Annotated in this window: 60 protein-coding genes and 15 pseudogenes (2 of these 75 cut by a window edge); 43 read left to right on the top strand and 32 right to left on the bottom strand. The window is 65.8% G+C overall.

Features of this window, described 5'->3' with window-relative positions; translation table 11 throughout:
- On the top strand, positions 1–97 hold the 3' portion of the coding sequence (locus GNX96_RS06060) for a VOC family protein (RefSeq protein WP_163567413.1). It extends 32 nt beyond the left edge of the window; 97 of the gene's 129 nt are visible here — the last part of the coding sequence; the start codon falls outside the window, past its left edge; its stop codon occupies positions 95–97.
- A gap of 158 nt (positions 98–255) precedes the next feature.
- On the top strand, positions 256–1,515 hold the full coding sequence (locus tag GNX96_RS06055; RefSeq protein ID WP_279579509.1) for a DUF222 domain-containing protein: 1,260 nt from the start codon (positions 256–258) through the stop codon (positions 1,513–1,515).
- A gap of 72 nt (positions 1,516–1,587) precedes the next feature.
- Here the strand turns inward: GNX96_RS06055 and GNX96_RS06050 are convergent, their stop codons facing one another.
- From GNX96_RS06050 to GNX96_RS49265, 4 genes and pseudogenes are all read right to left on the bottom strand, one after another.
- The gene (locus tag GNX96_RS06050; RefSeq protein WP_163567333.1) at positions 1,588–2,526 is read right to left on the bottom strand and encodes a phosphotransferase enzyme family protein; all 939 of its coding nucleotides are present in this window, start codon (positions 2,524–2,526) and stop codon (positions 1,588–1,590) included.
- 159 nt (positions 2,527–2,685) lie between these two features.
- Positions 2,686–3,036: an aminotransferase-like domain-containing protein gene (locus GNX96_RS49270; RefSeq protein ID WP_279579508.1), complete on the bottom strand. Its 351-nt coding sequence runs from the start codon at positions 3,034–3,036 to the stop codon at positions 2,686–2,688.
- 116 nt (positions 3,037–3,152) lie between these two features.
- Positions 3,153–3,395 (bottom strand): annotated as a pseudogene (locus GNX96_RS62665) (PLP-dependent aminotransferase family protein); the annotation flags it as partial.
- Positions 3,353–4,087, bottom strand: a complete 735-nt coding sequence (locus GNX96_RS49265; RefSeq protein ID WP_279579507.1) for an aminotransferase class I/II-fold pyridoxal phosphate-dependent enzyme — start codon at positions 4,085–4,087, stop codon at positions 3,353–3,355. The gene GNX96_RS49265 and the pseudogene GNX96_RS62665, both read right to left, overlap by 43 nt.
- A gap of 58 nt (positions 4,088–4,145) precedes the next feature.
- On the opposite strand from GNX96_RS49265, the gene GNX96_RS06040 reads away from it, so the two are divergent.
- Together GNX96_RS06040 and GNX96_RS62660 are read left to right on the top strand one after the other, a co-directional pair.
- Entirely contained in the window at positions 4,146–4,325 is a 180-nt protein-coding gene (locus GNX96_RS06040) for a hypothetical protein (RefSeq protein ID WP_163567332.1), read from the top strand.
- Positions 4,325–4,582, top strand: a pseudogene (locus tag GNX96_RS62660) (MFS transporter); the annotation flags it as partial. The gene GNX96_RS06040 and the pseudogene GNX96_RS62660, both read left to right, overlap by 1 nt.
- A 12-nt stretch (positions 4,583–4,594) precedes the next feature.
- On the opposite strand, the gene GNX96_RS49260 reads toward GNX96_RS62660, so the two are convergent.
- Positions 4,595–4,753, bottom strand: coding sequence for a hypothetical protein (locus GNX96_RS49260; protein WP_279579600.1), 159 nt, complete (start codon positions 4,751–4,753; stop codon positions 4,595–4,597).
- Here GNX96_RS49260 and GNX96_RS06030 point away from each other — a divergent pair.
- The 8 genes and pseudogenes from GNX96_RS06030 (at position 4,713) to GNX96_RS60865 (ending at position 7,551) form a co-directional block, all read left to right on the top strand.
- On the top strand, positions 4,713–5,303 hold the full coding sequence (locus tag GNX96_RS06030) for an MFS transporter (protein WP_279579506.1): 591 nt from the start codon (positions 4,713–4,715) through the stop codon (positions 5,301–5,303). The genes GNX96_RS49260 and GNX96_RS06030 overlap by 41 nt on opposite strands.
- 10 nt (positions 5,304–5,313) lie before the next feature.
- Entirely contained in the window at positions 5,314–5,559 is a 246-nt protein-coding gene (locus GNX96_RS49255; RefSeq protein ID WP_279579505.1) for a hypothetical protein, read from the top strand.
- The gene (locus tag GNX96_RS49250; RefSeq protein WP_279579504.1) at positions 5,556–5,735 is read left to right on the top strand and encodes a hypothetical protein; all 180 of its coding nucleotides are present in this window, start codon (positions 5,556–5,558) and stop codon (positions 5,733–5,735) included. The genes GNX96_RS49255 and GNX96_RS49250 overlap by 4 nt, the downstream gene beginning before the upstream one ends.
- Positions 5,736–5,749: 14 nt before the next feature.
- On the top strand, positions 5,750–5,884 hold the full coding sequence (locus GNX96_RS49245) for a hypothetical protein (protein WP_279579503.1): 135 nt from the start codon (positions 5,750–5,752) through the stop codon (positions 5,882–5,884).
- Positions 5,885–5,969: 85 nt separating this feature from the next.
- Entirely contained in the window at positions 5,970–6,323 is a 354-nt protein-coding gene (locus GNX96_RS06020) for a YciI family protein (protein WP_163567331.1), read from the top strand.
- Positions 6,324–6,370: 47 nt separating this feature from the next.
- Positions 6,371–6,955: pseudogene (locus GNX96_RS60875) on the top strand (RNA polymerase sigma factor); the annotation flags it as partial.
- A 73-nt stretch (positions 6,956–7,028) separates the two neighbouring features.
- Positions 7,029–7,100: pseudogene (locus GNX96_RS60870) on the top strand (hypothetical protein); the annotation flags it as partial.
- 238 nt (positions 7,101–7,338) lie between these two features.
- On the top strand, positions 7,339–7,551 hold the full coding sequence (locus tag GNX96_RS60865) for a hypothetical protein (protein WP_313885585.1): 213 nt from the start codon (positions 7,339–7,341) through the stop codon (positions 7,549–7,551).
- A 128-nt stretch (positions 7,552–7,679) separates the two neighbouring features.
- On the opposite strand, the gene GNX96_RS06010 is transcribed toward GNX96_RS60865, so the two are convergent.
- The 3 genes and pseudogenes from GNX96_RS06010 to GNX96_RS06000 all read right to left on the bottom strand — a co-directional run bounded on the left by GNX96_RS06010 (position 7,680) and on the right by GNX96_RS06000 (position 10,478).
- Positions 7,680–8,150 (bottom strand): maleylpyruvate isomerase N-terminal domain-containing protein, encoded by a 471-nt coding sequence (locus tag GNX96_RS06010; RefSeq protein ID WP_390623938.1) that lies wholly within the window; start codon positions 8,148–8,150, stop codon positions 7,680–7,682.
- Between the two features lie 80 nt (positions 8,151–8,230).
- Positions 8,231–9,606, bottom strand: a pseudogene (locus GNX96_RS06005) (WS/DGAT/MGAT family O-acyltransferase).
- A 47-nt stretch (positions 9,607–9,653) separates the two neighbouring features.
- Positions 9,654–10,478 (bottom strand): SCO6745 family protein, encoded by an 825-nt coding sequence (locus GNX96_RS06000; RefSeq protein WP_163567329.1) that lies wholly within the window; start codon positions 10,476–10,478, stop codon positions 9,654–9,656.
- 167 nt (positions 10,479–10,645) lie between these two features.
- Between GNX96_RS06000 and GNX96_RS49240 the strand changes: the two genes are divergently transcribed.
- From GNX96_RS49240 to GNX96_RS05990, 3 genes are all read left to right on the top strand, one after another.
- The gene (locus tag GNX96_RS49240; RefSeq protein WP_279579501.1) at positions 10,646–11,533 is read left to right on the top strand and encodes a discoidin domain-containing protein; all 888 of its coding nucleotides are present in this window, start codon (positions 10,646–10,648) and stop codon (positions 11,531–11,533) included.
- A 68-nt stretch (positions 11,534–11,601) separates the two neighbouring features.
- The gene (locus GNX96_RS05995; RefSeq protein ID WP_279579500.1) at positions 11,602–14,325 is read left to right on the top strand and encodes a GH92 family glycosyl hydrolase; all 2,724 of its coding nucleotides are present in this window, start codon (positions 11,602–11,604) and stop codon (positions 14,323–14,325) included.
- A 304-nt stretch (positions 14,326–14,629) separates the two neighbouring features.
- Positions 14,630–14,995, top strand: a complete 366-nt coding sequence (locus GNX96_RS05990) for an RNA polymerase sigma factor (RefSeq protein ID WP_279579499.1) — start codon at positions 14,630–14,632, stop codon at positions 14,993–14,995.
- A 394-nt stretch (positions 14,996–15,389) separates the two neighbouring features.
- Here GNX96_RS05990 and GNX96_RS05985 read toward each other — a convergent pair whose 3' ends face one another.
- From GNX96_RS05985 to GNX96_RS62655, 4 genes and pseudogenes are all read right to left on the bottom strand, one after another.
- Positions 15,390–15,707: a substrate-binding domain-containing protein gene (locus GNX96_RS05985; RefSeq protein ID WP_163567328.1), complete on the bottom strand. Its 318-nt coding sequence runs from the start codon at positions 15,705–15,707 to the stop codon at positions 15,390–15,392.
- The gene (locus tag GNX96_RS05980; protein WP_163567327.1) at positions 15,656–16,051 is read right to left on the bottom strand and encodes a type 1 periplasmic-binding domain-containing protein; all 396 of its coding nucleotides are present in this window, start codon (positions 16,049–16,051) and stop codon (positions 15,656–15,658) included. Before GNX96_RS05980 ends, GNX96_RS05985 begins: the two co-directional genes overlap by 52 nt.
- A complete protein-coding gene (locus GNX96_RS05975) occupies positions 15,954–16,310 on the bottom strand; it encodes a LacI family DNA-binding transcriptional regulator (protein ID WP_279579599.1) in 357 nt (118 codons plus the stop codon). The genes GNX96_RS05980 and GNX96_RS05975 overlap by 98 nt, the downstream gene beginning before the upstream one ends.
- 14 nt (positions 16,311–16,324) lie before the next feature.
- Positions 16,325–16,420, bottom strand: a pseudogene (locus GNX96_RS62655) (LacI family DNA-binding transcriptional regulator); the annotation flags it as partial.
- A gap of 409 nt (positions 16,421–16,829) precedes the next feature.
- Between GNX96_RS62655 and GNX96_RS05970 the strand changes: the two are divergent.
- The 3 genes from GNX96_RS05970 (at position 16,830) to GNX96_RS05965 (ending at position 17,990) form a co-directional block, all read left to right on the top strand.
- Positions 16,830–17,144: a DUF6412 domain-containing protein gene (locus GNX96_RS05970; RefSeq protein ID WP_163567326.1), complete on the top strand. Its 315-nt coding sequence runs from the start codon at positions 16,830–16,832 to the stop codon at positions 17,142–17,144.
- A 79-nt stretch (positions 17,145–17,223) separates the two neighbouring features.
- Positions 17,224–17,565, top strand: a complete 342-nt coding sequence (locus GNX96_RS49235) for a hypothetical protein (RefSeq protein WP_279579498.1) — start codon at positions 17,224–17,226, stop codon at positions 17,563–17,565.
- A complete protein-coding gene (locus GNX96_RS05965; RefSeq protein WP_313885594.1) occupies positions 17,469–17,990 on the top strand; it encodes a YidC/Oxa1 family membrane protein insertase in 522 nt (173 codons plus the stop codon). The genes GNX96_RS49235 and GNX96_RS05965 overlap by 97 nt, the downstream gene beginning before the upstream one ends.
- A 6-nt stretch (positions 17,991–17,996) precedes the next feature.
- Here the strand turns inward: GNX96_RS05965 and GNX96_RS05960 are convergent, their stop codons facing one another.
- Positions 17,997–18,632 (bottom strand): TetR/AcrR family transcriptional regulator, encoded by a 636-nt coding sequence (locus GNX96_RS05960; protein ID WP_279579497.1) that lies wholly within the window; start codon positions 18,630–18,632, stop codon positions 17,997–17,999.
- Positions 18,633–18,885: 253 nt separating this feature from the next.
- On the opposite strand from GNX96_RS05960, the gene GNX96_RS49230 reads away from it, so the two are divergent.
- Genes GNX96_RS49230 through GNX96_RS05950 form a run of 3 tightly spaced genes read left to right on the top strand, consistent with a single transcriptional unit; the run spans position 18,886 to position 20,692 of the window.
- Positions 18,886–19,641, top strand: coding sequence for a flavin-containing monooxygenase (locus GNX96_RS49230; RefSeq protein ID WP_279579496.1), 756 nt, complete (start codon positions 18,886–18,888; stop codon positions 19,639–19,641).
- The gene (locus tag GNX96_RS49225; protein WP_279579495.1) at positions 19,641–20,243 is read left to right on the top strand and encodes a flavin-binding monooxygenase-like family protein; all 603 of its coding nucleotides are present in this window, start codon (positions 19,641–19,643) and stop codon (positions 20,241–20,243) included. The genes GNX96_RS49230 and GNX96_RS49225 overlap by 1 nt, the downstream gene beginning before the upstream one ends.
- Before the next feature lie 56 nt (positions 20,244–20,299).
- Positions 20,300–20,692, top strand: a complete 393-nt coding sequence (locus tag GNX96_RS05950; RefSeq protein ID WP_279579494.1) for a VOC family protein — start codon at positions 20,300–20,302, stop codon at positions 20,690–20,692.
- Between the two features lies 1 nt (position 20,693).
- On the opposite strand, the gene GNX96_RS05945 is transcribed toward GNX96_RS05950, so the two are convergent.
- The 6 genes from GNX96_RS05945 to GNX96_RS05925 form a co-directional block, all read right to left on the bottom strand.
- Positions 20,694–21,338 (bottom strand): LuxR C-terminal-related transcriptional regulator, encoded by a 645-nt coding sequence (locus GNX96_RS05945; protein ID WP_163567324.1) that lies wholly within the window; start codon positions 21,336–21,338, stop codon positions 20,694–20,696.
- Positions 21,302–21,844 carry a sensor histidine kinase gene (locus GNX96_RS49220; protein ID WP_279579589.1) on the bottom strand — a complete coding sequence of 181 codons (543 nt, stop codon included), beginning with the start codon at positions 21,842–21,844 and terminating at the stop codon, positions 21,302–21,304. The genes GNX96_RS05945 and GNX96_RS49220 overlap by 37 nt, the downstream gene beginning before the upstream one ends.
- Positions 21,835–22,557, bottom strand: a complete 723-nt coding sequence (locus tag GNX96_RS49215) for a sensor domain-containing protein (RefSeq protein WP_279579493.1) — start codon at positions 22,555–22,557, stop codon at positions 21,835–21,837. Before GNX96_RS49215 ends, GNX96_RS49220 begins: the two co-directional genes overlap by 10 nt.
- Entirely contained in the window at positions 22,554–23,024 is a 471-nt protein-coding gene (locus GNX96_RS05935; RefSeq protein ID WP_163567323.1) for a CPBP family intramembrane glutamic endopeptidase, read from the bottom strand. Before GNX96_RS05935 ends, GNX96_RS49215 begins: the two co-directional genes overlap by 4 nt.
- Positions 22,958–23,293 (bottom strand): hypothetical protein, encoded by a 336-nt coding sequence (locus tag GNX96_RS05930; RefSeq protein ID WP_163567322.1) that lies wholly within the window; start codon positions 23,291–23,293, stop codon positions 22,958–22,960. Before GNX96_RS05930 ends, GNX96_RS05935 begins: the two co-directional genes overlap by 67 nt.
- Positions 23,294–23,388: 95 nt before the next feature.
- Entirely contained in the window at positions 23,389–23,859 is a 471-nt protein-coding gene (locus GNX96_RS05925) for a phosphoribosyltransferase (RefSeq protein WP_163567321.1), read from the bottom strand.
- A 141-nt stretch (positions 23,860–24,000) separates the two neighbouring features.
- On the opposite strand from GNX96_RS05925, the gene GNX96_RS05920 reads away from it, so the two are divergent.
- The 3 genes and pseudogenes from GNX96_RS05920 to GNX96_RS05905 all read left to right on the top strand — a co-directional run bounded on the left by GNX96_RS05920 (position 24,001) and on the right by GNX96_RS05905 (position 25,828).
- Positions 24,001–24,246, top strand: a complete 246-nt coding sequence (locus GNX96_RS05920) for a PspC domain-containing protein (RefSeq protein WP_163567320.1) — start codon at positions 24,001–24,003, stop codon at positions 24,244–24,246.
- Positions 24,247–24,272: 26 nt separating this feature from the next.
- Positions 24,273–24,374: pseudogene (locus GNX96_RS05915) on the top strand (FAD-binding protein); the annotation flags it as partial.
- A 326-nt stretch (positions 24,375–24,700) separates the two neighbouring features.
- On the top strand, positions 24,701–25,828 hold the full coding sequence (locus GNX96_RS05905) for an FAD-binding protein (protein ID WP_163567409.1): 1,128 nt from the start codon (positions 24,701–24,703) through the stop codon (positions 25,826–25,828).
- Here GNX96_RS05905 and GNX96_RS05900 read toward each other — a convergent pair.
- A complete protein-coding gene (locus GNX96_RS05900; protein ID WP_390623933.1) occupies positions 25,825–26,580 on the bottom strand; it encodes a helix-turn-helix domain-containing protein in 756 nt (251 codons plus the stop codon). The two genes, GNX96_RS05905 and GNX96_RS05900, sit on opposite strands and share 4 nt — an antisense overlap.
- Positions 26,581–26,744: 164 nt before the next feature.
- Between GNX96_RS05900 and GNX96_RS05895 the strand changes: the two genes are divergently transcribed.
- Positions 26,745–27,179, top strand: a complete 435-nt coding sequence (locus GNX96_RS05895) for a PPOX class F420-dependent oxidoreductase (RefSeq protein WP_163567319.1) — start codon at positions 26,745–26,747, stop codon at positions 27,177–27,179.
- A 228-nt stretch (positions 27,180–27,407) separates the two neighbouring features.
- Here GNX96_RS05895 and GNX96_RS49205 read toward each other — a convergent pair whose 3' ends face one another.
- Positions 27,408–27,536: a hypothetical protein gene (locus GNX96_RS49205; protein ID WP_279579492.1), complete on the bottom strand. Its 129-nt coding sequence runs from the start codon at positions 27,534–27,536 to the stop codon at positions 27,408–27,410.
- 93 nt (positions 27,537–27,629) lie between these two features.
- Positions 27,630–28,838 (bottom strand): TetR family transcriptional regulator, encoded by a 1,209-nt coding sequence (locus GNX96_RS05890; protein ID WP_163567318.1) that lies wholly within the window; start codon positions 28,836–28,838, stop codon positions 27,630–27,632.
- A 175-nt stretch (positions 28,839–29,013) separates the two neighbouring features.
- Between GNX96_RS05890 and GNX96_RS05885 the strand changes: the two are divergent.
- From GNX96_RS05885 to GNX96_RS05845, 10 genes and pseudogenes are all read left to right on the top strand, one after another.
- Positions 29,014–30,145 (top strand): annotated as a pseudogene (locus tag GNX96_RS05885) (acyl-CoA dehydrogenase family protein).
- Between the two features lie 23 nt (positions 30,146–30,168).
- A pseudogene (locus GNX96_RS05880) lies at positions 30,169–31,384 on the top strand (acetyl-CoA C-acetyltransferase).
- Positions 31,385–31,409: 25 nt separating this feature from the next.
- Positions 31,410–33,579: pseudogene (locus GNX96_RS05875) on the top strand (3-hydroxyacyl-CoA dehydrogenase NAD-binding domain-containing protein).
- Between the two features lie 68 nt (positions 33,580–33,647).
- Positions 33,648–34,504 (top strand): annotated as a pseudogene (locus tag GNX96_RS49200) (crotonase/enoyl-CoA hydratase family protein).
- A 28-nt stretch (positions 34,505–34,532) separates the two neighbouring features.
- Positions 34,533–35,039 (top strand): AbrB/MazE/SpoVT family DNA-binding domain-containing protein, encoded by a 507-nt coding sequence (locus GNX96_RS60860; protein ID WP_313885593.1) that lies wholly within the window; start codon positions 34,533–34,535, stop codon positions 35,037–35,039.
- Positions 35,036–35,329 (top strand): hypothetical protein, encoded by a 294-nt coding sequence (locus GNX96_RS05865; RefSeq protein WP_279579491.1) that lies wholly within the window; start codon positions 35,036–35,038, stop codon positions 35,327–35,329. Before GNX96_RS60860 ends, GNX96_RS05865 begins: the two co-directional genes overlap by 4 nt.
- A 163-nt stretch (positions 35,330–35,492) precedes the next feature.
- Entirely contained in the window at positions 35,493–36,035 is a 543-nt protein-coding gene (locus GNX96_RS05860) for a hypothetical protein (protein WP_163567316.1), read from the top strand.
- A gap of 67 nt (positions 36,036–36,102) precedes the next feature.
- A complete protein-coding gene (locus GNX96_RS05855; protein ID WP_279579490.1) occupies positions 36,103–36,543 on the top strand; it encodes a hypothetical protein in 441 nt (146 codons plus the stop codon).
- A 254-nt stretch (positions 36,544–36,797) separates the two neighbouring features.
- Positions 36,798–38,228 (top strand): anthranilate synthase component I family protein, encoded by a 1,431-nt coding sequence (locus tag GNX96_RS05850; protein ID WP_279579585.1) that lies wholly within the window; start codon positions 36,798–36,800, stop codon positions 38,226–38,228.
- Complete coding sequence (locus GNX96_RS05845) at positions 38,209–38,796, top strand: anthranilate synthase component II (RefSeq protein ID WP_163567313.1); 588 nt, start codon at positions 38,209–38,211, stop codon at positions 38,794–38,796. Before GNX96_RS05850 ends, GNX96_RS05845 begins: the two co-directional genes overlap by 20 nt.
- Positions 38,797–38,842: 46 nt before the next feature.
- On the opposite strand, the gene GNX96_RS05840 is transcribed toward GNX96_RS05845, so the two are convergent.
- Together GNX96_RS05840 and GNX96_RS05835 are read right to left on the bottom strand one after the other, a co-directional pair.
- On the bottom strand, positions 38,843–39,469 hold the full coding sequence (locus GNX96_RS05840) for a hypothetical protein (protein WP_163567312.1): 627 nt from the start codon (positions 39,467–39,469) through the stop codon (positions 38,843–38,845).
- A gap of 311 nt (positions 39,470–39,780) precedes the next feature.
- Entirely contained in the window at positions 39,781–40,935 is a 1,155-nt protein-coding gene (locus GNX96_RS05835; RefSeq protein ID WP_279579489.1) for a Fic family protein, read from the bottom strand.
- Between the two features lie 119 nt (positions 40,936–41,054).
- Between GNX96_RS05835 and GNX96_RS05830 the strand changes: the two genes are divergently transcribed.
- Genes GNX96_RS05830 through GNX96_RS05820 form a run of 3 tightly spaced genes read left to right on the top strand, consistent with a single transcriptional unit; the run spans position 41,055 to position 42,661 of the window.
- Positions 41,055–41,516, top strand: a complete 462-nt coding sequence (locus tag GNX96_RS05830) for a PPOX class F420-dependent oxidoreductase (protein ID WP_163567310.1) — start codon at positions 41,055–41,057, stop codon at positions 41,514–41,516.
- Between the two features lie 12 nt (positions 41,517–41,528).
- A complete protein-coding gene (locus tag GNX96_RS05825) occupies positions 41,529–42,071 on the top strand; it encodes a hypothetical protein (RefSeq protein ID WP_163567309.1) in 543 nt (180 codons plus the stop codon).
- Positions 42,068–42,661: a nucleotidyltransferase family protein gene (locus GNX96_RS05820; RefSeq protein WP_279579488.1), complete on the top strand. Its 594-nt coding sequence runs from the start codon at positions 42,068–42,070 to the stop codon at positions 42,659–42,661. Before GNX96_RS05825 ends, GNX96_RS05820 begins: the two co-directional genes overlap by 4 nt.
- Here the strand turns inward: GNX96_RS05820 and GNX96_RS05815 are convergent.
- A complete protein-coding gene (locus GNX96_RS05815; RefSeq protein WP_163567308.1) occupies positions 42,583–43,740 on the bottom strand; it encodes an MFS transporter in 1,158 nt (385 codons plus the stop codon). The genes GNX96_RS05820 and GNX96_RS05815 overlap by 79 nt on opposite strands.
- The gene (locus GNX96_RS05810) at positions 43,725–43,877 is read right to left on the bottom strand and encodes a hypothetical protein (RefSeq protein ID WP_163567307.1); all 153 of its coding nucleotides are present in this window, start codon (positions 43,875–43,877) and stop codon (positions 43,725–43,727) included. Before GNX96_RS05810 ends, GNX96_RS05815 begins: the two co-directional genes overlap by 16 nt.
- 201 nt (positions 43,878–44,078) lie before the next feature.
- On the opposite strand from GNX96_RS05810, the pseudogene GNX96_RS05805 reads away from it, so the two are divergent.
- Positions 44,079–44,426: pseudogene (locus GNX96_RS05805) on the top strand (GtrA family protein); the annotation flags it as partial.
- A gap of 66 nt (positions 44,427–44,492) precedes the next feature.
- On the opposite strand, the gene GNX96_RS49190 reads toward GNX96_RS05805, so the two are convergent.
- Together GNX96_RS49190 and GNX96_RS49185 are read right to left on the bottom strand one after the other, a co-directional pair.
- Positions 44,493–45,434: a 4-hydroxyphenylacetate 3-hydroxylase C-terminal domain-containing protein gene (locus GNX96_RS49190; protein ID WP_279579584.1), complete on the bottom strand. Its 942-nt coding sequence runs from the start codon at positions 45,432–45,434 to the stop codon at positions 44,493–44,495.
- Positions 45,431–46,477 (bottom strand): 4-hydroxyphenylacetate 3-hydroxylase N-terminal domain-containing protein, encoded by a 1,047-nt coding sequence (locus tag GNX96_RS49185; protein ID WP_279579487.1) that lies wholly within the window; start codon positions 46,475–46,477, stop codon positions 45,431–45,433. The genes GNX96_RS49190 and GNX96_RS49185 overlap by 4 nt, the downstream gene beginning before the upstream one ends.
- A 107-nt stretch (positions 46,478–46,584) precedes the next feature.
- On the opposite strand from GNX96_RS49185, the gene GNX96_RS05790 reads away from it, so the two are divergent.
- Complete coding sequence (locus GNX96_RS05790; RefSeq protein WP_163567306.1) at positions 46,585–47,292, top strand: IclR family transcriptional regulator; 708 nt, start codon at positions 46,585–46,587, stop codon at positions 47,290–47,292.
- Positions 47,293–47,300: 8 nt separating this feature from the next.
- Here the strand turns inward: GNX96_RS05790 and GNX96_RS05785 are convergent, their stop codons facing one another.
- Positions 47,301–47,708 (bottom strand): MarR family winged helix-turn-helix transcriptional regulator, encoded by a 408-nt coding sequence (locus GNX96_RS05785; RefSeq protein WP_279579486.1) that lies wholly within the window; start codon positions 47,706–47,708, stop codon positions 47,301–47,303.
- Between the two features lie 102 nt (positions 47,709–47,810).
- Between GNX96_RS05785 and GNX96_RS62645 the strand changes: the two are divergent.
- Positions 47,811–48,506: pseudogene (locus tag GNX96_RS62645) on the top strand (MFS transporter); the annotation flags it as partial.
- Here the strand turns inward: GNX96_RS62645 and GNX96_RS49175 are convergent.
- The 3 genes and pseudogenes from GNX96_RS49175 to GNX96_RS05765 form a co-directional block, all read right to left on the bottom strand.
- Complete coding sequence (locus GNX96_RS49175; protein ID WP_390623937.1) at positions 48,481–49,560, bottom strand: FCD domain-containing protein; 1,080 nt, start codon at positions 49,558–49,560, stop codon at positions 48,481–48,483. The pseudogene GNX96_RS62645 and the gene GNX96_RS49175 sit on opposite strands and share 26 nt — an antisense overlap.
- An 84-nt stretch (positions 49,561–49,644) precedes the next feature.
- A pseudogene (locus tag GNX96_RS60855) lies at positions 49,645–51,081 on the bottom strand (alkaline phosphatase family protein).
- A gap of 226 nt (positions 51,082–51,307) precedes the next feature.
- A complete protein-coding gene (locus tag GNX96_RS05765) occupies positions 51,308–51,928 on the bottom strand; it encodes an HNH endonuclease family protein (protein WP_163567304.1) in 621 nt (206 codons plus the stop codon).
- Positions 51,929–52,214: 286 nt separating this feature from the next.
- On the opposite strand from GNX96_RS05765, the pseudogene GNX96_RS62640 reads away from it, so the two are divergent.
- Positions 52,215–52,646 (top strand): annotated as a pseudogene (locus tag GNX96_RS62640) (MFS transporter); the annotation flags it as partial.
- On the top strand, positions 52,549–53,511 hold the 5' portion of the coding sequence (locus tag GNX96_RS05760) for an MFS transporter (protein ID WP_279579582.1). The gene runs 84 nt beyond the window's last position; the window shows 963 of its 1,047 coding nt (coding positions 1–963); it begins with the start codon at positions 52,549–52,551; its stop codon lies off the right edge, out of view. The pseudogene GNX96_RS62640 and the gene GNX96_RS05760, both read left to right, overlap by 98 nt.

Genomic DNA, 53,511 nt, shown 5'->3' with positions numbered 1-53,511 from the left:
GGCCCGGCTGGTTGCGCTCGGCGGCACCGTCGTACGCGAAGGTGACGAGCTGACCGTCATGTGCGACCCGGAGGGCAACGAATTCTGCGTGGAATAACGTCGACCAGTTGTTCACCGCGGCCGCCAACGCCTCACTCGGCTTGGTTGGCAGAGCGCGCGCTTCGCAATAGGTAGCCCTTTTCCACAGGCGGCTTTCTTATCCACAGAAACGAAATCAGCGTCCCGACTGTCGGTGGCGGCCAGTAAAATTGGGTCATGAGCAGAAAACGAAGGCGACCAGAATTCACCGACCCAAACAAGCAACCATGGCGCACCATGCCACCCAGCTGGGTTCCCCTGCAAATGCTGGAAGAACTCGACCGGTACGGCCGAGTCGACGCTGACACCGCGCTGGCCGCGATCGAAACCTTGGATAAGGTGATTTCGTATACGCAGGCGATGCAGATGCGGTTCATGGACCGCTTCACCAACGCCCGACCCGCCGTAGGTGCACCTTTCTCCAAATACGCGGCCGGTGAAATCGCCGCATCACTGACCTGGAGCCTGTCGGCCGCTCAGAAGCGGTTGAATTTGGCGTACCAACTGGTCCATGAGCTGCGGGGCACCATGGCTGGGATGTCTCACGGTGACCTTGACCTGCGTAAGGCGTTCACGTTCGCGGACCAGGTCGGCCACCTCTGCCCTGAGGACGCTCGGAAAGTCGAAGAGAAGGTGCTGCCCGGCGCCGACTCGAAAACGCCTCGATCGATCCGGGACAGGGCCCGGCGGGAGGTCATCAAAATCGACCCGGCCGCTGCCGAAGCCCGCCGCAAGAAACTGGTCTCTGAGAGGCGAGTAGAAAAGCAGCCTTGCGAAGACGGGATGGCTCTGCTGGGTGCGTTCCTGCCCGCCGAGTCCGCAGAGGCGATCTACCGCATCATCGACACCATCGCCCGCAGCCTCAAAACCAAAGACGAAACCCGCACCATGGACGCACTCCGAGCCGACGCCCTCACCGACCTCTGTCTGGGTGTCCCGAGCAACGTACGCACCAAAATCGAACTCCGCGTCGACGCCACCACACTGATGGGCCTGGACGACAACCCCGCAATCCTCAGTGGATACGGCCCCATGACCGCACAACGCGCCCGCGAACTCGCCGGCGACCAGAACAGCGAATGGTACCGAATCCTCACCGACCCCATCAGCGGAGTGGTGATCGACCATGGCCGTACGCGCTACCGCCCCACCCAAGCACTACGAGACCTGGTCAACGCACGCGACCAGCGATGCTGCGGCCCCGCCTGCAACCGACCAGCCGCCACCTGCGAGTTCGACCACACCATTCCCTTCCGCAAACCGGAAGGAAAGACCGCGTACGACAGCACCGGACCAGCATGCAAATTCCACAACGACATCAAAGAACACGGCTGGACCGTCACCCAACCGACGCCGGGCCGATTCCTTTGGACCAGCCCCACCGGTCGTACGTACGACGTCACACCCAACGACGAATACCCACCACCACCGTTCTAACCCAAGTCCTGCAAGTAAAGAAGGCGACGCGATGATCAGCATTACCAGCCGGGGCGACCGCGCGTTCGGCACCTAGACCTCGAGCGACACAAAGCCGTCATATAGTCCGGTCCTCAAGTAACGGCACATAAGGGCGAGAATTCCGTTCCCTCGCTGCGGCATATATGCGACCACGGCGTCATTGCGGGAACTCACCATAAAATTGAGGATGATCATGTCGCGTAGCACGAGGAACTCGTTCAGGGCGCTGCTTGATGCTGGAAGGTTTCTGACCTCCCGGTAGCCGGCGAGATACTCCGCCGCTAGACGAGCATATTCATCGCGGTCGTCCAAGCAGGTACGCAGGATCGAGGAGAGCATGGTTGCGATGTCGAGCATATAGTGGCCCCAGCCGCAGTCGTCAAAGTCGATCACGGCCACTTCTCCGGTCGGCATAACTACCACGTTGCCTCGGTGAAGGTCCGCATGGATAAGTGCCCAATCGTCGCCGACGGTCGGCATACGGTCCCGCACCTTCTTGGACACTTCCCGCAGCATCGAACGGTCTGCGCTGGTTAGCCTGCTCCACGCCAGTTCCGACGTCATCGTGGCACCTAGGTCGAAGACTTCCTGATGGCCCCAGGCCGGTCGCTCGAATGGGGCAGATGGCCGGTAACCTGAGGCATGTTCGTGGAGTCGAGCCATGACCCGCCCTAGCTCGGCGGCCAGCTCTGGCCCGAAATGTCGCGGGGCGGCGCCGGGTATCCACTCAAACAACGCCGACGTTACAGGCTCATCCGAACCGTTAAGAGCACTGGTTACGACCAGCTCCGACGACCTAGTCGCCACCGGCGTGGGCACGACAGTCGTCTTCTCAGCTGCAAGAGAGAGCAGCCACTCAAGCTCGGAAGCCTGCGCGGCTGGGCTCCGACCATCTACAACCGAAATGCGCAACACATAACTCTTGCCATTCCGCACGACCAAGTAGACCGCATTATCCTCATATTGCAGTAGCTGCACGCTGTCTGGCATCGCACCATACTGTTTAAGGATAGAGAGGGCCAATGATCGAAGATGCTGCTCCTGCATATGACGACTAAGTTCACTAAATCTGTGATCCATCCTGCTCCTTATCCGGCAGTAGCTGGTCAATCAAAACCACGCGCCCGGGCGCCACGCCGTGGAACAGGTTCAGCTGAGCAAGTCCGCGATGGTGGCGATGCCGGTGCGGATGGCTCGTTCTCCCAGGTTTCCGAAGCCCAACACCAATTGGGCCGGGTCGGTACGACCGCCGGCGCGGCATTCGCTCATGCCGTACAAGCCGACCAACCGCTCCCGGGCCGCCTCGATCACCGCTTTTTTTTCCCCGACGCCCGCGGGTAAATGGGCCACCGCATGGAAACCCGCGGCCAGCCCAGTCAACGTGACCGCGGGAGCGTGGTGTGCGAGCGCGTCGACCAATGCCGTACGGCGAGCCGCGTAAATCCCTCGCATACGACGTAAGTGCCGGTCGAAGCGGCCGGACTCGACGAGTTTGGCCACCGCCAGCTGCTCAAGTCCGGGCGAGCCGCGGTCACTGAGGTGTTTTTTTCCGCAGAAATGGCTGCGTTGAGCGAAGGTGGGCAGAGGATCCAGCCGAGCCGGAGCGTTGGCGCGAGGGATTTGCTGACCGTACCCAACGCAACCACCCGGTCCGGGGCGAGACCTTGCAGTGCACCTACCGGCTCGCGGTCGTAGCGGAACTCGGCGTCGTAGTCGTCCTCGATAATGGTTCCCTTCCGAGAAACCGCCCATGCGACAAGGGCTTGCCGGCGCTCTGGCGTGAGGACGACACCGGTCGGCCATTGGTGGGCCGGCGTCACGACCACCGCGTCCGCACCGGAAGCCGCGAGCGCTTCCACGTCCACGCCGAAAGCGTCGACTGGCACGCGTACGGGCTCAATGCCCAGCGCCTTTTTTGCCGGTAGGCCACCCCGTCCTCATCATATCCGGGATCTTCGAAGGCGATCCGCTGGATGCCTTTTTGTACGAGTGCTCGCAAAACCAAATTGAGGCCTTGCGCGAACCCGGTACACACCACCATCCGGGACGGCTCCGCGGCCGCTCCTCTTACCCGTCCCAGGTAGGACGCCAAAACTTCGCGTAGTTCCAGGATGCCGCGCGGATCCCCGTAATCCAGGGCCGCGTTCGGCATTTCCCGACAGATCTCTTTTTGGGCCCAAAGCCAGTCGCCGCGCGGAAAACTGGCCAGGTCGGGGACGCCGTGCCGAAAGTCCGCGATCAGCCGCGGCGGCGCGGCCGCGGCCGCGGCCGTCACTGGAGTGGTCCAAGCGCCCTCGGCTACCCGGGTCGCCGAACCGACCCGGGTCGTCAGGTAACCCTCGGCTTGCAGCTGGCCGAAGCACTCCTGGACCAGGCCGCGGGAGACGCCGAGCATCCGGGCCAACTCCCGCGACGACGGCAGCAGCGCTCCTGGGCCCGCAACCGGCCGGCGCGGATCGCCTCCCGGAGGCCGCCCTCCAGCTGGCAGCGCAGCGACAACTCCGCCGTACGGTCCAGGGGCAGCAGCAGCTCCGGACTCAAACCGGCCCACTCGATCGGCATAGAATTGGAGCTTAGCGGCGATCCAGTTGGCTCGTAGCGTCCTTCTTATGACAACCACGACGCCGGCCACCCGGCCACGCCTGTTCAGCCGGGCCCTGCTGCTCATCATGGGCGCCAACTTCGGTGCGCTGACCAGCCTCTACCTGCTGCTTTCGGTGGTGCCGCTCTACACCGCGAAACTCGGCGACAACGGGGGCGCGGCGCCGGTCTGTCGACCGGTCTGCTGATGACCGCGACCGTGGTCGCCGAGCTGGCCACGCCCCGGCTGGTGGCCCGGTTCGGCTACCGCTGGGTCCTGGCCGCCGGCCTGATGCTGCTCGGCGCGCCGACGCTGGCCCTCGCCTTCGCGCCAACGATGGCGACAATCATGCTGGTCAGCCTGGTACGGGGCACCGGCTTCGCGATCGTGATGGTGGTCTCCGGCGCGCTGGTCCCGCTGCTGTTGCCCAAGGAACGCCAGGGCGAGGGCCTGGGCATCAGCGGGCTGGTCGCCTGCCTACCGCCGATCGCGGCGCTGCCGCTCGGGCTGTGGCTGGCCAGCGCGGCCGCGCTTCACCGCGGCCTTCCTGGTCGGCGGGTTCTGCGCGCTCGCCGGCCTCGCCGTCATCGGCTGGGTGCCCAAGGTGGCGCCGAGCGGCGAATCGGCGGTCGGCATCGTGGCTGGCCTGCGTACGGCCGCATTGAACCGGCCAGCGATCGTGTTCGCCACCACCGCGATGGCCGGCGGGATCGTGGCCGGCTTCCTGCCGCTGGCGGTGTCCGGCGGCTCCGGTTCGCTGGCCGCCACCGCCCTGCTGGTCCAGGCCGCCACCGCGGCCGGCAGCCGGTGGTTGGCCGGCCGGTTCGGCGACCGTTATGGCGCCGGCAAACTGCTCGTACCAGCCGCCCTCGTCGCCGCCGTCGGTCTGATCCCACTTGTCGTCACCGACAATCCAGTGGCGATTCTCGCCGGCATGGCGGTTTTCGGCATCGGCTTCGGAGCCGCTCAGAACGCGAGCATCGCCCTGATGCTCAGCCGCGTCGCTCCGTCCAGTTACGGCACTGTGAGCGCATTGTGGAATATGTCGTACGACGGCGGCTGGGGCTTGGGCGCCACCGGTTTCGGCATCCTCGCCGCCCGGGTAGGTTTCTCCCCGGCCTTCGCCGCGACAGCCGTCCTGATGGTCGCTACTGTCACGTACTTCCACCGATCCATCAAAAAATAGGAGAAACACCATGAGCAGGATCGTGGTATCGGAATTCATCACCGTCGACGGCGGCATCGACTCCCCCGGCGGCGAACCCGGTTTCGACCGCGCCGGCTGGGCCTTCCAGTTCAGCCGCGGCCCAGAAGGCGACAAGTTCAAACTTGACGAAGTCCAGAAAGCGGACGCCCTGCTGCTGGGCCGCAAAACGTACGACGGCTTCGCCGCGGTCTGGCCGACGGTCAAGGACGAAGCCGGTTTCGCGGAGAAAAAATGAACAGCATGCCCAAATATGTGCTCTCCTCGACACTGACCGGCCCGACCTGGGCGAACACCACTGTGCTGGGAAGCGTCGACGAGATAGCGAAACTGCGCGAATCCGGCGACGACGAGCTGTTGGTCAACGGCAGCGGCCAGCTCGTACGCGCGTTGGGTGAGCGTGGGGGCTGGTAGACGAATATCGGCTGATGGTCTTTCCGACCGTGCTGGGTGGCGGCGAGAAACTGTTCGGCGAGACGAGTACGGCCGCGAAGCTGAAGTTGGTCGATTCCCAGGTGGTGGGCACAGATGGCGTGATTGTTTTGACTTACCAAGCGCTCTAGCGCCACGAACAATGCCGCTCCGATCAGACTGTCGAGATCCAGGGCACGCGTTCGTCCTTGACACTGACGGAGAGGAACACCAACCATGCGTTACATGCTGCTGATCTACGGCTGCAACCGCCCTGAACCTGGAGATCCGGGTTTCGCGGAGGCGCTGACCAGGATCAACGCGTTTGTGGACGAGTGTTGCCGGCGAGGTGTGTACGAGGCCGGCGACCCGTTGAAGACGATCGAGACAGCGACGACCGTGCGCGTACGCGACGGGCAAGCGCTGATGACGGACGGGCCGTTCGCGGAGACGAACGAGCAGTTGGGTGGCTACTACATTCTCGACTGCAAGGACCTCGACGAGGCGTTGGAGCTGGCGGCGCAGTGTCCGATGGCGATGGACGGGTCGATCGAAGTCCGTCCGATCGCGGCCGCCCCGCGGCTGACTTGACGGTCGCGGCGGCGGTCGAGCGCGTCTATCGCGAAGAGCGCGCCCGGATGCTGGCCGCGCTCGTACGAGTGCTCGGCGACTTCGAGCTTGCCGAGGAAGCCCTGCACGAAGCCTGCGCGCAAGCCCTGCGCAGCTGGCCGCGGACCGGGATCCCGGACAACCCGGTGGGTTGGCTGCTAACGGTCGGCCGAAACCGCGGTTTCGACTGGCAGCGCAGAGCCATCAAAGGCCGCGAAAAACAGGAAGTGGCCGCCGTTCACACGGGAGAGGCGATGCCCGGGATCAGCGAGGACGCGCTGGTCGGCCTGGGGGACGACCGGCTGAGCCTGATTTTCACCTGCTGCCATCCAGCGCTCGCGATGCCGGCCCGGGTGGCCCTCACGCTGCAGGTCGTGGTCGGCCTGACAGCTGGCGAGATCGCCCGCGCTTTCCTGGTGGGCGAGTCGACGCTGGCGCAACGGTTGGTACGCGCGAAACGCAAGATCAGAGAAGCCGGCGTCTCGTTCGAGGTGCCGCCCGACCATCGCCTCCCCGAACGACTTTCCGGCGTACTCGCCGTCGTTTACCTCATCTTCACGCAGGTCTACAACGCCTCCCCCGCCGCACCCGAGCATCGCGAACTCCGCGCCGAGGCGATCCGGCTCGGCTCACTGATCGCCACTTTGATGCCGGCCGAGCCTGAGGTGTACGGCCCTGATAGCGCTGATGTTGCTCCACGATTCGCGTACGGCCGCCCGTTACGACCCGGCCGGCGATGTGGTGCTGCTGGACGATCAGGACCGCACGCAATGGGACCAGTCGCAGATCGCGGCCGGCGTCCACCTTCTCGACCGTGCACTGAAACATCACTCAACCGGCCCGTACGCGCTGCAAGCGGCGATCGCCGCCGTACACGCCCAGGCAGCGACCGCGGACGCCACCGACTGGCCGCGAATCGCCGGCTTGTACGCGGCATTGGCCCTCACGCCTCACGCCCTCCCCTGTCGTGGACCTCAACCACGCGATCGCGATCGCGATGACGGACGGACCCGAGGTCGGCCTGCACCTCATCGACGGAATCGACGGTCTGCGCGGCTACCACCTGTGGCACGCTGCCCGTGCCGACATGTTGCGCCGGCTCGATCGACGCGACGAAGCCACGGCCGCGTACGAAAAGGCTCACGACATCGCGACCAACCCTGCCGACCGCCGCTTCCTGGAGCGGCGCCTGAAGGAGCTCGACAACTAATGCGACTCACCCGGTGACCTGGGCTCGGGCGGTTCAGGCCGCCCGGCCCAGAAACGCCAGCAGCCTGGTCTGCTCGTCGGCACCTGGCGGCGGGGTCAGCTCGGGGCCGAAGAAGCCCGGCTCACGACTCATCGACTGCTGCGCCCACGCGTACGAGAGCGGCACCAGCGCCGGGTCCAGCCGCACGTCCATGCCGAGCGGGTGACCGATGTCCCATGTGTGCCCGAGAAAGTCGGTGACCAGCAGGGTCGCCATCGCGGAAAGCGGGATCTCGCCAAGGCCCGGGAGGGTGATGCGGCGCGCGAGGGTCTCTTCGTCGAGCACGCCATTGGCCTCGTCACGGGCCTGTCGCCAGGTCGCGACCGGGTCGACGGCGGCGAGTTCGCCTGGACTCGTGGATCCGGGATCCGGAATCCGGTCTTGCTCTGGTAGTCCTGCCCCGTCGCCCAGGCCCGCAGCTGGTGCTGGGCCCAGATGACATGACCGGCGACATCGCGCACGGTCCACTCCGGGCAGGCCGACCGCGCGTCCCACTGGGCCGCCGGCACGGCGGCCAGCACCTCGTCGAAACCGCCTTGCGCCCGTTTGTACGACTCCATCGTGTCCATGGTGGTTCCTCTCGTCGATGAGACACGTCCAAACCCAAGGACGATCGGCAGACGCGAGACTCGACACTCCCCTATGAAACCGCCCGTTCCAGTTCCTCCAACGCGGCATCGAGATGCCCCAGCAGATGCTGCAGGTGCGGCAGACTCCGGCGGCACCCGACGATCCCGAAATCCAAACTCCCCGCGTGGGACGTCAGCGTGATGTTCATCGCCTGCCCGTCCAACAGGAATGACACCGGATACGTCCCGCTCAACTTCGCGCCGTTGAAATACATGTCCTCGGTGGGACCTGGAACATTGGAGGAGATAATCAGGTTGAAAGGCGGCGGAGTGAGCCGGGTAATGCCCGGCAGCGGCGCCAACCCGACGCCGCCGACCATCAACGCGGACAGCGCGGTGATCTGCAGCGGGGTGAGTTCGGCGTACATTTCCTTGCTGGTGCTCATGGCCGCCATGATCTGCTCCAGCCGGACCGCCGGATCGGGAATGTCGGTGGCCAGTGAGCACAGGATCGTCCCGACCGCGTTGCCGGTGGCGTCGGACTTCAGTCGCGCGCCGCGCAACGAGACCGGCACCATGGCGACCAGCGGGGGGCGGCCGGCAATGCGTTGAGTTCCAACAAATAGCGCCGAAGCGCGCCGGCGGACATGGCGAGGGCGATGTCGTTGACGGTGGAGCCGGAGCGTTTTCCGAGTTCCCGGATCCGGTCCAGCGACCAGGACTGGGCGGCGAATCGGCGGGCGCCGCCGATGCTGACGTTGAGGACGGTTTTCGGGGCTTGGAAAGGCAAGGTCGCGGCCTGCTCTTGAATCGTACGCAGCGCGGTCCGCACCACCGCAGGACCAATGCCCAGCGCGTCGGAAACACCGCCGGCGACCGCTGACAAGCGGTCGGACAGATCCACCCCGTTAACGGCATGGCTGCGGGATTTCGGTCGTGCGGCCCAGAACGGCAGGCAGTCCAGGTCGTCCGGGTCGGTGGTCATCATCCGGACCAGCTGGCGGACCGCGGACGCGCCGTCGACCAGCGCGTGATGAACCTTCGTATACGTGGCGTAGCGGTTGCCTTCGAGGCCATCAATGAGGTGGAACTCCCAGAGCGGCCGGTGCCGGTCCAACAGCGAGCCGTGCAGCCGGGACACCAGCTCCAGCAGCTGCCGGACCTTGCCCGGGCGAGGCAGCGCGGACAGCCTCACGTGGTATTCCAGATCCAGCTCGTCGTCGTCCTGCCAGCCCCACTGGCCGAAACTGGCCAGCGACCGGCGCGGCCGCTGGCGATAGAGCGGCTGAGCCTCAGCAGCGCCGAGCATCTGCCTATAGAGCTCATAAACGTAGTCCGGGCCGGCGCCATCGGGCACGTCGTACAACTGCAGACCACCCACGTGCAATGGATGCTCACGCGATTCGAGCAGGAGGAACATCGCGTCAGTGATCGGCATCGGCATCATCTGCTGGCGACCTCCCTGCTGCTGGAATTGCTGCTGATTGCGAATGCCTACTCGGGCAGGCCGATCGGGTTGGGGAACGGGACGCCCTCGACGGTCCGGGCGACCACCGGTCGCAGCGCCGCCAGCAGCCGGTCGACCCCGAAACCGGCCTCGACGGCCCGGTCGACGCTGGCCGCCAGCCGGTCGGTCAGCTCCTCCACGTCCGTACGCACCTGCCGCCCGCGATCGGTCAGCGCGTCGTCCGCGTCCAACCAGCCGCGCTCCCGCAGACGGTTGATCGCGGCCTCCCACTCCGGCTCCGTCCAGCCCCGGAACTCGCGCTGCTGCTCAGGCACCTGACCAGCGACAACGGCCAACACATTGGCCTCGCAGCCGTCCAGTCCGGCGGTCAGCAACGCGGCCACGTGCCCGTCCCCACGGAACTCCCGCAACGCCGTGGTGGCCCACCACAGGGCCAGGTGCGGGGCGTCCGGGATGGCCAGCGCGGCATGCGCCGCGAACAGCGGTCGCCCGGCCGGATCCAGGCCGACCACCACCTCCGCCAGCGCCTTCGCGACCTCGCCCAACGCTGGGTCGTCAACGCCGTCGCCGAGCAGTTCACGCAGTCGCAGGTCGGCGATCCGCTGGTGTGCGGCGACCGCGTCCGCGGGCGTACCCAAGCTCCAGGCATCGGGCAGCGCGCGGTCGATCCTGGCCGCCGCGAAGTTGTAGAACATCGCCGTCACGACCTCCGGCGGCACCGCACCCAGCGGCCCAGAGCGCCCGGCGACATAGCCCATCCAGAATCCACGCAAGCCCGCCGCGGCATATTCCTCCCGCGCCTGCGGGGCGAAATAGACCGGCGCGTGATAGCCCTCGACAAGGCGCCACATCTCGTTCACGTCCGACAGCGTACGTCCCGGCTCGAACCATAAGCGGCCTGCGTCACATTTTCTTCGGCGCTTGGTGTTGACTGCGGTCGTGGTCCTGGGTTTATGTACATCCCGGCTGATTTCGCAACGACCCGGCGCAGGGCCGGCCTTTGACGTGGAGGCTTCCGTTGGCGGGAAAGCGGCGTTCGATGTTCCTGGTCGGGTTGGTGACCGCGGCTTTCGTGGTGCCGACAGCCCTGTTCAGTACGGCGGTGCCGGGGTCGCCGGCGGAGCCGTCGTCGACGGGAAACTTTCAGTCGTCGTTCGAAACCGCCGATCCGGCGCTAACATGGACAAATACCGCTGAAACCGATAGAAACGGGCGCCCGAAGGCGTCCGGGGTGACCAGCGCTTTCTCCACCGGCATCCCCGGGAACATCGCCGACAAGATCACCAAGATCACCGCGAGCGGCGAGAACACCAGCGGCGGCGAGGTGAAGGAGAACCTGGCCGACGGCGATGTGCACAGCAAATGGCTGGTCTTCGCGCCGACCGGCTGGGTGCAGTACGAGCTGTCCGAGCCGGTCGCGATCGTCAAATACGCGGTGGCCTCCGCCAACGACGAACCGGGCCGCGACCCGAAAGACTGGACACTCACCGGCTCCGCCGACGGCACCACCTGGACCACAGTGGACAGTCGCGGCGGCGAGAGTTTTTTTCCCAGTCGCATGCAGCTGAAACAGTACGACACGACTAACAAAGCGGCGTACAGATTCTATCGCTGGACGGTCACCGCGAATGCCGGCGCCGACATCCTGCAGGCGTCCGAATGGCAACTCGCGGTCGATCCAACCATCGACCCGCCGCAGCCCAACATGCAGACCAAAATCGCCACCGGCCCGGCCAGCGCGCCGGACGCCAAGGCGAACGTCGGCTACACTGGGCTGCATTCGCTGCTGTACGCGGGCAGCCAGACCAGCGCCGGACGCGGTTACTCGTACAACAAAAAATCTACGACGTCTCGGTTCCGGTCGGTCGCGACACCGAGCTTTCCTACCTGCTATTCCCTGAGCTGACCGGCGACGACCTGCGCTATTCCAGCACGTACGCGTCCGTCGACCTGGCCTTCAGCGACGGGACCTATTTGAGCCAGCTCGGCGCGCAGGACCAGCACGGCATCGGGCTCGACCCGATGTCACAGGGGAAATCCAAGACGATCTACGCGAACCAGTGGAACCACGTGGCCGCGAACATCGGGAAAGTGGCCGCTGGCAAGAAGATCTCCCGGATCCTGGTGGCCTACGACAGCCCGAACGGCGCCGCCTTGTTCCGCGGCTGGCTCGACGACATCGCCATCACAGCTCATCCCGCGTCCCGGTCGTACCGAGCGCCGTCCGACTACGTGCTGACCACTCGCGGCACCCAGTCGAGCAGCAATTTCTCCCGTGGCAACAACTTCCCGGCCACCGCGGTGCCGCACGGCTTCAACTTCTGGACGCCGGAAACGAACGCCGGCTCGACGGACTGGCTCTACAACTACAACCGCAGCAATGACGCGGCGAACCTGCCAGAGTTGCAGGCTTTCGCGCTCAGCCACGAACCGAGCCCATGGATGGGCGACCGGCAGACCTTCCAGGTGATGCCGTCGATCGCGGACGGTACGCCGGATGCCAGCCGGACCGGGCGGGCGCTGGCTTTCCAGCACTCGAACGAAATCGCGTCTCCCGATTACTACAGCGTGAAATTCCAGAACGGGCTGCGCACCGAGCTGGCGCCGACCGACCACGCGGCGATGTTCCGATTCACCTTCCCCGGCCAGTCGGCGAACCTGATTTTCGACAACGTGAACAACGGCGGCGGCCTGACCCTGGATCCCGGCGGTCGTACGATCAGCGGCTATTCGGACGTGAAAAGCGGACTTTCGGTCGGTGCTGGGCGGATTTTCGTCTACGCGACCTTCGACCGAGCGGTTGCCGGCAGCGGCATGCTGCCCGGCGGCGGCGGCTCGAACGTCACCGGATATCTGAAATTCACCCTGCCGTCGGCGGGCAGCGCGGTCACCATGCGGATCGCCACCTCGCTGATCAGCGTGGACCAGGCAAAGAAAAACCTGGACCTGGAGGTCGGCCCCGGCTCGACCTTCGAGCGGGTACGGGCCGCGGCGAAATCCCAGTGGGACTCCAAACTCGGTGTGATCACGGTGACCGGCGCGAGCACCGACCAGCTCACCACCCTCTACTCGAACCTCTACCGACTGTTCCTCTATCCCAACTCCGGCTTCGAGAACACCGGCACGGCCCGCAAGCCGGTCTACTCGTACGCGAGCCCGACCGCGCCCCGCACCGGCGCCGACACTCCGACGCAGACGGGATCGTCCGTACGGACCGGAAAGATCTACGTCAACAACGGATTCTGGGACACGTACAGAACAACCTGGCCGGCGTATTCACTGCTGACACCGGATGACGCGGGCACGATGATCAGCGGTTTCCTGCAGCTTTACCAGGACGGCGGCTGGGTGCCGCGGTGGTCGTCGCCGGGCTACGCCAACCTGATGACCGGCACCAGCTCCGATGTCGCCTTCGCGGACGCGTATCTCAAGGGTGTCAGCAATTTCGACGTGCAAGCCGCGTACGACGCCGCTCTGCGCAACGCGACCGTGACCCCGCCGAACGACAGCATCGGCCGGAAGGGCCTGGCCAGCTCGATTTTCCTTGGCTACACCCCGACCAGCACCGGCGAGGGCATGTCGTGGGCAATGGAGGGCTATGTCAACGACTTCGGCATCGCCAACCTGTCGAAGGCTTTGTACGACCGCAGCAAGCCGAATGACCCGCGTCGCAACGAATACCTGTCCAACTACCATTACTTCACCAACCGGGCACAGAACTACGTCCACATGTTCGACCCGAGTATCGGCTTCTTCCAGGGCCGCAAGCCCGACGGCTCGTGGAACCAGGCCGCGTCCACGTACGACCCGCGGGTGTGGGGCGGCGACTACACCGAGACCGACGGCTGCTGGGGAATGGCCTTCACGGTCCCGCAGGACGGCAACGGCCTCGCCAACCTGTACGGCGGAAAAGCCGGCCTGGCAAAGAAACTTGACCAGTATTTCGCGACTCCGGAGACCGCCACCTTCCCCGGCTCGTACGGCGGGGTCATCCACGAGATGACCGAGGCGCGGGACGTACGGATGGGCGAGTACGGCCACAGCAACCAGCCGGCGCACCACATCCTTTACATGTACGACTACGCCGGCCAGCCGTATCAGACGCAGGCCAAGGTCCGGGAAGCACTTTCTCGACTGTACCTGGGAAGTGAGATCGGTCAGGGCTATCCGGGCGACGAGGACAACGGCGAAATGTCGGCGTGGCAGATCTTCAGTTCGCTCGGCATCTACCCGCTGCAGATGGGCAGCCCGTCGTACGCGATCGGGTCGCCGCAGTTCAAGCAGGCCGTGGTTCACCTGCAGAACGGCCGAAAACTGGTCATCAACGCGCCAAACAACAGCGCTCGCAACGTTTATGTGCAGAGCCTGCGAGTGAATGGCCGGCCGTACGACAAGACGTACCTGCCACAGGATCTGCTGGCGCACGGCGGTGTTCTCGACTTCAGCATGGGCCCGAACCCGTCCCGCTGGGGCACCGGACCGAACGACGCGCCGCCGTCGATCACCCAGGGCACCGCGGTCGCGCAGCCGTGGGCGGACACGCTCGCCACCGACGGCTCCACGATCACCGCGGCCGACGGCACGAACGTCCACGCACTGGTCGACAACACCTCGGCCACGCAGGCGACTTTTGGCTCCGCTACCCCGACGATCGAGATGAGCCCGCCGCCGGCAAGGCGATTTCCGCGTACACACTGACATCCGGGACCGCGGCCGGTGACCCGAAGTCCTGGGTGCTGGAAGGCAGCACCGACGGGACGCACTGGACCGGGCTGGACACCCAACAGAACCAGACCTTCGCCTGGCGATCACAAACCCGCGCCTTCGCCATCGCCCACCCCGGCGCCTAACACCACCTACCGGATCAGGGTCACCTCCGCCACCGGCACCGTCTCGCTGGCCGAGGTGGAGCTGCTTGCTTAACAACTCCTGGGAACCTGATCGACCCAGTTGTGAGTCATGCCCCCTGTGACACTGAGGTCGATCAACCAGGAGCGGCGATGTGACTGACGGACAGCTGGCCGTACGACAACAGCTGGATGACCTCTTCCGGGCCACCCATCCCCGGTTGGTGCTGAGCATGTACGCACTGACCGGGGATCGGCGCGAGGCGGAGGACGTCGTCCAGGAGGCGTTCGTACGAGCCGTGGTGCACAGCGCGATCGATCCGGCGACCGGAGTTCTGCACCTGCTGGCCCATCAGCCCGCGAAGACGATCGGTGCCGCGCGGCTCGGCGGTGACGGGACCATTTGGGTGTCGTACAAGGATGGTCCAAGCGCCCTCGACAGCTCGAGCGGCATCGCGGTCACCCACGACGGCGGCCACAGCTGGATCACTCGGCAGATCACCAGCCGGACGGCAGAGTAGTGGGGCCAGTCATCAGTTCGGACGGTATTCGCGCCTATGCCGATTTAAGTCATCTCAGCCAGTCCAGCGGCAACCGGATCTTGATGACCGACAATGGCGGTCAGACCTGGACCCAGCGAGACGGCGACATCTCGCTGCCGGCTAGCCCGTACTCGCTCCCGGACGGTTCCATTATCGGCGTCGACGTGCAACACACCCCATTCAGTGTGGTAGTCACGGCGGACCAGGGCAGGACCTCCACGCCGGTCACTGCTGCGAACAACCCCTCCACGTTCGGCAGAACAGCGGATGGCTTGTACGTCTTGGCCGACCGCGGGGGGCCAACCCATCGGACTACCTCGTCTCGACCGACGGGCGGCACTGGACGAAGTCGCCAAGACCCTGACTGCGAAGCTCAGGAAACCCCGAGGGTGCTTTCCCGGGGGACGAGGTCGCAGTTGGCGCGCCACACCTGGGCGGGTTCGGGGGCGGCGAAGCGGCGGTCGAGCACGTCGACGGCGAGCTCGGCGATCTGCGCCTTGTCGGGGCGCATGCTGGACAGGGTGGGCGTCAAATACGCGGCGTCGTCAACGTCGTCGAAGCCCAGCACGGCGATGTCGTCCGGGATCCGGCGGCCGCTGCGGTGGATCGTACGCATGGCGCCGATCGCCAGCAGGTCGCTCAGGCAGAAGACGGCGTCGGGCGGCTTGGGCAGCGCGAGCAGCCGCTCCATCGCGAGCGCGCCGGCCTCCCGGTCGTGCAGCGCGCCATGCTCGATGTCGTGTAGTCCTTCTCGATCGTGAGGCCAGCGGCCTTCAGGGCTCGCCGGTAGCCGGCAACCCGGGGCGCCTGGCGGCGGCTGCGCGGCTCGTACGCGGGACCGATCAGCGCGATCCGCCGCCGGCCGGCCGCCACCAGGTGACCGGTCGCCACCTGGCCGGCGCCGAGGTTGTCGATCATCACGTGGTCGACCACCGGGTCACCGCCGGCGCCCCCCGACGCGCTGCCGAACAGCACCACCGGCGGGCCGGACGGGCCGGACGGCACGTCGTCGGCGGAGACCTCGGACGGGAACATCAGCACGCCGTCGATGAGGTGGCCGCGGCCGCCGCTCAACAACAACAGCCAGCTCGCGGCCGCGGTCGTGCGCGGTCTGCTCGACGACCAGCGTCCAGTCCCGTTTCTCCGCCTCGATCATCATGAAATGCGCCAGCTCGGCGAAATACGGCAGACCGATTTCGGGCACCGCCAGGGCCACCACCCCGGACCGGCCGCGGGCCAGGTTCCGGGCGGACAGGCTGGGCCGGTAGCCGAGTTCGGCGACCGCCTGCTGCACCCCCGGGCCCGGGTGCCAGGAGCCACCGATGCCTTGTTGTTCAGGACATTGGAAACCGTCATGGTGGAGACCCCGGCCCGGGCCGCCACGTCTTTCAAACTGGCACGCATCCCTTGATTCTGCACTGTCCACATCAGTCGCGTCCGGCCGCAGCCCATATTTCCTCGCGGAGGTGCATTCAGAACGCCCGTGCATTGTCCAACAAACCCGCATTTCAGCTGTATGCAACGATGGAAGGCAACCGTACGGCCGGGAAAATCTGCCCTATCGGCCTTAAGGAAACCTTATTTGGTCAGGAGTATTAGCGCTCAAGGAACTCGACCACCACCCAGTACGCGACCAGGCTCGAAAGTCCGGGGGTACGCATGAAACCGCGAACGTCGTCGCGCATCGCGTCGAACGAGTAGTCGTTGGCCCGCTCGCGGTGGCCATGGCCCCGCCGGTCGAGCGGTCCCCAGGTAGTTTTGCGGCGAGCGTAGAATTAGTTTCGGTCATCGCATCGCAGCTGAGGAGGGCATCATGACGCGACAGTCGTCCCGACTGCCCGCCCTGCTGCCTTTCGTGGTGCTGCTGCAGTTCGCATTCCTGCTGCTGCCACATGTTTTCAGCACCCCAAACCACACCGCACTGGTCGCCGTCGCCGCCTTGCTGGCGACCGGGCTGGCCTGCGGTCTCGCGCTCCCGTACGCATTGCGTGCGGGCACTTCCGCGCCGTCGGTGCGCGGTGCCTCACCCGAGCAGTCCCGGCGGGCGAGTTTCCTGCGCCTGCGCAACCCGGACGCGCCTGGCAGGACTCGGCCAAGAGGACCCACCCGCAGCCCGTCGGCTGCGTGATTTCCCGCTTCGCAAAGAGAATTCCGTAGCCATTCCGCCTGTCCTTTTTCGTGTTCCAAGACATGCCGGAGTTGCTTTCATGCCCGATCTGTTCGGGTGGCCGATGGCGGCCGCCCATTTTCTGGTGACCACCCTCGCCACCCTGCTCTCCCCCATGCTGGCCGGCGCCAGCACGGTGGTGGCGATCGTGCTTTTCACGGTGGCCGTACGACTGTTGCTCCTGCCGTTCAGCCGCGCGGCCGTACGCGGTGAGAAGGCCCGCGCCGCCGTCGCACCGCAAACGCAGGAGATCTCTATCGCCAACACCGCAACGATCCGGAGAAACTGCAGCGTGAGATCGCCGCCCTGCACCGGGAATCCGGTACGTCGATGTTCGCCGGCTTTCTGCCGCTGCTCGCCCAAATGCCGTTCTTCATGGTGATGTATCGGCTGTTCACCTCGTCGACCGTGCAGGGAAAGACCAACGACCTGCTCGGTCACACCCTGCTCGGGACTCCGCTGGGCACGCATTGGGCGACCACCCTGTCGGCCGGTTTTCCCCTGCAGTCAGCGGTTTTCCTGGGCCTGTTCGGTGCGCTCGGGGTGGTCGGCTGGCTGTCGATGCGCTGGCAGGCTCGGATCGCCGCGCCGGCGCCCCCCCAGCAGAACCCGTTGCTGGCCAAAATCCTGCGACTACTCCCGTTCACCACCATCGTGGTGGCCGCGTTCCTGCCGCTGGCGGCCGGAATCTACCTGCTCACCACGACGGCTTGGACGTACGGCGAAAGACATGTCTTGCGGCGCCAGGAAAAGCCGGTGCAAGCCGAGATCGAGCTGGCCGACAAACCCCGGAAGAGGACGGCTTAGACCGACTCACGCGGCTTCCCGGTGGCGGTCCACACGTCGCTGCCGTCGGGCAGCCGCCCGAAACCGGCGAAAATCCCGAGCAGCAGCCGGCGGGCCGCGTCGGTCCGCTCTTCGTCGCTGACGCGCGTACAACCGGACCGACACGTCCAGGCCCGGCAGGTGCGGCGCCAGCGCGAAGTGCGGCAGCAGGATCACCAGCAACGCCACGAAAGCGTCCAGGTCCGCCTCCGGGTGCAGCTCGCCGCGTTCGCGGGCCCGATCCGCGAAGGGGTGCAACGCGGCCACATAAATGCGGTTCACCGGCTCCCGTACGGCGACCCGCACCTGCGGGTCGAGCTCCAAGTTGGTCGCCGCGGTGACCCCGCGCTCCAACGGATGCTCGTCGTAGTAACGCATCCAGGCCAGCATGAGCTCCAGCATGAACTCGAAGAACGGCCGTTCCGGGTCGAGCGCGGCAAGCCATCGGGTCATCTGGTTGCGCACCCGAATCGACGTGTACTCCGCGACATACGAGAAGAAATCCAGCTTGTCCGGGAAATACTGGAAGAGCGAGCCCTTGGCCACGCCGGCCTCGCGGGCCACCACGGTCAGGCTGCCACCGGAATATCCGCACCGACCGAACTCGCGCATGGCGGCCACCACGACCCGCTCCCGGCGCTCGGCGGGGCAGGTTGTCCCACGTCGTTGTCGGCACTGTTCCTCCGTCGTGCCCTCAGAGACTTGTCTCTCCGTCGGGCCTCCCCGCGAACACCCGCTCCGGCGCGCGTCGGGGCGTCACTATTCGATCATGGTGCGTGACAGCCGCGATCGCTGTCAACACGCTGAATTAGCGTACCCTCATGGACAGTCACAACTGGCGCGCGGCAACCCGGTCGCCGCGCACGTGGGGAGCGCGATGGCTGTGCGCACGGATCGGGCCTGCGTCATCGGCGCGGGGTCGTCCGGGATCGCGTCCTGCCAGGTCCTGAACGCCCGCGGAGTCGGCTTCGGCTTCGACTGCTTCGAAGCCGGGTCGCGAGTGGGCGGAAACTGGCGCTATCTCAACGACAACGGCATGTCCTCGGCCTATCGTTCGCTGCATATCAACACTTCGCGCCAGCTTATGCAGTACGCGGCCTACCCGATGCCGGCGGACTATCCCACCTATCCTGGCCACGCACAGATCGCCGGCTACTTCGACAACTACGTGGATCACTTCGGGTTAAGGGAAAAGATCGCTTTCCAGACCACGGTGGAGTCGGTGGAGCCGCGGTCCGGTGGCGGTTTCGAGGTGAACGTACGAGCCGTCGACGGCGACCGCCGGACCGACACGTACGGCGCGGTGCTGGTCGCGAACGGCCATCACTGGGACCCGCGGTGGCCGGTTTTCCCGGGAGCGGACGGTTTCACCGGCCGGCAACGGCATTCGCACGACTACAAGACGCCCGACGACCTGGCCGACCGGCGAGTTCTGGTGCTGGGCATCGGAAACTCGGCCTGCGATCTCGCGGTCGAGTCGTCCCGGACCGCCGCCCCGTACGTACGTTCCTGGCCATCCGCCGCGGCGCCCACGTCGTCCCGAAATATCTCTTCGGGATGCCGACAGACCACCTCACGACCTCGCCGCTCGCGCACGGTCCACTGTGGACACAGCGGCTCGGGTTGGCGCTGATGCTGCGACTGGTACGCGGCTCGGTCAGCTCGTATGGGCTGCCCACCCCGGACCACAAAGTGCTGGCCGCACATCCGACCATCTCCGACGACCTGCTGACCCGGCTCGGCCACGGGGACATCACGGTCAAACCCACCATCGACCGCTTCGACGGCGACACCGTCCGTTTCACCGACGGCAGCGCCGAGCGGATCGACGACGTTATCTACTGTACGGGCTACAAAATCAGCTTTCCGTTTCTGGACGAGCGAATCATCTCGCCGGCCGACAACGAGATCTCACTCTTTCACCGGGTGGTCTCGCCGGACTGTCCCGGGCTTTTCTTTGTGTCGCTGGTGCAACCGCTGGGCGCCACCATGCCGATCGCCGAGGCGCAGTCGGCCTGGATCGCGGACCTGCTGCTGGGCACCGCCACGCTGCCGCCGATGGCCCAGATGCGAGCTGAAATCGAGGCGTACAAGCGCAAACTGCGCAAGCGTTATGTGACCTCTCGGCGGCACACCATTCAAGTCGACTTCCAGGACCACCTGGCCGACATTCGGGCCGAGCGCCGGGCCGGCGCCCGGCGCCGTGGCAGCTCGGTCGCTCTTGACCTGCAGTGAGGTTGAGGTTGCATCCTCTCGATGACGCTGTTTTTGTCTGAGAGAGGATGCGACCCGTGATCGACCAGCACACGCACATCCGGATTGCCCGTCCCAGCAACGATTTGGCGGCCGTCGAGCGGTTCTACGTCGACGGGCTCGGGCTTAGTGTGATCCTGCGGATGAGCCAGGAGCACGACCTGATCATGCTCGGCTGGCCAGCGGCCGGGTGGCATCTGGAGCTGGTACGAGACCCCGCCGCGCCGGTCGCGCCGGTGCCGACCGAAGAGGATCTGCTGGTCATCTACCTCGATGGCTCAGTCCCGCCAGAGCTGGTGGAGCGACTGGTCGCAGCCGGTGGCAAGGTCGTCCCGTCGCTCAACCCGTATTGGGACACCTGGGGCGTCACCATCGCCGATCCCGACTCCTACCGCCTGGTGCTGTGCACCCGCTCCTGGACCAATGCCTGACTTATTTGTTCAGGTAAGCCAAAACCGCGAGAACCCGGCGGTTGTCGTCGTCGGAGGCAGGCAGGTCGAGTTTGCCGAAGATGCTGGCGATGTGCTTAGTGACCGCGCTGGCCGAGATGGACAGCTTCTCGCCGATCGCGTTGTTGGACCGGCCCTGGGCCATGTGTTCCAGCACCTCGATCTCGCGGGCGGTCAACGTGCTGGTCCGGCCGCGGGCCTCGCCCCGCGTCAGAAGTTTCGCCACTACCTGGGGATCCATCACGGTCCCTCCTTCGGCCACCGTGGTCACGGCCTCGACGAACTGCGCGGTGTTGGAGACCCGGTCCTTGAGCAGATAGCCGATCGCGCCGGTCCCGTCGGCGAGCAGCTCGCGCGCGTACAACTGCTCGACATACTGTGACAGCACCAAAATCGGGAAGCCGGGCCGACGTTTGCGGGCCTCGATCGCGGCCTGCAGGCCCTCGTCGGTGAACGAAGGCGGCAGCCTTACGTCCACCACCGCCACGTCGGCGTCCTGCTCAGCCAGCGCCTTGCGCAGCGAAGGGCCGTTGTCGACCGCCGCCACCACGGTGAAGCCGTGTTCGGTGAGCGTACGAACGAGACCGTCCCTCAGGAGGAAGAGGTCTTCGGCAAGGACAACACGCACGGGATCTCCAAGCTGACTTGAGTCGGGCCGCCGGTCGGCGAGTGGACCGTGACGGTGCCGTCGAAAGCGGCCAGTCGGCGCTGCAGGCCGCGCAGGCCGGTGCCAGCCGACGGGTCCGCGCCGCCCCGGCCATTGTCGGTGACCGTGCAGGTCAGGACGCTGTCCTGATGGTCGAGGGACACGTCGATCCGGGTCGCCCCACTGTGCTTGGCGGCGTTGGTGAGCAGCTCGGAGACCGCGAAGTAGGCGGCCGACTCGACTGGCGGCGCGGGCCGACCGGGCAGGGTCGCGGTGACCTCGGCGTCGATCACCGAGTCCAGCGCGAGCGCCCGGATCGCGTCGGCCAGGCCGCGGTCGGCGAGCACCGGCGGGTGAATGCCGCGTACGAGATCACGCAGCTCGTCCAGCGCCTTCGAAGAGGCTTCCCGAGCCGAGACCAGCAGCTTGCGAGCCGCCGCCGGATCGTTGTCCAGCACTTCCTCGGCGTTGCCCAGGCTCATGCCCATCGCCACCAGCCGAGCCTGCGCGCCGTCGTGCAGGTCGCGCTCGATCCGGCGCAGCTCAGCTGCCTGCGCGTCGGTGGCGTCGGCGCGCGCGTACCAGCGAGCGTGTCCACCCGCTGTTCCAACTCCGCGGTACGCGACGGAGCCAGCAGCACCGCTGTCCAGCGCGCCCGCAACCGCAACATCCGTGGGCCAATCAGCAGACCGATCACGATCATGACCAACCCAATCGGCACGCAGGCCAGCGCGGTCGCTGTCGAGTTCACCTGGATGACGCCGTAGATGTTGCTGCCGCCGTCCGCGCCGATGGCCCGCCACACGAATGGCTGAACGAACGCTCCGAAGGCGCCGAAGAGTACGAACGCCAGCGGCAAGGTCGCCATCCACGTTCCGACCACCCAGTCAACGGTGGCCCAGGTCAGGTCCCGCCAGGTCGCGCTGTCCTTGAGCAGAGCCACATTGCGCTTCACCAGACCGTCCGGGAGCGGCCCGTACGGCGCCGGAATGTCGACGCCGCTCCAGCTGGCCGTACGCCTCGCTGTGTTGGCCACCGCCCGCAGCGCGGACACGGCCGGCGGCAGCAGGTAGAGGCCGACGCCGATGGCGAGCAGACAGCCGGCGGCCATCACCAGCACAGCAACCGCACCTTCGGCCAGCGCGAGACCGAGCAACAGCAGACCACGGGGCAGCACGAGAAGCCTGGCCTTGAGGTTCATCGGGTCACCTGACGATTCCCACCGACGACGACCGCCGCGATGACGACGCTGGACGCGGCGAGGATGAGCATGTTTCGCAGTCCACCTTGTTCGAAGTTGAGCAGGATCAGGATGCCCAGATTAAGCAGCCAGTGGAACACGCCGGCGACCAGCAGCGATCCGCGCCGGCTGGTGCCGCGTACGAGCACCGCCATGATCAGCGACACCGCGACGCTCATCGTCACGAAACTCAGGAAGAACGCAGGGCCGAAGGCGTAGTACTGGATGTGCCAGGTGCTCCATAGGACGCCGACGATCACCGCCGAGACGATCATCGAGAAGCGGGTCTGTAGGTGGCGCTGCAGGAACGTCCGCCAGCCCAGCTCCTCGCCGCAGGCGCCGATGAGTTGCAGCGGCGCGATCAGCCAGAACTGCTCCGGGATGGCCAGTGCAGCGGCTGCCCGGCCAGCGCCAGCGCCGCCGCGCACACTCCGAAGAGCGCGACGACGATGCCCGCTCCGACGCCGGCGCGTACGAGTGCGTTCTTCGTGCCTTGCTGGCTGTCCTTGGCCAGCAGCCCGATGGCGGCCAGCACTCCGATCGTGGGACCGAACTGCGTCAGCATCAGCAGCTCCGGGTCCAGGTGGACGTACGGCTGCAGGACGAGCAGGGTTCCGGCGCCCAGCCAGGTGGCGATCACGAAGATCACCGTGGCGAGCCAGAATCGCGATCTCGGCAGGGTCATTACGGCGGTCACTTTTGCTCCCGAAGTAGGCGGTTCACTACCTCCTACGGTCGCCGACCGCCGACCGCCGCACACTGCGCGCGACTCTCCGGTCAGGGTGGAGTTTTCTACACCACGGCAGGCTCGGTGGACCAGGGAAAGTCGATCCACCGGTCGGTGCTGCGCCAGACGTACTCGCATTTCACCAGCGACCGCGGCTTCTCGTAGAGCACCGCGCAGCGGGCCTCGGCAACGTGGTCCGCGCAGAAGTCGCGTACCAGCCGGAGGGTCTCTCCGGTGTCCGCCACGTCGTCGGCGATCAGTACGCGCGCGCCGGTCAGGTCCACGACCTGCGGCACCGGCGGCAACACCACCGGCATCTCCAGGTGCTGGTCGACGCCGGTGTAGAACTCGACGTTCATGGTGTGCAGGTTCTTGACACTGAGCGCGTAGCCCAGCGCCCCGGCCGGGAACAGCCCACCCCGGGTGATCGCCAGGATCAGGTCCGGCCGGAACCCGTCCGCGGCCACCATCTCGGCCAACCGCCTGCTCGCCCGCCCGAACAGGTCCCACGTCAACACTTCGCGCTCGTCCGGCACCGCTCCCCCTAGTGAGTCTCCCCTGATTCTGAGTGCCACCGAACATCCGGGACAGATCAGGGTCGTACCCGATGCCAACCCACCTGCCCGCGACCGATGCTTTATTGCAAGGTCATAAGACATCGAGAGGGTTGATCCGTCATGGACACGATTCACGGCTCGTTCCGCAACCAGGGCCTCGTACGGCCACGGGACGGCCGCCTGCTGGGCGGCGTCATCGCCGGCCTCGGCCGCCGCTTCGGCCTCGACCCGTGGCCCGCGCGGTTTCTGTTCGTCCTGATCTTGCTGCTCATCCCGGGCAGCCAGATCCTGATCTACCCGGTGCTGTGGATCCTGATGCCGTCCGAGGACGCGCCGGCCATGACCCTGCACGAGGGTGGCGTGTAGACAGGCTCGCGTGCTACTTTTCGAACATGTTCGAAAAGACCTCTGTCGTTGTTGTTGGTTCCGGCGCGGCCGGCCTTTGCGCGGCGCTCGCCGCGGCGGTGGCCGGCGCGGCGGTGACCGTGCTGGAGGGCAGCCCGAAGTGGGGGCGGCGCGACCGCGGTCTCGGGCGGGCAGGTGTGGGCGCCCGGCAACCACCACACGGCCGACAACCCCGAGGACGCACTGACATACGTGCTCGGCCGTACGCAGGGGCGGTCGCCGGCGATGGCGGCCGCGTTCGTACGAGCGGCGCCGCTGATGGTCCGGTTCCTGGAGCGGCACACCCCCATCCGCTTCACACCGATGGACGCGCCGGACTCGTTCGCGGAGGCTCCCGGCGGCCGGGGGCGGGCGGGCGCAATCTGGAGGTCGAGCCGGTCAGTCTGGGTGATCTCGGCGACCCGGACGACTTGTTCTGGCCGCCGCCGTTCTTCCAGCCCGTACTCACCAACGCGGAGATCATGGAGTTCGGCCTGATGGCCGGCGGCACGCCACCCTTCGCGGTGATGAAACGCCGGCAGGCGGCCGGTCAGGTGACGCTCGGCCAGGGCCTGGTCGCCGGCCTGTTGCACGGCTGCCGAGAAGCCGGCGTCGAGTTGCTGCGCGACCATCGCGTCACCGGCCTGCTGCCCGAAGGCGGCGTACGGGTGGGAGATCGCGAGTTTCCAGCGCCCGCCGTCGTGCTCGCCCCGGCGGCGGCTTCGAACACGATGCTGAGCTGCGCGAACGACTGCTGGACGGCCCGTACGACCAGCCCCTGTCGCCGCCGGTCAACCGCGGCGACGCACTGCGGTTGGCTGACGGCGCAGCCGTGGACTTCGTCTCGGAGAGCTGGTCCTGGCCCGCCAGCGCCGGACCGACCACCTGGCCGGACGGCACCGCGCGCCCAGTGCTGATGCTCTCCGAGCGGATGCTCCCGCACGTCATCTGGGTCAACGCCGCAGGCCGCCGTTTCGTCAACGAATCCAGCCACAACGCGGCGCTCGCCTTCGCCGAAACGGACCCAGGCACCGGGCTCCCCCGCAACACCCCCGCGTGGGCCATCGCCGACGCCCAGTTTCGGGCTCGCTACGCCTTCGCCGGCGCCGCTCCCGCCAGCCGCTCCCGTCCCACGTCATCCAGGCGCCGACTCTCGCCGACCTCGCCGCGAAAACCGGCATCGATTCGGCCCAGCTGGCCGCGACCGTACAGTCCTTCAACGCCCACGCCGAAAAGGCGACGATCCCGACTTCGGCCGGGGAATCGCCGCGTACGACCACTATTGGGGCGATCGGGCGGCACCACATCCCAACCTGGGGGCACCATCGCGGAACCACCTTTTTGCGCGCTGCCGGTCCTTCCCGGTCTCGTCGGCACCAAAGGCGGTCTGCGTACCGACACCGACGCCCGCGTGCTGCGCTGGAACGGCCAGCCCATTCCCGGACTTTTCGCTGCCGGCAACGCGATGGCCGCGGTCATCGGACCGGCGATCATCTCCCCCGGCGCGACCATCGGCTCAGCCCTGGCCTGGGGCTGGATCGCCGGCACCGCGGCCTGCGTTTAGTTCGTCAGGGCCGTACGACTGAGCGATTCGAGCGCCACCGAAGTGGCGTCGTCGGCGGCCAGATAGGCAACCAGGCGTTGCTCGTCGGAATGCGGCAATTCCAGGCTTTCGTACGCCAACACCAATTCGCCCGCCAGCGGATGTGTCCATCGTTTCGACGCCGACACGTTCGGGCAGGCTGGCAGCGTTGTCGTACCGGCTGCTGAATGGCGTGCCGACAATGACCGCCAACTCCTCGCCGAGGAAGGCGGCATGCGGGTCACCCAGAGCTGTCGCCGCTCGCAGGTCGGCCGCCCGCTCGTCAGCGACCTGATTCCAGTCGGGGTACGCGGTTTTTGCTCGCGGGTCGGCGAAAACGAAGCGGGTGAGGTTGGGTTGGTCGGCGTCCAACAGCCCGAGCGGCCGGGCCAGCGGCGATAGCTGGAGTTGGCAGCGACTAGGTCGCCGACTCGACTGACCACCACCGCCGGGCTCGGATCAAGCCGGTCGAGCAGCGCTCCTACGGTCGGGCGGATTTCCCACGACCGCGGTTCCGTGGCCTGACAAGAGGTGCCTTTGACCAACCGGTGCAGGTGGACCCGCTCGTCGTAAGACAGATTCAGGGCGTTGGCGAGCGCAGTCACGATCTCGCTGGACGGATGCCGGTCGCGGCCCTGTTCCAGCCGGATCAGGTATTCCACGCTCACGCCGGCGAGGGTGGCCAGCTCAGCGCGGCGTAGGCCAGGGGTGCGACGGCGCGGGCCGGCTGGCAAGCCCACCTCGGCCGGCGTGACCAGCTCTCGCCGGGAGCGAAGAAACGCGCCCCCACTTCGTTTTCCGCCATGACCGAAACTCTAGGGTCGACCATGGTGACCTTGGCAGGGCCAGTCTCAGCGCGGCCTCCCTCCGGGCGGCCGGAATCGGCAGGCTCGAAGGCATGAGCGTATTCACCGACGAAGAAGTCGCGTACATGAAAAGCCAATTGCTGGGCCGGCTGGCCACTGTTGGCGCGGACGGCCGACCGACGGTCCGCCCGGTAGGAGTGATCTACGACCCCGAAGCCGAGGCCATCGTCATCGGCGGGGTGGTCGGGTCGAGGATGGCGAACAGCAAGAAATTTCGCGACACCACGCTGCACCCCGAGGTGTCGTTCCTGGTCGACGACATCGCCACGGTGGATCCTTGGAGACCGCGCGGGATGGAGATTCGCGGCCGCGCGCAAAACCATCTCGACGGTGGCGAACAAGTCGGCCTACGCCTGGAAGCGCCGTTCCCCTTCGAACCGGCGTGGATTCTGATCCGCCCCACCCGAGTCCTGACCTGGGGAATCGCCGCCGGATCCGGTGACCTGTCCACTCGCAAAATCACCTGAACCAAGTAGTGGTTGAGTAGTTGTGCTCAAGCGCCATCTCAAGTGGACCGTGATCGTAAGACTCGTGACGGACGAGGCAGCGGACACTCGGGAGCCCAGTGATGATGACAGCAAGGCACCCACCCAAAGCGGACCTCGTTCCGTTGGGATAGCCATCGGGTGTGTTGTCCTCGCAGTGATGGCCATCGCCTTGCTGGCGCCGACGGTGTGGCTCCTGTGGTCGTACGGTCAAGAGGTCCGCACGAGCGGCGACTCGGCGACGAGAAACGAGTTCTGGTTGCTCGCGGCCGTGGTTTTTTCGGCGTACCCGCGATAGGCGCCGGGATCGGCGCGCTGACCTCCCGCGGAGCGGACCACGCCGTACGGATCCTCGCCGTGCTCACGGCCTGGCGATTGCCGGTCTCGTACTCCTCATTGGTTGCTACTCCTGGTTCCTGTCGACCCTGCGGATCACTTTCTGACGAAGTTTTGGGCGGCGGACAGGACTGTGTGGGCGAGCGCCGTCAGTTCCGCACCGATCGCGGGGCGGGCGCGCAGGCGGCCGGAACGGGAGAGGTCGTTGATGATCGTCAGGGCCGCGTGCACGGCGATCCGCGACTCGGACTGGGACGCGTCCGGCGACAGCGATGACTGCAGACCAACCCACTGGGCCACGTACGCACGCTGCACCCGCAGCGACTCCAGCCGGCTGCGTTCGGGCAGGTGGGCGAGCTCGCGGTTGTAGACGTGCAGCAGCTCGCCGTGGTCCATGACCACGTCCACGTACGAGCGGATCAGCCGGTCGAGCTGCGCCGCGGGCTCGCCGCCGGCGCCAGACAGCGCGCGGCTCGCGCCGACCGCGAGCTGGTCGGCGAGCCGTCCGCAGCCGGCCATCAGCAGGTCGGCCTTGCTGGCGAAGTGCCGGTAGACACTGGGACCAGCGATCCCAGCGGCAGCGCCAATATCCTCCATGCTGACCGCGCGATAGCCGCGCTGGACGAAAAGTTCGGTGGCGGCCGCCAGGATCTGCTCCCGCCGGGTGGCTGGAATCACTGGCTCAGCAACGAAACCCGTGGCTTCGCCGGACTCGGCGGGCACACAGGAGCTGGCGCAGACCGCCGAGGCCAGCGTATGCAGGAGTGCCACGAAGCGACGTTTGGGCAGGCTGGCGTGGTGGTCGGCGACGCTGCCCAAGACGCTCAACGCCGCCATGCAGAGCAGCTCGGCGTCGGCGGCCGGCAGGTCGGGGCGTACGAGTGTGAGCTCACCGGCCCAGCGGGTGATGAACTTGCGGCCGCGCTGGCGCACCTCGTTGCGGGCGGTCTCGTCCAGGTGCCGCGCCTGCCACCGCCACAGCGCCGAAACCCCGCGGCGTTGGACCGACTGCTCGGCCAACGCGAGCGTTACCGCGTCGAGCCGCTCGGCCGGCGTACCGGCTCCGCCAAGAGCCTGCTCAGCGGCCTCGTCCATCACTTCCTGCCCGGTCAGCAGCACTTGCGCGAGCAGGTCCTGCTTGCCCTGGAAGTGCCGGTAAAGCGCGGGGCCGGTGATGCCGGCGGCCGAGGCGATGTCCTCGATGCTGACGGCCTGATAGCCGCGCTGGGCGAACAGATCCGCGGCGAGCACCACCAGCTGACGCCGGCGGTTCGCCGGGCGACGGCCCGGCCGCTCTGAATCCATTCCGCACCTCCAGCCGGCTAAGTGAACGCTGTGGACCTCACCATAGCTGCCCAGATCCCTTGACAGCTACCAGATCCACCGCGTTATGTTAATCAGCATTAGCATCATCCACGGAAGGCCGGACGTGACTCAGACGCACGGAGCCGCACCCCCCGGCGCGGTCAGGTCGCCCTGGATGGACGACGACCTGCGGGCCGTCGCCGAGCTGGCGCGCACCTTCTTCACCAAGGAGGTCGCGCCGCGCGAGCAGGAGTTCGCCGCGCAGGGCTATCCGGACCGCAAGCTCTACCAGCGGGCCGGCGAGCTGGGCCTGGCCGGCATGTCAATCCCGGAGGAATATGGCGGCGGGGGCGGCACCTTCGCACATGAGGCGGTCCTGCTGACCGAGCAGATCAGGGCCGGCGCGCCGTCACTGCAGTTCGCCGTGCATTCCGCGATCATTCCGCACTACATCGTGCATTACGGTACAGAGGAACAAAAACAGCGCTGGCTGCCCAAGCTGGCGAGCGGCGAATGGGTCGGCGCGATCGCGATGACCGAGCCAGGCACCGGATCCGACCTGCAGTCGATCACCACCAAGGCGATTCCGGATGGTGACGAATATGTCATCAGCGGAGCCAAAACCTTCATCACCAACGGCTATCTCGCGGATTTGGTGATCATTGCGGCGAAGACCGATCCGACCGAGGGCGCCAAAGGCGTGTCGCTGATCGTTGCCGAGGTCGGCGACAACCCGGAGGGCTTCCAGCGCGGCCGGCTGTTGCAGAAAATCGGGCAGCACAGCCAAGACACCGCTGAGCTGTTCTTCGACGGCTTGCGCGTACCCAAATCCAACTTGATCGGCACCGAAGAAGGTCAGGGCTTCTTCCAGCTGATGATGCAGCTGCCGCAGGAAAGACTGATCATCGCGGTCGCCGCGATCGGCGTCATCGAGGCCGCTGTCGAGCTCGCCACCGCGTACACGAAAGAGCGGCAGGCCTTCGGCAAACCGCTGTTCGCGATGCAGAACACCCGGTTCGAGCTGGCCGACTGCGCCACCATCGCCCGGGTCGGCCGGGTTTTTTCGTGTGGACGACTGCATCGCCAAACACCTGCGCGGTGAGCTGGATGTCTCCACCGCCGCGATGGCCAAGTCCTGGCTGAGCGAGCAACAGTGCGCGGTCGTCGATCGATGCCTACAGTTGTTTGGTGGGTACGGCTACATGCTCGAATACCCGATCGCGCGGATGTTCACCGACAGCCGCGTACAGAAGATCTACGGTGGCGCGAATGAGGTGATGAAAGAGCTCGTCTCGCGCACGCTCTAAATCACCGTGCTAGGAGGGAAAAGATCATGACTGAAGCATTCATCTACGACGCCATTCGTACGCCCCGAGGCCGCGGCAAGAAGACCGGTTCGCTGCACGGCATCAAGCCGATTTCGCTGGTGGTAGGCCTGATCCACGAGTTGCGGCTGCGGTTCCCGGACCTGGATCCGGCGGCCATCGACGACATCATCCTCGGCGTCGTCGCGCCGGTCGGTGACCAGGGCTCGGACATCGCGAAGATCTCCGCGATCGCCGCCGGCCTGCCGGACACCGTCGCCGGCGTGCAGCTCAACAGGTTCTGTGCGTCCGGCTTGGAGGCGGTCAACTCGGCCGCGCAGAAAGTGCGCGCCGGCTGGGACAAACTGATCATCGCCGGTGGCGTCGAGTCGATGTCGCGAGTACCGATGGGCTCCGACGGCGGCGCCTGGGCGATGGACCCGGAGACCAACTACAACACCTCCTTTGTGCCGCAAGGCATTGGCGCCGACCTGATCGCCACCATCAAGGGTTTCTCCCGCGAGGACGTCGACACTTTCGCGATGCGCTCCCAACAGCGCGCGGCGGCCGCCTGGGCCGGCGGTTACTTCGCGAAAATCCGTCGTGCCGGTGCTCGACCGCAACGGTGTCGTCGTACTGGATCACGACGAGCACATGCGGCCGGACTCCACGGTGGCGGGCCTGGGCAAGCTGCCGGCGTCTTTTGAGGCGATCGGCGAATTCGGCGGCTTCGACGCGGTGGCGCTGCAGAAATACCACTGGGTCGAGAAGATCCACCACGTACATTCGGCCGGCAACTCCTCCGGCATCGTGGACGGCGCCGCGCTCGTACTCGTCGGCAACGAGCAGGTCGGCAAGGACTTCGGCATGGTGCCGCGGGCTCGCGTGGTGGCGACCGCGGTGTCCGGCGCGGACCCGACGATCATGCTCACCGGTCCCACGCCAGCCACCGAAAAAGTGCTGGCGACCGCCGGACTTTCCGCTGACGACATCGATCTCTTCGAGCTGAACGAGGCTTTCGCTTCGGTCGTCCTGAAGTATGTCGACGATTTCAAGATTCCGGACGAGAAGATCAACGTCAACGGCGGCGCGATCGCGATGGGTCACCCGCTCGGCGCCACCGGCGCGATGATCACCGGCACCATGATCGACGAGCTCGAACGCCGCAATGCCCGCTATGCGCTGGTGACTTTGTGCATCGGCGGCGGCATGGGCGAGGCCACCATTATCGAGCGCGTCTGATTCGCGTCTGATTCCGGAGAAAAAAATGACTGAGAAGAACATGATCGGCTGGGACCAGGACGCGGACGGCATTGTCACGCTGACGATGGACGACCCGGACGCGTCAGCGAACACCATGAACGAGCTTTTCGGCACTTCGCTCGCGGCCACCATCGACCGCCTGGAGAAAGACAAGGACTCGTTCACCGGCGTGGTGATCACGTCGGCCAAGAAGACCTTCTTCGCTGGCGGCAACCTGCAGATGCTGATGGCCGTAAAGCCGGAGGACGCCAAGGAGTTCACCGAGCGCGTCGACCTGATGAAAAGTTACTTCCGGCGCTTGGAAACTCTGGGCAAGCCGGTGGTGGCGGCCATCAACGGCGCCGCTCTCGGCGGTGGGTACGAGATCGCGCTCGCCTGTCACCACCGCGTCCTGCAGGACGTTAAGGGAGCCGAGGTTGGGCTGCCCGAGGTCACGCTGGGGCTGCTGCCCGGTGGCGGTGGCGTCACTCGTACGGTCCGGCTGCTCGGCATCCAGAGCGCGCTCCTGAACGTGCTTTTGCAAGGACAGCGGCACAAGCCGGCGAAGGCGCTGGAACTGGGTCTGGTCGAGATCGCCAGCGACCGGGATGACTTGCTGGCCAAGGCAAAGGCGTGGGCCAAGGCCAACCCCGCGGCCGTACAGCCCTGGGACGTCAAGGGATACAAGATCCCCGGTGGTACGCCGTCGAGCCCGGCCTTTGCGGCGAACCTGCCGGCTTTCCCGTCCAACCTTAAAAAGCAGCTCAAGGGCGCGCCGATGCCGGCGCCGCGGAACATCATGGCGGCTGCCGTCGAGGGTGCGCAGGTCGACATCGACACCGCGACAAAAATCGAGACGCGCTACCTGTTCGACGTGGCCTCCGGTCAGGTCTCGACCAACATGATCAAGGCGTTTTTTCTTCGATCTGCAGGCGATCAACAAGGGCGGCAGTCGCCCCGACGGGTACCAGCCATGGACCTCCAAGAAGGTTCTGGTGCTCGGCGCCGGCATGATGGGCGCGGGCATCGCGTATTCGGCCGCCCGGTCTGGCATTGAGGTCGTCCTCAAGGACGTTTCACTAGAGGCGGCCGAAAAAGGCAAGGCGTATTCGGAGAAGATCCTGGGCAAGGCGGTCAGCCGCGGCCAGCTCACCCAGGAAAAGGCCGACGAGGTCCTCGCCCGGATCACGCCGACCGACAAGGCCGCGGACGGCGCCGGCGCCGGCGCGGATCTCATCGTCGAAGCCGTTTTTGAGAGCGCTGACCTGAAGAAGAAGGTCTTCGCCGAGGTCGAGCACGTGGTCGCGCCGGACGCCCTGCTGGGCTCCAACACCTCCACGCTGCCGATCACCGGCCTCGCCGAAGGCGTGCGGCGGCAGGCCGACTTCATCGGCATCCATTTCTTCTCGCCGGTGGACAAGATGCCGCTGGTGGAGATCATCGCCGGCGAGAAGACCAGCGACGCGGCGGTCGCCAAGGCCGTGGACTTCACTTTGCAGATCAAGAAAACCCCGATCGTCGTCAACGACAGCCGGGGCTTCTTCACCAGCCGGGTGATCGGCACTTTCATCAACGAGGCAGTGGCGATGGTCGGCGAAGGTGTCGCGCCTTCGTCGATCGAGCAGGCCACCACCCAGGCCGGCTACCCGGTCGGCGCGCTCGCGCTGATGGACGAGCTGACTTTCACGCTGCCACGGAAGATCCGCGAGGAGACCAAGGCGGCTGTCGAGGCAGCGGGCGGAAAATGGACCCCGCACCCGGCGGAAGTTGTTCTGGACAAGCTGATCGACGAATACGACCGCAAGGGCCGCTCCACTGGCGCCGGTTTCTACGACTATGTGGACGGCAAGAAGGCCGGCCTGTGGCCAGGCCTCAAGGACGCTTTCAAGTCCGGCACCGCGGAAATCCCGTTCCAAGACATGCAGGAGCGGATGCTTTTCGCGGAGGCGCTGGAAACCGTCAAGTGCTTCGACGAAGGCGTGTTGCGGACCATCCCGGACGCGAACATCGGCTCCATTTTCGGCATCGGCTTCCCGCCGTGGACCGGTGGCGTGATCCAGTACATCAACCAGTACGAGGGCGGACTGACCGGTTTTGCCGGCCGCGCGAAAGAACTGGCCGATCGTTATGGTGAGCGCTTCAACCCGCCGCAGTCGCTGGTCGAGAAGGCCGAGCGCGGCGAGTCGTACGAGTAGATTGTTCTTGCACCTCCGGGCCGGTCACGTGTGTGTGGCCGGCCCGGCTTCTTTTCGGCAGCACCGCCTTGAGAGGGACTTATGAGCATCGCCGGTTTGAAAGACGAAAAAAACTGCTCGCGTTGGAGGTCGAGGTCGCCGACCACATCGCGACAGTCACGCTGATCGGGCCCAGCAAGGGCAATGCGATGGGTCCGGACTTCTGGCGGGAACTGCCGATCGTCTTCCGGGCCATCGATCGCGATGACGACGTACGGGCCGTCATCCTGACCGGCTCCGGGAAACACTTCTCGTACGGCCTGGATCTGCCGGCGATGGCCCCGAATTTTGCGCCGCTGCTGGCCGACGGCGCACTTGCCAAGGCGCGTACCGAATTTCTCGCCCACTTGCACGGCCTGCAGGACTCGGTCAACGCCGTCGCAGAATGCCGCAAGCCAGTGATCGCCGCCGTCGCCGGCTGGTGCATCGGCGGCGGCATCGACGTGATCGCGGCGACCGACATCCGACTGTCCACTGTGGACGCCAAATTCAGCGTACGTGAGGTCAAGGTCGCGATTGTCGCGGACCTGGGCAGCCTGCAGCGGCTGTCGGGCATCATTGGCGAGGGCCACCTCCGCGAGCTGGCGTTGACCGGCAAGGACATTGACGCCGTACGCGCCGAGAAGATCGGCCTCGTCAACGACACGTACGAGGACAAGGACGCTCTGCTGGCCGCCGCTCACGACATGGCCGCCGCGATCGCCGCCAATCCGCCGCTGGTCGTACAGGGCGTCAAGGACGTCCTCGACGTCACCCGCGGCCCCCAGATCGCGGCCGGCCTGCGATATGTCGGCGCGTGGAACTCCGCCTTCCTGCCCAGCCGCGACCTCACCGAGGCCATCCAGGCCTTCGTCGACGCCGTCCCCCCACCTTCACCGGCTCCTGACGATCGCCGCAGGGCCGGCGATTTTCGCATGTCGCCAGCCCGGCGACGTTTTTTTCCACAGGACAACTTTTCGTCCACAGATTCGGGTTGGCAGCACGTACGGCGCCGGATCCGGCCCGACCATGGAGGCATGACAGCACTCACGCAACTCGCCCCCGCTCCCGCTTCCCTGAATCCAGGATCACAGGATTCATGGATTCGTGCTATCCTGCACCCCATGGATACCCACGTTGCCTTCGTCGCGATTCAGCCGAAGAACGGCACGGTGACCATTCCCGCGCACGTGCGGCGCAAGTTCGGCCTGGACAAGCCCGGAGCCCAAGTGGAGATCGTGGTGCGCGAGCGGGAGATCGCGCTCATCCCACATCTCGCGGTCCCGGCTGGGGATGCCTGGTTCTGGACCGAGGGCCACCAGGCCGCTGAGCGTGAGGTGGACGAAGATCTCGCCGCCGGCCGCTCCACCGAGTTCGCCTCCGACGAAGAATTTCTTGGATATCTCGACAGCCTTGAAAGCGACAACCCGGCCGAGAAATGAGATTCATCACGACACCGCGCTTCGCACGTGACTACGCGAGGTCTGCGCCAGAACACCGGCGACTATTCCAGCAGGCACTGCGCGAACACTTCCTGCCGGCGGTGCGCTCCGGAGCTCTCCGCCGAGACACCACATGGCCGGCGACCCTGCGCATCCACAAGCTGAAGGAAACCTCGATTTACTCGATGACCTGGAGTTTCACCTCGCCGGACGGACGAGCGACATTTCACGTCGAAAATCGGCAAAGACGGCAAGCCGACGCTCGTCTGGAGGCGCATCGGCAACCATGACATCTATGAGAAGCCATAGCTGGTAAGCACGAGTGATGGCAGACAAAGTCATCACCGCTCGACGACCGGTCCGCTGTGCGTCGGATCCAACTGGTCATGGCCCGAGGCAAGCACTAAAACACCCGTACGGTCAGGCCAGCACCCGCACCCGTACGATGCCGCCATGGGGGAACATGTCGACACCATCGTCGAAGTCGAGATTCCAGCACACGTCAGGTGGCACGCATTCAAGGCCAACAGCAGGACTCTCACGACAGGTGTCTGGATCTGCACGATTCTGTGCCTCGCGGCCGTGGCACTGGCCGTCTCGACGCTTGGTTCCCGACCGATCCAAGACCTTCAGCCGACTGCCGGAAACTGGGCCGTATTCCTGCTGACAGTGTATTTCACCGTCATGATCACGGCACGCAGACTAGCCAAGCTACGACTGAAGCCTTCAGACCGTCGCACGGCCGGCTCAGCTTTCTTTCGGGCCACTGCTGATGAATACACGCTGACGACCGAGAGCACGATATTCCGCTGTCCGGTGGAAGCCATTTCGTCGACTACCCAAACGCGTCGTTTCCTCAATCTACACGTCGACGAATCAATGACGTTTTCGTTGCCGCTGAAGCTGCTCAGTCCCGAACAGCGCCAGCGACTGGCGGACAGCGCGCGCGTGCCCCAGTGGGGAAGAAGTGTTCGCGTTAACCCCAAGCCGTCCTGAGGTGTCGGAGGCGGCACTCGTGGTGATTGAGCTCGCGGCCGATCCCGTCCCCCATACACGTGCCACTGTGGCGGTGCTTGAACGTACGCCTCGACGAGTGGCCAAAATAATCGCCTACGCTCCGATCGCCGTGGTGATGACGATCCTCCTGATCTGTCTGGCCGCCACCGGATTCCGGCCGAACCTGAGTTCGGACGGCCTTGACATCCCCCGGCTCCTCCCGCCTCTCTTGATCCTTCTCCTGGTCGGCGTTCTCTACGTCGGACTCATCCGCGGGGTGAGCCGAACCAGTCCCCGACGACCTGACGCGCCGTGCACGGTGGAGGTGACCTGTCGCGAGATCGTGGTGAGAAGGGGGCAGTGGTCGTACTCGATGGCTTTCCGGACACCGACGCAGGCTTTCCTCGCACACGCCGACCTGGTGTTCTGGTCGGACGGTGACACATCATCGGGCTCCCACTCGCGATTTTGGGGAAGCACAGGTTCGCAGCAACGATGGCCGCGTTGAGGGCAGCCGGCGTGCCAGTCATTATGGCCGGGTAGAGTGACCCCATTCACGCTTCGGGAGGAGGTTGGACGTGCGCATTCCTAACATCTGGGTCACTGCAAGCTGGCACCTTGAGGGCTGTTCGAGTTGGCGCCTGAGCATGCTGTCCGCCTCGACCCGGCGCGGCCGGTGACCCGGCCGGACGCCGCCCGCACAGAAACGACGACCGTGGAAGTCCGCGGTACGTCGCGTTCGGTGGCGTTTTTTTCGACCCGCTGGCGAGCTTTGTGGCTCTTCGCGAGGCGTACGGTGAAAACGACCTTTATCTGCTGGAGTCGCTGTCTGGTCCGGAGACGGACCGGCGCAGCTCGATGATCGGCATCGGCCGGATTCTGACGATCACCGTCACTATCGACAAGGTCACGCTCGACGGCGCTCAGGAGCTGGTCGAGCGGGTCAAAACAGGCGTGGCAGCGGGCCGGGGTCTTCAAAGAAGAAGACACCCCCTGCGATCCCGCAAGCATCTGTGGGATTTGTTGCGCGCGGTGCAGGGTGTCTTCGACGTGACAGCGTTGACGCCCGAGCAGCACAGCGGTTTCGGGCTGTTCGGCTACTACGGGTACGACACGACCTGGGCGGTCGAGGACCTGCCGATGCTGATCGAGCACGCCGGCGACACCCCAGACATCGTGCTCGCGGTCTACCAAGGCCAGCTGGTCCAGGACCTGGCGAAACGGCGGGCCCGCATTGACACGTACGACGGCGGTGCGGCCTGGGCGCCGCTGGACGTGGACGCGGTGCTCGACCGGCTGACCGGCATTCCGCTCGACGACGGCACCCCGCGGGTGCCCAAGCCGACGAAGGTCGAGCAGCCGACCACCCACGAGCATTACGTGAAGGGCGTGGAAACCGCGCTCGAACACATTCGCGCCGGTGACATTTACCAGCTGCAGCTAGGACAGGAGCTGCGCGTCACCACCAGCGCGGATCCGCTCGCGGTCTATCGCCGGCTGCGCGCCCGCAATCCCTCGCCGTACATGTATTACGTGCCCAACGGTCCACAGACGCTCGTCGGTGCCAGCCCGGAACTTTTCGTACGGCTGGAAGAAGATCTGATCACCATGCGGCCGATCGCCGGCACCGTTCGGCGCGGCCGGGACCTCGCCGAGGACGAAATGCTGGCGGCCCAGATGCTCCGCGACGAGAAGGAGGTCGCCGAGCACATCATGCTGGTGGACCTCTGTCGCAACGACATCGGACGGGTTTGCCGTACGAACACACTGGAAGTGCCCGCATTGTTGACGGTGGAGGCGTATTCACACGTCAGCCACCTGGTTTCCACCGTGATCGGCCGACAGATGTCCACTATGGACGTGTGGGACATCATGGCGGCGACCTTCCCGGCCGGTACGATGACCGGAGCCCCGAAAGTACGGGCGATGGAGATCATCGAATCGCTCGAAACGACCCGCCGCGGTGCGTATGCCGGTGCCGTCGGACAGATCAGTTTCGACGGCCAGATGAATCTCGCGTTGAACATCCGCTCGACGCTTTATCACGACGGCGTCTACCAACTGCGGGCCTCGGCCGGCATTGTCGCGGATTCCCGGCCGGACCGGGAATGGGCGGAGACCTGGCAGAAACTCGGGGCGCCCTACTGGGCCATCACCGGTGAGGAGGCAGCCGATGCGGGCGTTCGTGATTGACGCGTACGACAGTTTCGTCTATGTCGTCGCGCAATATCTGCGGCTGCTGGAAATCGAAGTCCAGGTGCACCGCAACGACAAGATCGACTACCACGACGTGCTGGCGGCCAAACCCGATCTGCTGATGCTAGGCCCCGGCCCGGGACATCCGGCGGACGCGGGCTATGTCGACATTGTGCGCGAGGTCAGCAAAGACATCCCGACCATGGGCGTTTGTCTTGGTCAGCAGGCGATCGGGCTGGTTTTCGGCGCCGCCGAGGTCAAGCGTGCGTCCCATTTGATGCATGGGAAAACCAGCGTCATCGAGCACGACGGCAAGGGCTGTTTCAGTGCGTACGAAAGCCCTTTTACCGCGACCCGCTATCACTCACTGATCGTCGACAACGTCACCGGTGACCTGGAAGTCACCGCGCGCGCCAAAGACGACGGCTATGTGATGGGGCTGCGGCACCGTGAATGGCCGGTCGAGTCGGTGCAGTTCCACCCGGAAAGCATCAGCACCCAGGAGGGTCTGAAGGTTTTCCGCGGCTTCGTCGAGACGTACGTCAGCACCCCCGTCTCCGCCTGAGCTGCGCCCACCTGACTAGCCGTGAAAGGCCAGTCAGGTGGGTACGTCATGAGCTGCCTCCGCTGGCCACCAAGGCGGTCAGCGGCCCCACGATGACCGCGACGACAAGACAAACGATTCCGACGATCGCTGTCTCGCTGGCAATCGGAAACAGGCTCCCGGCGGTCTCCCCATCGACCGGGACGAAGACGGCCACTAGCGCGATGACCCCCGGGACCACCTGCAGGGCGCCAAAACCCACGCCGGTCAGCAAGCCGGCACGCGCCTCCCGGCCAACTGCCGCACCCGATTTCACCAGTGCCCAGACCGATCCAGCCACCGCGAACACGGTGGCCAGGCCCCCCACCGCCATACTGAGGCCGAGAATCAGCTGCGTCGCATGAGGCACCGCAACCTCGTTCATCACCATCATCGCTGCTAAGAAGCTAGTGGCCACACCAAAAAGTTCGGACACCAGGACGACGACGGCGGCCGACAGAACGACCGCGACCGCAGCACGCATCGGTCGTACGAGCGTGACCAACGCGCCAAGCGAAGCACAGACCAAGGAGATGATGAACTGGGCTACAGCCACCGGAACAGCACCGGTGAGCACCACGATAATCGCCGCATGGACGATCCCGGCCAACAGCCCGACCCCGACCGCGACGGCGGCGCGCGATCGCCAAACCATCGTGACCGGATCGAAGTGTCATCGCCAAAATCGCGCAGGACGCGGCGAGAATGGCCACCATGACGGCCCGGTTCGGCACGCCGACAAGGATTCCAGGCACCACGTAGCGGATGGGGTTCGTAGCGTTCAGCGCCATAAACCCGACAGTCATCAGGACTGCGATGGCAGACAGGACGATCGCGACTCCTGCGGCAAGCCGGCCTTTCGTCGCGAGTGCATCTGATGAAGGTGAAAGAACGGTCATCGGCTAACTCCCCGTGTGTAGCTTCAACGCCCGTACGCTACCGCCCGCCGACCTCCGGAAAAGCGGATTAGGAGGTTTGCTGGACCAGTTCCGCGCGGAGATGGGGATAGGGATCCGTCAGTTCGTCGCGACGCCCACGGACTTGCCTGCGGATGTGCAGAACGGCGTGGGTGGCGACGTAGTGACGGCCCTTGGTCTCTCCGACCGGACGAAGCAGACCCTCGTCGACCAGACGCCCGAGATCCCGTGAGGCAGTACGTTCCTCGATGCCGGTGCTTTTCACGTAGGTCGACCGGCGCAGGCGATAGCCGTTAATCGCGTCAAAGAGGAGGTCAGACACGCGTTCAGGCAGTCCATGGCTGGTCACCAGGTGATCGATCTCCTCCCAGATCGCGCCGGTCTCCTTGATCCGGCCAGCGATGGTTTGGGCCTGCATGTGGTGCGCCCGCAGATTGAACGCGACCCAATGGTGCGCGTCTCGCTCCGGATGCCAGGCTCCCTGTCCCGTACACGCCAGCACGCGGTAGTAGTCGTCGGCATTATGCCCCAGCCACTCCTCAATGCTGGAAAATGCAGGCTCGACAATCGCGTCACGAGAGAGCACCTGCGTCTGCAAGGCCCTCGCCATCCGACCGTTGCCATCACGGAACGGATGGATCATCACCAGGTTCAGATGAGCCATGGCCGCTCGAACCACGGCATCCGCCTGACTGTTTTCGCGCAGGCTCAACGCCAACTCACTGACCAGAGCCGGGATCTGCGAGGCGAGTGGTCCTTCATAGACAACCTGGCCCGTTTTATCGTCACGCACATAAATCGGTCCGGTCCGATATTGCCCTGGGCTCTTGGCCAGATCGTGGGACAGCATCATGTAGTGCATGCTTCGCAGGCTCGACGTGTCGAAGTCGAAGTGCGGATCGGCAGCCATCTGCAGGACGAATCCCAGCGCCTGCCGATAGCCCCTGATCTCGGCGAAGGTGAGGGCATCGGCGCTGAGTGGATCCACGTCATCCAGCGCCGCCGCCGCGTCGTCCTCGTCAACGACATAGCCTTCGATGCTGTTCGACCCCCGAATCGCACGTGCGAGCATCGTCCGCCGCAGACTGCCTTGCCAGCGACGCGGAGCACGCAGGTGGCTGGCCAGGGCACGCCTCATGCCATGGATCTCGGCTAGTACGACGTGATCGACGCTGTCCAGGGGCGGCGCCTTGAAGATGGTCATCATTGTCCTAATGTCTCTATTCTTAGGACAGCATAGTCCAGCAGCCAGCGGCTATGGCGTACATCCGACCGCGGCCGCCTGCTCGGCGGCGGGCCGGCCCGGCGCATAGGCTTGGAGATATGAGTCCTCAGATTGCCACCAACACGGCCGTTGACAAGGCGGCGCTCGTCGAGTTCCTGAGCAGCCGCCACAACGCGATCGTGATCACCCGACGCAAGGACGGCGGGCCGCAGGCATCCCCAGTGACCTGCGGTGTCGACGGCGAGGGGCGGATCGTCATCGCGACTTACCCGGACCGCGCCAAAATCCGCAACGCCCGGCGAGACAATCGCGTCAGCGTACTCGTCATGTCGCCCGGTTGGTCCGACCCGTGGGTGCAGGTCGACGGCGAGGCCGAGGTGCTGGACCTGCCCGAGGCAATCGAGCCGCTGGTCGACTACTTCCGGTCGATCTCCGGTGAACACCCGGACTGGGACGAGTACCGTGCGGCCATGCAGAAGCAGGGAAAGTCACTGCTGCGGGTGACCCCGCAGCGGTGGAGCCCGGTGGCGACCGGCGGTTTCCCGGCCAGCCTCGCCTAAGCAGGAGGTTTCATGCGTACGATCCGCTTCCTCGCGCTGTCCGCCGCCGCGGTGGCCACTGCGGCCGCGCTGTCCAGTGCCGCCGCACCGACCGCCGCGGCGCCAGCCACTCCGGCCCATCAGTGGTGCAAGGGCGGCGCGGTGATCAGCGGAAACGTCTCTCGGCCGGGCTGCGCGAGCGCCGCGAGCCTGGCCAAACTGGCGCAGAAAAAAACAGTCACCGTGACCTTCTCCTCCAGCGCCGGCAACCAGACGCACACCTTCAGCGGCCCGCTGCTGCTCGATGTGATCACTGCCGCCAAGCCACGTTTTCCCAGCACTGTCAAGAATGTGCAGCTGCGGTACGCGGTGCTGGCGACCGGCTCGGACGACTACCAGGCGACGGTCGCGTGGGGCGAATTCGATCCGAAGTTCGCCGGAAAGCAGATTTTGGTGGCCACCAAACAAGACGGCGTGGCGCTCGCGATGCCGCGGCTGGTCGTGCCAGGCGACACCGCCGGCGGCCGATATGTCTCCGACGTGGTCTCGCTGCGGCTCGGTCGCCCGTTCCTGTGAGCGTACGGGCGCCGCGTCCGCCGGTCGCCGGCCTGCTGCTGGCGGCCGGCGCCGGCCGGCGCTTCGGGATGCCCAAGGCGCTCGTACGACACCGCGGCGCGCTGCTCGTCGAGTCGGCCGCGGCCGTACTAGCCGACGGTGGCTGCTCCCCCGTCATCGTCGTTCTCGGCGCTTGCGCTGAAGAAGTAGCGGAAAAAAAAAGCGAGCTTGCGGGCGTACGTACGCTCGTCAACGACGACTGGCCAACCGGCATGGGCTCCTCTCTGCGGCACGGCCTGGACGCGCTGGCAGGCGACCCGGAGTTGGCCGCCGCGCTGATCCTGCCGGTCGACACGCCAGGCATCACGGCCGCCGCGGTCCGCCGCGTCGCCGCTTTCGCCAGCCCCAGCGCACTGGTGCAGGCCAGCTACTCCGACGTACGCGGCCACCCGGTGCTGATTGGCCGCGACCACTGGGCGGGCGTACGCGAAGTGGCCGTCGAGGACCGCGGCGCCCGCGACTACCTCAAAAGTCACGTCGTCGCCGAAATCCCCTGCGAGGACATCGCCGACGGCACCGACGCCGACCGCCCAGAAGACCTCCCCGACTGACGGTCGGTCAGGTGCGCAGGGCGGCGGCCGGGAGGTGGCGTTCCAGGGCGCGTACGGCGACGGCGGCCAAGGCAGCCAGTGCCGCGATCACGATCCACGGAAGGATTGTGGCCACCGCGAAAAGCTGGGTGAAAAGCGCCGGCGCCAAGACGTTCGCGAAAGCCCACGAATACTGGAAAGCGGCGATATAGCGACCCCGGCCGGCGACCGGGCTGGCACCTGCGGACAATCCGTTCGAGGTTGGGCCGTGCGTCATTTCGGCCGTGGTGAAAGCGGCGGTCACCACGAAAAGCAGTGGCACGACCAGGATCGACGGCGTGCGGACAGCCAGCGCCAAGCAGACCGCCCAGCCAGCCCACAGAATTCCGGAAAACATCATGATGCGAACCCGGCGGCGGCCTTTCAGCCATCTGACAACCTGGGTTTGCAACAACGCGATGGCGACCGTGTTGGCCGCGAAAGAGGACGCCGGTCACCCAGCCAGGCTGGTGCAGTCCGAGGTCCACGTAGATGGGTACGCCGACGCCAAGCATCACCGAGCACAGGGCGAAAATCGTGTTGATGCCGATCAGAGCCAAGTAGGGTCGATTACGCCCGAGCGGCACCGACGGCTCGTTCGCCTCTTTCTCATGAGTTGCCGGATTTCCTGACTGGCCAACGAGCATCACCACCGCGGCCGCCACCACGAACGAGAGCCCGTTGACCACGATGACAAAGTGGTACGCGGCATGCGTACCGAGCAGGACCAGTCCGGCGCTGATCAACGACCCGACGCCGATGCCGGCATTCTGCACGGCGCCGAAAATACCGAACCAGTGGTCCCGGCGCTCCGGTTCACTGCGTTCGGTCACCAGCGTGAAAACCGCGGACCAGAAGAACCGCACGCCAACCGCGACGGTGAGCGCGGCGATCACCAGCCAGAACGGCGTACGGACCGCGAGATAGCCGAGGAAGCCCGCGCCCTGCAACAACAATCCGATGACCACCACCAGGCGCGACCCGATCCGGTCGACCAGCATGCCGACCAGCAATGGCAGCGGCAGCGAGATCAGGTTGGCGACGGTCAGGCAGATGCCCACGGTGCCGGCGGCGGAATGCCGGCCACCACAATGAAATAAAGCAGTGAGACCGGCAGGAAGATGCCCGTCCCGACCATGTCGATCGCCAACGCGACAATGACGGGAGCCATCGCGCGGGACCGGACGGCGGTAGTCACGAGGTGCCAGCGTACGCGACCGCCAGGCCTACCGGAAATGACTTTCCAGTGACGATCCGACGTACGAACGCCGGTGCGCTGGCGGCGACCACGGGTGACCTGGGCAAGATCGGTGCTGTGAATGGGCGTACGCGTGCGGAGCGGTTCGGCGACTTCCTGACCGGCTGGGTGGACCGGCTGCCGGCGGGCTCCCGCCGTGTGATGCCGCGCGACCTGGTGGGTTTCGCGATTCTCGGTGCCTTCACGCTCGGCATCGATCTCGCGCTGCTTTCGTTGCTCCGCGCGACAACTTCGCTTCCGTTGGGAGCGGCCATCTCGATCGCTTACCTGACCGCTTTCGGCCTGAACTTCGTGCTGAACCGCACGATCAACTTCCAGTCACACGCACCGGTCGGCAAGCAGGCGATCAAGTACGCGTTCGTGGTTCTGGGTGACTATCTGCTCACGCTCGGCGTAACGACCGTACTTTCCGGGCTGGGCCTGGACTTTCGCATCGCCCGGCTGACCGCTTCCTTCTGTGTCGCCATGTTCACGTACAGCGCGTCCCGCTGGTGGGTCTTTCGCGAACCCCGCAGGGAACCCGCCACGGCGGCGGATTCCCTGCGGGAAAAAGGCCTAACCCCGGTGCAGGAATTCCTGGACGCGGTCGACATACGGCTGGCGGTCGTAGCCACTGACCAGCGCACCAGCCATCCGGACCGGGTCGCCGAAGAAGTAGTACTCGTACAAAGCCTGCCGGCCACCAAAAGCGGACACCGCCAGGTCCCACGCGAGCCGGAACAGGCGCACCCGCTCAGCGCCGTCCAAGGTAGCCGACTGCAGATACTGCGCGATATCGGCCGATGCCGGGCCGGACACGTCCGCCTCGGTCGGCAGTGACATCAGGCCGCTGGCGCCGAGCTTGCGGATGATTTCCGGGAAACGCTGGTAAAGCTTGGGATAGTAGTTGCGGGCCGCGTTCAACGGCTCCCATTTCGGCGTCAGCACACCGTACGCGTTGACCGTCGCGTCCGCTTCCGAAGCCCGCAGCAGGCCGCGCAAAATCTCCAGCGCGACAATGATCTCGGCGACGTTTTCCTGCACGTGGCTGAATTTCTCGATGCCGATCGCCTCGGTCAGCGCGGACACCAGGCCCAGCACGAATTCGGTCTTCGCGGTCGTACGCGTGACGACCTGGTGGGACATGTGCACAACCGCGCCGGTGTCGCTGTAGAAGGTGTTGCACAGCTCCGGATGCCCGAGCATGAACACCCGCTCGTACGGCACGTGGACCTTGTCGAAGATGACGACCGCGTCCATCTCCTCGAAGCGAGTGGACAGCGGGTGGTCGAAATGTGAGCCGCCGTAGTCAAAAGACTCCCGACAGACGAACCGCAGGCCAGGCGCGTCACACGGAATCGCGAAGGCGAACGAATAGGGCGCGTCCTCGGGCGTACCGCGCAGCACCGTCGACGGGAAGACGAGCAACTCATCAGCGGTCGGTCCGATGGTCGCCAGCATGCGCGCGCCTTCGACGACAATTCCGTTGTCATCCTCGGAAACAACGCGGGCGGTCAGCTTGCCGCCGAGCTGCTGGCCGCCGCCCGTGGCCCGGTTGGCCTGCGGCGGGGGATTACGTGTGACGTGTGAGTGGTCAGCAGGTCCTGCTCGCGCACCATTTCATAGTAGTTTTTGATGTTGTCGGCGAACCGCGGATCCGCTTGGCGGAACCAGTCCTGCGCCTGCGACAACGCCATCAACGCACTGTTCAGGTAGTCGCCCGTACGGCCAAGCGAGCCCATGCTGTAATCGGCCCAGGTCTTCACCATGGTCCGGCGAGCGACCAGATCCTCGGCGGTTTTCGGGACCAGGAAAGAGGTTCCGACCCGGTCACCGCTGGTCGGCGACACATACGTGAGCTGGTCGCGAAACCGTTCGTCGTGCTGCAGATCGAAAAGCTCGGCATACGTGCGTACGACGTTGCGAAACGCCGGGTGTTCAGGGATCCCGCTGGTGACTTCCTCACCGTTGATGTGGACGGTCGGCCGCGCGTTGGCCAGCCGCTCCACGTACTCCTTGCCTGTCCTGGCACCCATCGAGGTCCGCCTTCCCAGCTCTAGAGGAGAAATTCCATCCCGGTGTCCGGTTCCGCGACACCGGTGAATCTGCTGTTCCCGTACGCGAGCGCCTCGCCGTCCCGATACGCCACATCGGTGACTTCGCCCACCACCAAACGTGTGATCGCCGCCGTCGTAGCAGCAGCGCCATGGCTTGCACTCCAGGCACGCCAGCACACCGGCGAGCCGTGGCACCCGTACGCCCGCCACCCACCGCGGGTCGACCGGCCGCACACCGGAGAAGCAGCGGGCCACCGCTTCCTGTTCGGCACCGAGCACGTTGACGCAGAATTCGCTGCTGAGCAAGGCATCGTGCGACCGCGCGCGGTGCGCGATGCTCACCAGCACCAACGGCGGCGTCATCGACACCGACGTGAACGAGTTGACCGTGATCCCGCGCGGGCCGTCGGCCTCGAAGGTCACCACCACGACACCGGTGATGAACCGGCCCAGTGCCGCTCTCAGATTTCCGGCTGCCAGCCGGTCGGCAGGTGTGTCACGCACCATGACTCGGAGTGTAGTACGAAATCCGTACGCCGTGTACCCCTTCCGTACACACTCCTTCTCGGATTTGCGGCCACGTGCGCGTTCCGACCGGATATCGTGCGGGAATGAATACGCCGGGTAAGCCGACGCCCACCGAGCACGCCGGAGCCCACTCGCTCACCCTCGAGCGCGGCCTACGCGTGCTGAAGACGCTGGGCGACCATCCGGACGGGCTGTCGGTGTCGCAGCTGGCCCAGACCCTGCAGACGCACCGGGCCGGCATCTACCGACTGCTCGGGCCGCTGGTTGAGCAACGTTTGGTGATACGACTGGAAAATGGCCGCTATGTGCTGGGCCCTGGGCTGATCGAGCTGGCCAGCCGAGTGCGGTCCCGGTTGCGCGAGGTGACCGTGCCGATCCTGCAACGGCTGGCCGACGGGCTGCGCGCCACCACCGCGCTGACCCTGCGGGACGGCGACGACGAAGCGGTGGTCGCCGCGGTCCTGCAGCCACGCAGCACGGACCTGCACATCGCGTACCGCACCGGCCTGCGCCACCCGATCACCGTCGCCGCCTCCGGCATCGCACTCCTGTCCGGCCGGCCGGCCCGCCCCGGCGAGCGCGACACCGTCACCCAGGCCCGCAAGGCCGGCTACGCGATTTCGCACGGCGAGCTGCTGGCCGGCGCGAGCGGCGTCGGCGCGCCGATCCAGCTGCCCGGCCGCGAGGTCGACGCGAGCATCAGCGCCGTCTGGGTCGACGACCGCGACCCCCACCTCGCCGGCCGCGAAATCGTCAAAGCGGCCCGCCAAATCACCTACGAACTCGGCTAACGCCCGGGCTAGCTCGAAACCAGCGCTCGCAGGAGTTGGCGGAGGGACTCCTGCTGGGACGTGGTGAGCGAGGTCAGCGGGGACTGGGTGTCCAGCCGTTTGAGTACGTCGGCGCGAAAGCGATGGCCGGCCGAGGTGAGGACGATCTGCTTGGCACGCCGGTCGGACGGGTGCGGCTGACGCTCGATCAGGCTCTGCTCTTCCAGCCGGTCAAGGATGAAGGTCGCGTTGGACGGCTCGCAGACCATCCGGGTGGCGAGCTCGCGGGCGGTGATCGGCTCGGAAAGCTCACGCAGCGCCACCACCTGAGTCGGCGTGATGCCCAGCTCGTCGGCGATGTGGCGCACGTGGACATCGAGCCGCTGCGCGAACTGGTGAATCAGCTTGCACACGTCCCGGTCCATCTCACTGTCCACACAGCGACTCTAGCGCGTACGCTTCGAACTGTGATAGTTCTAGTTCGCATTATGTGAACTCGAATCATTGGAGTACGCGTGCCTGTCTCCGTCTTTTCCCTCATGCTGGTGGTGTTCAGCCTCACCACCGGCGAATTCGTGATCGCCGGCATCCTTCCCGAGGTGGCCGGCAACCTGTCGGTGTCGATCCCGGCGGCCGGTCTGTTGGTGACCGCGTACGCGCTCGGGATGATCATCGGCGGCCCGGTGGTGACCGTACTCACCGCACGGCTGCCCCGAAAACCGCTCATCATCGGCCTGATTGTGGTCTCCATCCTCGGAAACCTGGGGTCGGCGCTGGCCCCGAACTACGCTCTTCTGCTGATCGCACGATTCTTCGCCGGGCTGATCGTGGCGACCTTCTTCGCTGTCGCCATCGCCGTCGCCGTTTCCACCGCGCCGCCCGGAAAAGAGGGCTCCACGGTGGCGAAACTGACGCTGGGCCTGAACCTCGGCATCATCCTGGGCACCCCGATCGGCACCTTCGTCGGCCACACTTTCGGCTGGCGAGCGACCTTCGCAGCGGTCGCCGCGGTCACTGTGCTGGCACTTTTGTTGGTGCTTCTGTACGTCCGTACGCCAACAACGCCGTCAGCCGGATCGGTCCTGGGTGAACTGCGGGTGCTCGGCAATCGGGGCGTACAACTCGCGATCATCCTGACGGTCGTGGGCAACGTCGGCATCGTCACGGTTTTCTCTTACATCACGCCACTCCTGACCGGTGTCAGTGGTTTCAGTCTGGCCGCGATGCCGGTTCTGCTGCTGGTGTACGGCGCCGGCGCGGTGGCCGGGCAACTTCCTCGGCGGCTGGCTGACCGACAAGGCGCTGATGCCGTCTTTGGCTGGCCTGCTGGCCGTCCTGGCCTTGGCCCTCGGACTTTTCTGGCTGCTGAGCGGATTCCCGGTGGCCGCGGTCGCGCTGACGTTCGTCATCGGCCTGCTGGCTTTCGCGATCGTCCCCGGCACCCAGACCCGGGTGCTGACCGCGGCCGCCGGCGCACCGACGCTCGCGCTGGCGGTCAACGCGTCCGGCTACCAGTTGGCGGCGGCCTTCGCCGGCTGGCTCGGCGGCGCCATCATCGCAGGTCCGGGCGTACGCGCGATCTACCTCGTCGGCGCCGCGCTGACGGGTCGCGGGGCTCGCCATCGCGCTCGGGTCACTCGCCGCCGACCGCCGGGCGGCGGCTATGAACGGCGTGCCTGCCACTCGGTGAAACTCTGCACGGTGTGGAGCTTGTGTTCGCGGGCCCGTTTCGATGGCGGCCGGGCCGGCGCCGGTGGACATCAGGTCGATCAGGCCGTCGTGCTCCGCGATCGAGGCCTTGCCACGGTACGGGATCTGCAGGAAAACCGTCCTGCGGATCCGATCCAGCCGGGCCGTGGTGGCCTCGATCAGCTCGACCAAATAGGGACTCGGGCAGCGAGCGTAGATGGCGGCGTGGAATTCTCGGTTGAGGGCACCAAAAGTCAGCGAGTCCATCCGGTCCAGGCAGTCCACCATCCGCGCGTTGATCTCGCGCAGCAGCCGCCGCAGGTCCTGCGCTCGTACGAGCGGAGCGGCGAGCACGGTCGCATAGCCCTCCAGCACCGCGAGCACCGACAGCTCCTCGGTGAACTGGCCCGGGTCGACCGGCGACACCCGAGCGCCGACCTGTGGTTCGAAGATGACCAGGCCCTCGGCCTCCAGTCGGCGGATCGCCTCCCGGGCCGGCACCGCGCTCACCCCCAGCTCGCTCGCGATGCCGTCGATGACCAGCCGAAAGCCCGGGCCGTAGGTGCCGGCCAGGATACGTTTGCGCAGCTCGTCGTACACCAGCTGCTGCTGCTTCGTCGGCCCTGCCACCCCCCTACGTTAGCCGTCCCCGGCCCGCCGGCGTCGGATGCCGAGCGATCGACCTCAGGGAGTGTGCGGGCGGGTGCCCGGCTCCTGCTTCGGCGGGGTCTGGGCGGCGCCAGGCAGGGTCGGCGCGGGCAGCGACCAGACCTCCTTCTGCGCCTGCTGCAGCTGCTTGCGGGTGTCCGGCAGCCGCGGCGGGTACGGGCGAGCCGACCGGAACCGGAAAGCGGACGTGAGGTCCCCGAACGTCTCCCGCCGCCAGTCGCTGATGTTCGGCTCGTGCACGCCGGTCAGTTTTTCCAGGAAACGCAACACCGAAGTGTGGTCGAAGTTCTCGGTCGCCACCCAGCCGCCGGCGGTCCACGGCGACACGATCACCAGCGGCACCCGATAACCGGCACCAATCGGCCAGTCCGCCGATGAATTCACCGGCGGTGCCGGCCGGCGGGGTCGGCGGCACGACATGGTCGAAAAGGCCATCGTTCTCGTCGTAGTTCAGGATAAACGCGGTCTTGCGCCACACCTTCGGGTTCGACGCGAGCGCCTCGATTTTGCGGGCCACGAAATCCGCGCCGGCGGCCGGCAGGTAGTTCGGGTGCTCAGATTCGTACGAGGTGGGAATCAGCCACGAAACGGTGGGCAGCCGGTCGTTGCGTACGTCATCCTCGAAGTCATTCGGATGCCCCTTGCTGACGCCCCGGTCGTAAAGCGGATCGCCAGGTTTGGCGTCCAGGAACGGCTTGAAGTTCTCCAGCATGTTGCAGCCGTAGTTGTCGATGGTCTGGTAGACTTTCCAACTCACCTGCGCCTGCTGCAGTCGCTCCGCGTACGTCGTCCAGGTGTAGCCACCCTTGGGCGCCACATTGCTGATGATCGGGCCACCGCCGAGCCCGGCCGGATCGATGGTGCCGGTCATCCACATCATCCGGTTCGGCCAGGTGGGGCCGAAAACTCCGCAGTGGTAGTGGTCACCGATGGTGAATGCCTCGGCCAGCGCGAACTGGAACGGGATGTCGTCGCGGTTGTAGTAACCCATCACGTACGGGCCGTTGGCCTTGTCGGCGGCCCGGTGCGCCGGCAACCACTGGTCCATTTTCCCGTTGTTCCAGGCCTGGTGCTGCACCGACCACGCGTGGCTGGTGGACGGGATCGCCTGCGCGCTGCTGGATTTGGTGTCCAGGTGGAAAGGCAGCAGGTAACCGTCCGGGTTCACCGCGTCCGGCTGGTAGAAGACCGACTTACCGGTGGACAGCGTGATCGCGGTCGGGTCGTCGAAGCCGCGTACGCCTTTCATGGTCCCGAAGTAGTGATCGAAGGACCGATTTTCCTGCATCAGCAGGACAACGTGCTCGATGTCGCGCAGATCGCTGTTGCGCGGTGCCTCGGCGGCCAGCGCACGTCACGTCGTACGTTCGGTGGCAACAGCGGCGAGGCGATCGCCGCCGCACTGGTCGCGGCGGCCGCGCCGAGCAGGCGGCGACGGGTGAGTTCGGGCATGGTTGGCTGCCCTTTCGTGGTCCGAGGGGATTACAGGTCCGGGGGAATCTGAATCGCGGCAATTTGCCGTAGCCGGTTCGAAAGGCGAACGACAGGCCAACATTGGAAGGCCATCGCGTACGAAATTGCCCGGCAACCGCGATATACGGTGACTTAGCCGGGCAATTCGCAGCCGAAGTCTAAGACAGACTTAAACCCTAGTCTCCAGCGATCTGGCCGCAGGCTGTCAGCAGCGGCCGAGCATCGAGGAAAGCGCGCTCTTTTCCGCTGAAGTCACCGAAAGTTGATAATAGAACTTTACCTCGACCCAGCGGGTGGCATAGGTGCACCAGTACGACTGCAGAGGCGGCTTCCACACGTCCGGCGACCGATCTCCCTTGGACTGGTTCACATTGTCGGTCACGGCCAGCAGCTGCGGCCTGGTCAGGTCGTTCGCGAAAGCCTCCCGCTTGGCCGTCGTCCAGGTGCTGGCCCCGGTCATCCAACTGTCCGCCAGCGGCACCATGTGATCGATATCGACGTCCGACGGCTTCGTCCAGGTGGCACCGTCGTACGGGCTGGTCCAGGAGCCGGCGGTCGGATAGCAGTTGCTGCCAACGGTGACATTCGTGCCGTCCCGTTTCAGGACTTCCTCACGGGTGTCACACGTCCCGGAAACGATGTGCCAGTGCGGAAACTTGTCCCGACTGTAGCCAGTCAGCGGACCATTCGGCTTTACCGTCAACGCGGCCAGTTCCTGGCCCGGGGTGTCCGCGGCGGCTGGCGGCACGAACACCGCCATCGTCGCGACAGTGAGTAGGCTGACGCTCATCGCGGTCAGCGTGGGGCGGAAGAATTTTCGTCTCATGGCCCGATTCCCTCAATATTTCCGGCAGGTGTCGGGACGCCGCGAACCTGTCGGCGAACGGTCAAAGCGGGGGTTATGGCGCGGCGCCCAGGCGAATTCACCATGACACATGGCGATACAAAAAATCTACAGGTCCAGGTAAACATTAGGTATTAAGTAACAAGCTGGCAAATGACCACCTCTTACCGGTGTCCAGATGTGGCCCCTGAATGGACAGGTTGCAACGTTGTACGCGACTACCTAACAATTAGCGTCGAATGATCGCCCATCGATCGAGAGGACTTCCATGACCGTCGCGGCAACGGGTTCGGTGGCGGCCCGGTTGGACCGGCTGCCCCTCAGCCGGCCGCACTACGGACTGCTTTTCCTCGGCGGCCTGGGCTACACGTTCGACGGCATGGACGCCGCTGTGGTGGCGTTTCTGTTGCCCAGCGCACAAGCCGCTTGGAGCCTCAGCAACGGCCAGCTCGGCCTGATCGGCTCGGCCACCCCCTTCGGCTACCTGATCGGCGCCACCATCGCGGGCCTGCTCGGCGACCGGATCGGCCGGCGCCGGGTCATGATGTACGCGCTCGCGTTCTACGCCGTGTTCTCCGTCGTTTCAGCCGCCGCGCCGAACTATCCGTTTTTCGTCGGCGCGCGGGTGCTCGCCGGCGTCGGCACCGGCGCGGAAAGCGCGATCATCGCGCCCTTCCTCGCCGAGTTCGTGCCGGCCGCCCGACGCGGGCTGGTTTGTCGGCGCGCTGGCCGGCTTCTTCTCCTTCGGTTACGTGACGGCCGCGTTGATCGGCCGCTTCGTGGTGCCGGCCGCCGCGGACGGCTGGCGCTACGCCCAACTGCTGACAGCGGTGCCAGTGATCATGTTGCTGTGGTGGCGCCGGTCGCTGCCCGAGTCGCCCCGTTTCCTGGTCTCCCAAGGACGTACGGCCGAGGCCGACGCGGTGGTGGACGCGATCGAGAAACGGGTCCAATCCGCCACCGGCCGGCCGTTGCCGCCGATCCCAGCCACCGCACCGGAAACCGAACGAGCTCGCACGGCGGTCGGCCTTTTCGGGGCGCTGCGGTTCCTCTGGAGCCGGCCGATGGCGGCCCGTACCGCGGTGACCTGGCTGATCTGGTTCGTGATCACGTTCTCGTATTACGGTTTCTTCTCGTGGATCCCCACCCTGCTCGTCCAACGGGGAATCACCGTCACCAAGAGCTTCGAATTCTCGATCATCATCTACCTGGCCCAGATTCCCGGCTATTTCTCGGCCGCCTGGCTGTGCGAGCGAGCGGATCGCAAGAACACCATCGCGATTTATCTGGCCGGCGCGGCGGTCAGCGCGTACTGGCTGAGCCAGACCTCCACACCGCTGACGATCACCATCGCCGGCGCGGTGCTGTCCTTCTTCCTCAATGGCACGTACGCCGGTGTTTACGCGTACACACCGGAGGTTTTCCCGACCTGGATCAGGGCCACCGGCGCCGGCCTGTCCAGCGCTTTCGGCCGGATCGGCAGCATTCTCGCGCCGTCGCTGATCGGCCTGTTCTCAGCCAGCCTCGGCTTCGCCGGAGTTTTCGGCCACCACGGTGGTATTGGT

Source organism: Fodinicola feengrottensis (genome assembly GCF_010993775.1).
Lineage (GTDB): Bacteria > Actinomycetota > Actinomycetes > Mycobacteriales > HKI-0501 > Fodinicola > Fodinicola feengrottensis.
Note: the sequence above shows the minus strand (reverse complement) of the source record. Positions and strands in the feature narration are given on the sequence as shown.

What these genes read in the sequence shown, in the direction of transcription:
- GNX96_RS06055 (WP_279579509.1), top strand. Translation starts at nt 256, where the DNA reads ATGAGCAGAAAACGAAGGCGACCAGAATTCACCGACCCAAACAAGCAA.
- GNX96_RS06050 (WP_163567333.1), bottom strand. Translation starts at nt 2,526, where the DNA reads ATGCCAGACAGCGTGCAGCTACTGCAATATGAGGATAATGCGGTCTAC.
- GNX96_RS06040 (WP_163567332.1), top strand. Translation starts at nt 4,146, where the DNA reads ATGACAACCACGACGCCGGCCACCCGGCCACGCCTGTTCAGCCGGGCC.
- GNX96_RS49260 (WP_279579600.1), bottom strand. Translation starts at nt 4,753, where the DNA reads ATGCCGACCGCCGATTCGCCGCTCGGCGCCACCTTGGGCACCCAGCCG.
- GNX96_RS49255 (WP_279579505.1), top strand. Translation starts at nt 5,314, where the DNA reads ATGAGCAGGATCGTGGTATCGGAATTCATCACCGTCGACGGCGGCATC.
- GNX96_RS49250 (WP_279579504.1), top strand. Translation starts at nt 5,556, where the DNA reads ATGAACAGCATGCCCAAATATGTGCTCTCCTCGACACTGACCGGCCCG.
- GNX96_RS49245 (WP_279579503.1), top strand. Translation starts at nt 5,750, where the DNA reads ATGGTCTTTCCGACCGTGCTGGGTGGCGGCGAGAAACTGTTCGGCGAG.
- GNX96_RS06020 (WP_163567331.1), top strand. Translation starts at nt 5,970, where the DNA reads ATGCGTTACATGCTGCTGATCTACGGCTGCAACCGCCCTGAACCTGGA.
- GNX96_RS60865 (WP_313885585.1), top strand. Translation starts at nt 7,339, where the DNA reads ATGACGGACGGACCCGAGGTCGGCCTGCACCTCATCGACGGAATCGAC.
- GNX96_RS06010 (WP_390623938.1), bottom strand. Translation starts at nt 8,150, where the DNA reads ATGGAGTCGTACAAACGGGCGCAAGGCGGTTTCGACGAGGTGCTGGCC.
- GNX96_RS06000 (WP_163567329.1), bottom strand. Translation starts at nt 10,478, where the DNA reads ATGTGGCGCCTTGTCGAGGGCTATCACGCGCCGGTCTATTTCGCCCCG.
- GNX96_RS05985 (WP_163567328.1), bottom strand. Translation starts at nt 15,707, where the DNA reads ATGGAGCGGCTGCTCGCGCTGCCCAAGCCGCCCGACGCCGTCTTCTGC.
- GNX96_RS05980 (WP_163567327.1), bottom strand. Translation starts at nt 16,051, where the DNA reads ATGTTCCCGTCCGAGGTCTCCGCCGACGACGTGCCGTCCGGCCCGTCC.
- GNX96_RS05970 (WP_163567326.1), top strand. Translation starts at nt 16,830, where the DNA reads ATGACGCGACAGTCGTCCCGACTGCCCGCCCTGCTGCCTTTCGTGGTG.
- GNX96_RS49235 (WP_279579498.1), top strand. Translation starts at nt 17,224, where the DNA reads ATGCCCGATCTGTTCGGGTGGCCGATGGCGGCCGCCCATTTTCTGGTG.
- GNX96_RS49230 (WP_279579496.1), top strand. Translation starts at nt 18,886, where the DNA reads ATGGCTGTGCGCACGGATCGGGCCTGCGTCATCGGCGCGGGGTCGTCC.
- GNX96_RS49225 (WP_279579495.1), top strand. Translation starts at nt 19,641, where the DNA reads ATGCTGCGACTGGTACGCGGCTCGGTCAGCTCGTATGGGCTGCCCACC.
- GNX96_RS49220 (WP_279579589.1), bottom strand. Translation starts at nt 21,844, where the DNA reads ATGGGCATGAGCCTGGGCAACGCCGAGGAAGTGCTGGACAACGATCCG.
- GNX96_RS49215 (WP_279579493.1), bottom strand. Translation starts at nt 22,557, where the DNA reads ATGAACCTCAAGGCCAGGCTTCTCGTGCTGCCCCGTGGTCTGCTGTTG.
- GNX96_RS05920 (WP_163567320.1), top strand. Translation starts at nt 24,001, where the DNA reads ATGGACACGATTCACGGCTCGTTCCGCAACCAGGGCCTCGTACGGCCA.
- GNX96_RS05895 (WP_163567319.1), top strand. Translation starts at nt 26,745, where the DNA reads ATGAGCGTATTCACCGACGAAGAAGTCGCGTACATGAAAAGCCAATTG.
- GNX96_RS05890 (WP_163567318.1), bottom strand. Translation starts at nt 28,838, where the DNA reads ATGGATTCAGAGCGGCCGGGCCGTCGCCCGGCGAACCGCCGGCGTCAG.
- GNX96_RS60860 (WP_313885593.1), top strand. Translation starts at nt 34,533, where the DNA reads ATGTCGCCAGCCCGGCGACGTTTTTTTCCACAGGACAACTTTTCGTCC.
- GNX96_RS05865 (WP_279579491.1), top strand. Translation starts at nt 35,036, where the DNA reads ATGAGATTCATCACGACACCGCGCTTCGCACGTGACTACGCGAGGTCT.
- GNX96_RS05860 (WP_163567316.1), top strand. Translation starts at nt 35,493, where the DNA reads ATGGGGGAACATGTCGACACCATCGTCGAAGTCGAGATTCCAGCACAC.
- GNX96_RS05845 (WP_163567313.1), top strand. Translation starts at nt 38,209, where the DNA reads ATGCGGGCGTTCGTGATTGACGCGTACGACAGTTTCGTCTATGTCGTC.
- GNX96_RS05840 (WP_163567312.1), bottom strand. Translation starts at nt 39,469, where the DNA reads ATGGTTTGGCGATCGCGCGCCGCCGTCGCGGTCGGGGTCGGGCTGTTG.
- GNX96_RS05835 (WP_279579489.1), bottom strand. Translation starts at nt 40,935, where the DNA reads ATGACCATCTTCAAGGCGCCGCCCCTGGACAGCGTCGATCACGTCGTA.
- GNX96_RS05830 (WP_163567310.1), top strand. Translation starts at nt 41,055, where the DNA reads ATGAGTCCTCAGATTGCCACCAACACGGCCGTTGACAAGGCGGCGCTC.
- GNX96_RS05825 (WP_163567309.1), top strand. Translation starts at nt 41,529, where the DNA reads ATGCGTACGATCCGCTTCCTCGCGCTGTCCGCCGCCGCGGTGGCCACT.
- GNX96_RS05790 (WP_163567306.1), top strand. Translation starts at nt 46,585, where the DNA reads ATGAATACGCCGGGTAAGCCGACGCCCACCGAGCACGCCGGAGCCCAC.
- GNX96_RS05765 (WP_163567304.1), bottom strand. Translation starts at nt 51,928, where the DNA reads ATGAGACGAAAATTCTTCCGCCCCACGCTGACCGCGATGAGCGTCAGC.